The following is a 41,438-nucleotide window of genomic DNA, read 5'->3' on the forward strand; positions in this document are numbered from 1 at the left end:
CATATTACGCCATCCCGCTACAGAGTCAAGCGTTTATTTTCGCTTTTCTCCGCTGACCCGGCGGTTTGTAATCCGTTGTTCCGTGTCAGTGGAGGCGCATTATAGGGAGTTATTTCAGGCTGACAAGTTAAAAATACAAAAAACTTATCAAGCGACTACTTTTCAACCATTACATTGATTTTTGCTTTGTTTTTAAACAAAAACGAGCCCCACAGGGCTCGTTTATTGTCGTTTTGTGACTTACTGCACTGCCACAATGCGATCGTCATTCACTTCCAGCCGAATCGTTTTGCCAGGAATCAGCTCACCAGACAGAATTTGCTGCGCCAGCGGGTTTTCGATCTGTTGCTGGATAGCACGTTTGAGTGGACGTGCGCCATACACCGGATCGTAACCATTCGCACTCAGCAGTTTAAGCGCCTCGTCAGAGATATGGATTTCATAGCCACGCTCTTCCAGACGTTTATACAGACGTTGCAGTTGGATCTGTGCAATAGAAGCAATGTGCTGCTCACCCAACGGATGGAATACAACAACTTCATCTATACGATTGATGAATTCCGGGCGGAAATTATGGCTCACGACGCCCAGGACCATATCCTTCATGTGGCCGTAGTCCAGCTCACCGAAGCGTTCCTGAATCAGATCGGACCCCAGGTTCGAGGTCATGATGACAACCGTATTACGGAAGTCGACCGTTCTCCCCTGCCCGTCAGTCAGACGACCATCGTCAAGCACCTGCAACAGAATATTGAACACATCCGGGTGCGCTTTCTCCACTTCATCCAGCAGGATGACAGAGTAAGGACGACGACGTACCGCTTCTGTCAGATATCCACCTTCCTCATAGCCGACATATCCCGGAGGCGCCCCGACCAGACGAGACACCGAGTGTTTCTCCATAAACTCGGACATATCGATACGCACCATGGCATCATCACTGTCGAACATAAAGTTTGCCAGCGCTTTGCACAGTTCAGTTTTACCGACACCGGTTGGGCCGAGGAACAAGAACGAACCAATCGGGCGATTTGGATCGGACAAGCCAGCACGGCTACGACGGATGGCGTTAGAAACGGCTTCCACCGCTTCGTTCTGGCCAATCACGCGGCTGTGCAACTGCTGCTCCATACGCAACAGTTTTTCCCGTTCGCCTTCCAGCATGCGAGCAACCGGGATCCCGGTCCAGCGCGCCAGCACTTCTGCAATTTCTGCATCCGTGACTTTATTACGCAGCAGACGCATGGTTTTGCCTTCAGACTGGGTGGCTGCTTCCAGCTGTTTTTCCAGTTCAGGAATTTTGCCGTACTGCAGTTCAGACATCCGCGCCAGGTCGCCGACACGACGCGCCTGTTCGATGGCGATTTTCGCCTGCTCCAGCTCAGCCTTGATAGTTTGCGTTCCCGAAAGGGATGCTTTTTCAGCTTTCCACTCTTCTTCTAATTCAGAATACTGGCGCTCTTTATCGTCCAGCTCTTCGTTGAGCATATCGAGACGTTTTTTACTCGCCTCATCAGACTCTTTCATTAATGCCTGCTGTTCCAGTTTGAGCTGGATAATACGGCGGTCGAGTCTGTCGAGTTCCTCCGGCTTGGAGTCAATCTGCATACGAATGCTGGATGCCGCCTCATCGATAAGGTCGATAGCTTTGTCCGGCAACTGACGATCGGCAATATAGCGGTGAGACAGCGTAGCTGCCGCAACAATCGCCGGGTCAGTGATCTGCACATGGTGGTGCAGCTCATAACGTTCTTTCAGGCCACGCAGAATCGCGATGGTGTCTTCTACTGAAGGTTCGGCTACAAATACTTTCTGGAAACGACGTTCCAGTGCCGCATCTTTTTCGATGTACTGGCGATATTCATCAAGCGTTGTTGCGCCTACACAGTGCAGTTCCCCGCGTGCCAGCGCAGGTTTCAGCATGTTCCCGGCGTCCATTGCGCCATCGGCTTTACCCGCCCCAACCATGGTATGCAGCTCATCAATAAACAGGATGACATTGCCTTCCTGTTTCGAGAGATCGTTCAGCACGCCTTTTAAGCGTTCTTCAAACTCACCACGATATTTGGCCCCAGCCACCAGCGCGCCCATATCCAGCGCCAGCACACGGCGACCTTTTAAGCCTTCCGGCACTTCACCATTGATAATTCGTTGGGCCAGCCCTTCAACGATGGCCGTTTTACCAACACCTGGTTCGCCGATTAACACCGGGTTATTTTTAGTACGACGCTGCAGTACCTGAATGGTACGGCGAATTTCTTCATCACGCCCGATAACCGGATCGAGTTTGCCCTGCTCGGCACGTTCGGTCAGGTCGACGGTATATTTTTTCAAGGCCTGACGTTGGTCTTCAGCCCCCTGGTCATTCACGCTTTCACCTCCACGCATTTGTTCAATTGCCTGAGTGATATTCGCGGTCGTCGCACCTGCTGATTTTAGTAAATCGGTCAGCGTACCGCGTGACTCAAGCGCCGCCAGTACGAACAGTTCTGACGAAATAAAGTTGTCCCCACGTTTTTGCGCCAGCTTGTCGCAAAGATTCAGTACACGCACCAGATCCTGAGAAGGCTGCACATCACCGCCGGTACCTTCTACCTGCGGCAACCGGCTCAACGCCTGGTCAATGGCTGTACGTAACTGGCCAGCATTAATGCCAGCAGACGTTAATAAAGGACGTACCGATCCCCCTTCCTGATTCAGCAAGGCGCTCATTAGATGAAGTGGTTCGATGAATTGATTGTCGTGCCCCAATGCGAGTGACTGGGCATCGGCAAGAGCAAGCTGGAATTTATTAGTAAGACGATCCAGACGCATAACTCCTCCCATAACAGGTCAAAATTGCTACTGGAGATTAAATGAGGTCATCCCTCAATTATTCAAGGTGAATGACCTGAATTATGTGAAAAGAAAATTACACGTACCGGATCGTCTTGATTCTTTAGGTTATATCAGCCAAATAAAACTTGCCATACGACCCGTGGTATTGTCGCGACGATAAGAGAAGAACGTCTCACTTTCGCTGAAGGTGCAACGGTCGCCACCGTAGATGTTCTCTACTCCGATATTTGCCAGACACTGACGCGCAAGCTGGTAAATATTCGCCAGATATTTATCACCATGCGGTACAAATGCGAGGTCCGCTTGCGGATCTTTCGCCATGAACGCTGCGCGAACTTCTGCTCCCACTTCAAACGCGTTCGGGCCAATCGCCGGGCCTAGCCAGGCAATAATGTTTTCAGGTTTGTCGGCAAAACACGCCACCGTCTCTTCCAGCACGCCTGCGCATAATCCGCGCCAACCCGCATGTGCCGCCGCGACTTCCGTTCCAGCGCGATTGCAAAACAGCACCGGCAGACAGTCGGCCGTCATCACTGCACACACGGTGCCCGGCGTGTTGCTGTAAGAAGCATCCGCACGTTTGGAGGCGTAAGGCTCGCCGGTCAGTTTCAGGACATCCTTACCGTGGACCTGCTCCAGCCAGACTGGCTTTGACGGCAGATTGCCCGCAGCAAACAGCCGCTTGCGGTTCTCTTCAACATGCTCCGGGTTGTCGCCGCAATGGGCGCCCAGATTCAGCGAATCATAAGGCGGCAAGCTAACACCGCCAATACGGGTAGAACTACACGCCACAACACCTTGCGGTATCGGCCACTGCGGGACAATTAGCTTACTCATAGCCAGGCAATATCATCCTTATGTTCTTCGAAATCAGCGCGCATCACTTCAATCAATTGCACCATATCTTGTGGAATCGGTGCGTGCCATTCCATTTCGATACCTGAAATTGGGTGATATAAACGCAGCATAGTCGCGTGCAGCGCCTGACGATCGAACTTACGCAGAACGGAGATAAATTCGTCAGAAGCGCCTTTCGGTGGACGCGGACGACCGCCGTAGACCTGATCGCCCACCAGCGGATGGGTGATATGCGCCATGTGCACGCGGATCTGGTGCGTACGTCCGGTTTCCAGACGCAGCCGCAGACGCGTGTGCACACGGAAGTGTTCCATAATGCGATAGTGCGTCACCGCCGGTTTCCCCATCGGGTGTACCGCCATGTGCGTACGCTTGGTCGGGTGGCGGCTAATCGGTTCCTCAACGGTTCCGCCTGCCGTCATATGACCAATCGCCACGGCTTCGTACTCACGGGTAATTTCACGCAGCTGCAGCGACTCCACCAGACGCGTTTGCGCCGGAACGGTTTTTGCCACCACCATTAATCCGGTCGTGTCTTTATCCAGACGGTGCACGATACCAGCACGTGGAACATCCGCGATTGGCGGGTAGTAATGCAGTAATGCATTCAATACCGTGCCATCAGGATTACCGGCCCCCGGATGCACTACGAGGTCACGGGGTTTGTTGATGACAAGAATATCGTCATCTTCATAAACGATATCCAGTGGGATATCCTGAGGTTCAAAACGAACCTCTTCATCAATTTCTGCAGTGATGGAGACGCGCTCTCCACCCAACACTTTTTCTTTCGGTTTATCGCAAAGATTGCCATTTACCAGTACGCGCTGGTCAAGGATCCATTCTTTTATGCGCGATCGCGAATAATCAGGGAACAATTCGGCCAAAGCCTGATCTAAGCGTTGACCGAGCTGATTTTCGGAGACTGTTGCGGTGAGTTCTACTCGTTGTGCCATAAACTGCTTCTTCGTTTAACGTTGGGTTTTACGGCTTTGCCGTTTAATATAGTGTGCTATTGTAGCTGGTCTTAACCGGGAGCAGGAACAGAGAATCTCCCGTAAAACATTTTGAGGAAAGTCAAAACGTCATGACGCGCATGAAATATCTGGTGGCAGCAGCCACGTTGAGCCTGTTTTTGGCGGGTTGCTCTGGTTCAAAGGAAGAGGTGCCCGATAATCCGCCAAATGAAATCTACGCGACTGCTCAGCAAAAGCTGCAGGACGGTAACTGGAAACAGGCAATAACGCAATTAGAAGCGTTGGATAACCGTTATCCATTTGGACCGTATTCTCAGCAGGTGCAATTAGATCTCATCTACGCCTACTACAAAAACGCCGATCTGCCACTTGCTCAGGCTGCCATCGATCGTTTTATTCGTCTTAACCCGACACACCCTAACATTGATTATGTCATGTATATGCGTGGCCTGACCAATATGGCGTTGGATGATAGCGCACTGCAAGGATTCTTTGGTGTTGATCGCAGCGATCGCGATCCGCAACATGCCCGAGCTGCGTTTAATGACTTTTCCAAACTGGTACGTGGCTATCCGAACAGCCAGTACACCACTGACGCCACCAAACGTCTGGTATTCCTGAAAGACCGTCTGGCGAAGTATGAATATTCCGTTGTGGAATACTACACTGCCCGCGGTGCATGGGTTGCCGTGGTAAACCGTGTAGAAGGCATGCTGCGCGACTTCCCGGATACTCAGGCAACACGCAATGCCCTGCCGTTGATGGAAAATGCTTATCGCCAGATGCAGATGAATGCGCAGGCAGAAAAAGTAGCGAAAATCATTGCCGCCAACAGCAGCAATACCTGATTTATCTCAGAATGCAAACGGCAGCCCAAAGGCTGCCGTTTTTTTATCCGTAAACACCACAACTGAAGCGGTTTAGCCGCAACGCATCTCATCAAATATGGCCTGCTTTCAGGTATTCCTCAAGTAAAAAATCGCTTGTTCCTGCGGTGCCTCACAAAAAGGTTTTCTTGACAAAAAGCGACAAAAAAATGTGATTAATATCACACATTTTGACATTGGGAACGGTATGCTGGAATCACCAAGACGGGAAAGACAAGAGGTAAAATTTATGACAATGAACATTACCAGTAAACAAATGGAAATTACTCCGGCAATTCGCCAGCATGTCGCAGACCGTCTCGCCAAACTCGAAAAATGGCAAACTCATCTGATTAATCCACATATCATTCTGTCTAAGGAGCCGCAGGGTTTCATTGCTGATGCCACCATCAATACACCGAACGGACATCTGGTCGCCAGCGCAAAACACGAGGATATGTACACCGCAATTAACGATTTGATCAACAAGCTGGAACGGCAGCTCAATAAAGTGCAGCACAAAGGCGAAGCCCGTCGTGCAACAACTTCAGTCAAAGACGCCAACTTCGTCGAAGCAGAAGAAGAGTAGTCCCTTACATTGAGTGTATCGCCAACGCGCCTCCGGGCGCGTTTTTTGTTGACAGGGTGAAAACAGTACGGGTACTTTACTGACGTAGCCAAAGGAAAATTACATGAAACTTGTCCCGTTCTTCTTCGCATTCTTTTTTACCTTCCCCTGAATGGGAGGCGTTTCGTCGTGTGATAAAGAATGCGAAGACGAACAATAAGGCCTCCCACAACGGGGGGCCTTTTTTATTGATAACAAGAAAGGCAACACTATGACATCGGAAAACCCATTGCTGGCGCTGCGCGATAAGATCAGCACGCTGGATGAAAAATTACTGGCCCTGCTGGCTGAGCGACGTGGACTGGCCGTAGAAGTTGGCAAAGCTAAGCTGCTTTCACATCGTCCAGTTCGTGATATCGACCGTGAGCGCGATCTGTTGGACCGACTGATTCAGCTTGGCAAAGCACATCATCTTGATGCTCACTACATCACTCGCCTGTTCCAGCTCATAATCGAAGACTCCGTCCTGACTCAGCAGGCACTGCTCCAGCAGCATCTGAACAAAATTAACCCACACTCAGCACGCGTTGCTTTCCTTGGGCCAAAAGGGTCATATTCTCATCTTGCCGCACGTCAGTATGCTGCCCGCCATTTTGAACAATTTATAGAAAGCGGCTGCGCGAAATTTGCCGATATCTTTAATCAGGTCGAAACCGGACAAGCTGACTACGCAGTGGTTCCGATTGAAAACACCAGTTCCGGTGGGATTAACGACGTTTACGACCTGCTACAGCACACCAGCCTGTCTATCGTTGGCGAGATGACTATCACGATTGACCACTGCCTACTGGTGTCCGGCACGACAGATCTCGAGACCATTGAAACGGTATATAGCCATCCGCAGCCATTCCAGCAGTGCAGCAAATTCCTGAGTCGTTACCCGCACTGGAAGATTGAGTACACCGAAAGCACCTCGGCGGCGATGGAAAAAGTTGCGCAGGCTAACTCACCGCGCGTGGCGGCTCTGGGGAGCGAAGCCGGAGGCGTACTATACGGTTTGCAGGTTCTCGAGCATATCGAAGCTAATCAGACGCAAAACATCACCCGCTTCGTGGTACTGGCGCGCAAGGCAATCAATGTTTCCGATCAGGTGCCAGCAAAAACCACGTTGCTGATGGCGACAGGACAACAAGCCGGTGCGCTGGTAGAAGCTCTGCTGGTACTGCGCAACCATAATCTGATTATGACTAAACTGGAGTCACGCCCGATTCACGGCAATCCGTGGGAAGAAATGTTTTATCTTGATATCCAGGCCAACCTGGAATCACCTCAGATGCAAAAAGCATTGAAGGAGTTAGGTGAGATTACGCGCTCGATGAAAGTACTTGGCTGCTATCCAAGTGAGAATGTGGTGCCGGTCAATCCAGGCTAACGTTTGACAATGCCGGATGGCGCTACGCTTATCCGGCATTCTTTAGCCGATCCTTGTATGACTGATACAACGCATCAGCGTTGCCATCAAGCATCGTATTTATTGGCGACTATCGTTAGCCTGGCGCAACAAAGTACGGCTTTCGTTCTGGAAGCGTTTCGCATAATCACCAAACCAGTGCTCCACCTTACGGAAGCTGTCGATGAACGCTTGCTTATCGCCCTGCTCCAGTAAACCGATCGCCTCACCAAAACGTTGGTAGTAGCGTTTGATCAGCGCAAGGTTACTCTCAGACGACATAATGATATCGGCATAGAGCTGAGGATCCTGGGCAAACAGACGTCCGACCATCGCCAGTTCAAGGCGATAAATCGGCGAAGAGAGTGCCAGTAACTGCTCCAGTTGAACATTCTCTTCCGCTAAATGCAGACCGTAAGCAAAGGTCGCAAAGTGACGCAATGCCTGAATAAATGCCATGTTCTGGTCGTGTTCAACAGCACTGATCCGATGCAGTCGCGCACCCCACACCTGAATCTGTTCCAGAAACCACTGATAAGCTTCCGGCTGACGTCCGTCACACCAGACGACAACCTGCTTTGCCAGACTGCCGCTGTCCGGGCCAAACATGGGGTGTAATCCCACCACCGGGCCGTCGTGCGCCGCCAGCATCGCCTGCAAAGGACCATTTTTCACCGAAGCCAGATCCACCAGGATGCAGTCGGACGGCAGACGCGGTAATTTGGCGATCACCTGCTCAGTGACGTGGATCGGCACACTGACGATCACCATGCCAGCATCAGAGACGATCTCCGGCGCACGATCCCAATCCTGCTGTTCCAGGATCCGTACCTGATAACCTGACAGGGTGAGCATTTTTTCGAACAGACGTCCCATCTGACCGCCGCCGCCAACAATCACCACCGGTCGCAGAGAAGGACAAAGCGTTTTAAATCCTTTGTCGTTCTCACTGGAGTAAGACTCGCGCATAACCCGGCGCAGCACATCTTCAATCAGGTCCGGCGGCACGCCAAGGGCTTCCGCTTCCGCCCGGCGGGAGGCCAGCATAGAGGCTTCCCGTTCCGGCACGTAGATAGGCAGCCCAAAGCGGCTTTTTACTTCACCGACTTCGGCCACCAGCTCCAGGCGACGTGCCAGTAAACCCAGCAGCGCCTTGTCGACTTCATCAATTTGATCGCGTAATGCGGTCAATTCAGCAACCATAACCAACCTCTTATGCTACACGCGCCGACAGCTGGCCGTTTAAATCCTGGCTAATTTCACGCAGTAGCGCATCCGTCATTTCCCAGCTAATGCAGGCATCAGTTACAGACACGCCGTATTTCATTTCGCTACGCGGCTGTTCAGAAGACTGGTTGCCTTCGTGAATATTACTTTCAATCATCAAGCCAATGATCGAGCGATTGCCATCTTTGATTTGTGCAATCACGGATTCAGCCACGGCAGGCTGGCGGCGGTAATCTTTATTGGAGTTACCATGACTGCAATCTACCATCAGAGAAGGTCGTAGTCCCGCCTGCTCCATCTCTTTTTCGCACTGGACGACATCTGCCGGGCTGTAGTTCGGCGCTTTACCACCGCGCAGGATCACGTGACCGTCCGGGTTACCCTGAGTTTGCAGCAGTGCAACCTGTCCGGCCTGGTTAATACCAACAAAGCGGTGCGACTGTGCCGCCGCGCGCATCGCGTTAATGGCGGTCGCCAGGCTACCGTCAGTACCGTTCTTAAAGCCGACCGGCATCGAAAGACCGGAAGCCATTTCGCGGTGAGTCTGCGATTCCGTGGTACGCGCACCGATTGCAGACCAGCTAAACAGATCGCCCAGGTATTGCGGGCTATTGGGATCCAGCGCTTCAGTTGCCAGCGGAAGTCCCATATTCACCAGTTCAAGCAGCAGCTGACGCGCAATTTTCAGGCCGGCTTCAACATCAAAAGAGCCATCCATATGAGGATCGTTAATTAACCCTTTCCAGCCGACGGTGGTACGGGGTTTTTCAAAATAGACGCGCATCACCAGGTAGAGGCTATCGCTGACCTCTGCGGCAAGGGCTTTAAACCGACGAGCGTACTCAATAGCCATTTCAGGATCGTGAATGGAACACGGGCCACATACCACCAGCAGGCGCGGATCGCGACCAGAGATAATATCTGAAATGGTTTTGCGTGACTGGGAGATTTGCGCTTCTTGCGCCTGGCTCAGCGGGAATTCAGCTTTCAGCTGCTCCGGAGTCATCAGAACCTGTTCGTCGGTAATATGTACGTTGTTCAGCGCGTCTTTTTGCATGATGGTGATCCTGTTTAGCTCGTTTGCGATAGTTGATCCTCAGCGAGGAGGTGATAACGATAACACAATAGGTAAAGATTTCAATCCACAAACCGTAAATTTTAATTTACAGCATGCAATTTAATGACAAAACACGCCCTCCATTATGTACATTAAAATTTACACCTCCCGATATTGAGATCCACTATGCTTAAAAAAACGAGGGAGTACAGGCAATGAAGCAACTCATCAGCACCCTATTTCTATTACTTCTTAGCGGATGTCAGATAGATCCTTATACCCACGCCCCCACATGGACGGGAACCGCCTGGTACGACGCCGGAATACAAGATGCCATTTCGGGGTATGCCGTTAAAGATAATGAAACTCTTGCCGACAACTACAATGACCCCGAAGTCGATCGTACGGAATATCTTAAGGGTTATGCCGAGGGACAACGTAAAATCTGCCAGCCGGATTTTGTTTACGCCAGAGGTTTGACCGGGAAAACCTTTCCCCCAAGTTGTGATACGGTCGAAAATATTGACCAGTTACACAGTGCCTGGCAAAAAGGAGCAAATGAAGGTGCTGCCTCAATAAGATTAAATTAAACAATAGCTTATATTTTATAAATCACTAAGACTTAACTTAAATTACTAATAGCTTTCAACCTGGCATAATGACGGCTTAGGAAAATAATGTTATTTTGTCCTAAATAATCTTGAATGTATTTCGACGTTTTACGGCAAACGCTGGTAGGTAACTATTCATGAGCTATTCTTACCGACTCATACTTCTACTGGCACTGCTCCTGACCGGATTACCGCTGTACGCCCAAAGCGTTACGGAAGAAGCAAAATCTGTACGCGCTATGGTTTCCGGCATCGTCAGTTATACGCGCTGGCCTGCACTGTCCGGGCCCCCCAAACTGTGTATTTTCTCTTCATCGCGTTTTTCCAGTGTCCTGGGAGATACCAGTGCCGGAGCATTACCCTATCTTCCCGTCATCATTCGTACGGAACAAGAAATATTAGTTTCGCAGTGTGATGGCTTTTATTTTGGAAAAGAATCCCCTACTTATCAGGTGGAATTAAAGAATAAATATCCGTCTAAGGCATTGCTATTAATTGCCGAACAGAACCCCGAATGCGTTATTGGCAGCGCCTTTTGCCTCATAATTAAAGATGAAGATGTGAGATTTTCCGTAAATATGGATTCCCTTTCACGCAGTGGCGTAAGGGTCAGTCCGGACGTATTAATGCTTGCACGGAATCAGAAGCATGGATAAGGGCCATTCTCCCATAACACGCCCGACGTTTAAGCGGACATTACGGCGTATCAGCATAATCAGCGTTCTGGTAACTATGACGCTGATCTGGCTGCTGCTCAGCATTTCTTCGGTGCTGGCATTGAGACAGTATGCGCAAAAGAACCTGGATCTGACCGCTGCAACCATGACCCGCACGCTTGAAGCAGCATTAGTTTTTTCTGATGGCGTCGCAGCAACTGAAACGCTGGCAGCACTGGGTCAGCAGGGGCAATTTTCCGTTGCAGAAGTTCGTAATAAAAACCAGAAGGTGATCGCCACCTGGCGCTATAACGCGCAGGATACCACTGAAAAAATCAGCGGACTTATCAGCCACTGGCTGTTCCCCCAACCGGTCACTCAACCTATTTTGCATAATGGCAACGTCATCGGCGAAGTACGATTGACTGCGCGCGATAGTGTTATCAGCCATTTCATCTATTTGTCGCTGGCCGTCCTTACCGGGTGCATTCTGTTGGCCTCTGGCATTGCATTAATGCTCACTCGTTATTTACATAATGGCGTCGTGGAAGCCCTGCAAAATATAACCGAGGTGGTACATGATGTTCGTACCAACCGTAACTTTTCACGGCGCGTTTCAGAAGAGCGCATTGAAGAGTTTCACCTTTTTGCCCAGGATTTTAATAGTCTGCTGGACGAGATGGAGGAGTGGCAACTTAAACTGCAGGCAAAGAACGCCCAGCTTTTGCGTACGGCGCTACACGATCCGCTGACCGGACTGGCGAATCGCGCCGCATTTCGCAGCAGCATTAACGCCCTGATGAATGACCATGCCGCCCACAGCAGCTCCGCACTGTTATTCCTTGATGGTGATAATTTTAAATTTATTAATGATACCTGGGGCCACGCAGCGGGGGATCGGGTCCTGATTGAAGTTGCAAACAGGCTGGCCGAGTTTGGTGGTAATCGACATCACCCCTACAGACTTGGCGGCGATGAGTTCGCTATGGTGCTGTACAGCGTTCACTCTGAATACGAAGTTCAGCGGATCTGCGCGGCACTGTCACACGAGTTTAACCGACCTTTTGACCTGCATAACGGTCATCAGGCAAGCATGACACTCAGCATTGGTTTTGCGCTGACGTGGGAACATGCCTCTGCCGAGAAATTACAAGAACTTGCCGATAAAAATATGTATCAGGCCAAAAATTTGCGTTCTGAACGCATTATTAAAAAATAAGGACTTACACATGCTAAAACGTCTATCATCCCCGTTTCTTCTGCTTTTACTGATTTTGGCAGGCTGTCAGGCACCTCAGGGAAAATTTACCCCAGAGCAAATTGCAGCCATGAAATCGTACGGATTTACCGAAGCTTCCGGAGACTGGTCTCTTGGTCTGTCTGACAACATCCTGTTTGACAAAAACGACTATAAGCTGCGCCCTGAAAGTGAAAAGCAGATCCAGGAAATGGCATCCAAACTGGCAGCTACCGGGTTAAACCATGCGCGTATGGATGGTCATACCGATAACTACGGCGAAGACAGCTACAACGAAGCGCTGTCGCTCAAACGCGCGAATGTGGTTGCCGATGCGTGGGCACAGGGCGCCAACATTCCCCGCACTAATCTGACAACGCAGGGACTCGGGAAGAAATACCCGATCGCCAGTAATCAGACGTCAAAAGGTCGTGCTGAAAACCGCCGGGTTGCAGTCGTGATCGCTACGCCGTAAAAGTCCTCAACTGGCTGCGCGCCGCGCAGCCATCCAATTGCAATAAAACAAAAGAGTAAGGTCGGAATAAAAAAAGGGCCAGCCTTTCGGCCAGCCCTTTTCTAACAGGATGTCGCTTGCGCGAATCTTAGTTAAGACGCTCTTTGATACGAGCAGACTTACCAGTGCGCTCACGCAGGTAGTACAGTTTAGCTTTACGAACAGCACCACGACGTTTAACAGCAATGCTGTCAACTACCGGAGAGTGAGTCTGGAAGACACGCTCAACGCCTTCGCCGTTGGAAATTTTACGAACAGTGAATGCAGAGTGCAGACCGCGGTTACGAATAGCGATAACCACGCCCTCGAATGCCTGCAGACGTTTTTTGGAACCTTCAACAACCCATACTTTCACTTCCACGGTATCACCCGGACGGAAGGAAGGTACGTCCTGCTTCATCTGCTCTTGTTCAAGTTGCTTAATAATGTTGCTCATAATTTAATCTCTTATCCTGGGTAAACTGATATTTGGGGGTCTCAGACCAGCCCATCATGTTTATGCTGCTGTTGTGCGTGTTCCGTTTTGAACTCCGCCAGCAACCTTGCTTGCTCTTCAGTCAGAGCCAGGTTTTCCAGAAGTTCAGGTCTTCTAAGCCAGGTCCGGCCCAGCGACTGTTTTAAACGCCAGCGACGTATCTCAGCGTGGTTCCCCGACAGTAACACTGCCGGTACTTCCATCTGTTCTAACACTTCAGGTCGGGTATAGTGCGGACAATCCAGCAACCCATCAGCAAACGAATCTTCGATTGCCGAAGCTTCATGACCCAGAACTCCCGGAATAAACCGAGAAACGGAGTCGATCAGCGTCATTGCCGGTAACTCACCACCGCTGAGAACGTAATCGCCGATTGACCATTCTTCGTCAATTTCGGTTTGAATCACGCGCTCATCTATTCCTTCATAGCGACCACACACCAGAATCAGCTTTTGATTCGTGGCCAGTTCGCTAACGCCCGCTTGATCAAGCTTGCGCCCCTGAGGTGACAGATAAATCACCTTTGCGCCTTCACCAGCCGCAGCTTTTGCTGCATGAATGGCGTCCCGTAAAGGTTGCACCATCATTAACATCCCCGGTCCGCCGCCGTAAGGACGATCGTCCACGGTACGGTGCCGGTCATGAGTAAAGTCACGAGGACTCCAGCTCTGGATGTTCAGCAGGCCATTTTTTACTGCCCGGCCAGTTACCCCGTAATCGGTAATTGCGCGGAACATTTCTGGAAACAGGCTAACGATACCTATAAACACAAGCCAATCCCCATAACGCCGACTTTTACCGTTTATCCGGTGGTTTAAAAACCAGGATCCCAATCTACTTCGATAGTACGAGTAGCGAGATCGACTTTCTTGATAACCTGCCCATCGAGGAACGGTACAAGACGTTCCTTGATACCAAACGCATCTTTCAGGTTTGCCTTAATGACAATGACGTCATTCGAACCGGTTTCCATCATATCGACGACTTTACCGAGATCGTAACCTTCAGTGGTCACTACCTGGCAGCCCATAAGGTCTTTCCAGTAGTAGGAACCATCTTCCAGCGCTGGCAACTGCGAGGAATCCACGACAATTTCGCAATTAGTCAGTAGATTCGCCGAATCACGATCGTCAACGCCTTTCAGCTTGATGATCAGATCCTGATTGTGGTGCTTCCAGCTTTCCAGCTGTACTTGCTGCCACTGACCCGCCTTCTGGATAAACCAGGGCTGATAGTCAAAAATGCTTTCGGCGTCTTCAGTGGAAGAAAACACTCTGAGCCAACCACGGATACCGTAAGAAGACCCCATTTTCCCCAAAATGATGGGTTCCACAGGAGCCTGCGCGGCGAGTTGCTTGCTCATCATGACCACCGTGACAGATTAAGCTGCTTTGTTTGCTGCTTTGATCAGCGTAGCTACGCGATCAGAAATAGTCGCGCCCTGGCCAACCCAGTGAGCGATGCGATCCAGATCCAGGCGAGTGCCTTCTTCTTTTTCGCTAGCGATTGGGTTAAAGAAGCCAACGCGCTCGATGAAGCGACCGTTGCGTGCATTACGGCTGTCGGTAACAACAACCTGGTAGAACGGACGCTTTTTAGCGCCGTGACGAGCTAAACGAATAGTAACCATAACATCCTCTTGTGTGAATAAAACACCCAGGCCCCATCGAGGAACGGAGCCCGGGTGTCATATTAAAAGCCCGAAAATTTTACTGATTTCTGGGAAAAAAGCAATCAACATGTGATGAGGCTTTATACCAGGGCGTTACCATTGCAGCCAGTTTGGCGTCGGCGTGCGCGCAGAAAGCAGAACGTACATGCAGTACGTGAGCATTTCGAGCTCACCCCGACGTCAAAAAGGCAAATTAGGTAGCCCGATATATTTATCTACCAGGGAAGCCTGGCGGCATCATACCCTTCATGCCACGCATCATCTTCGCCATACCGCCTTTCTTCATTTTCTTCATCATGCGCTGCATGTCGTCGAACTGTTTCAGAAGGCGGTTTACGTCCTGTACCTGCATACCGCAGCCGGCAGCAATACGGCGTTTACGGGAACCTTTGATGATTTCCGGCTTAGCGCGTTCTTTCATCGTCATCGAGTTGATGATGGCTTCCATACGCACCAGCACTTTATCGTCCATCTGCGATTTCACGTTGTCTGGGATCTGCCCCATGCCCGGCAGCTTGCCCATCAGGCTTGCCATACCGCCCATGTTTTTCATCTGGTTGAGCTGCTCAAGGAAATCGTTGAGATCGAAGCCGTCGCCTTTTTTCAGCTTGCTGGCTAATTTCTCTGCCTGCGCGCGGTCGACCTTGCTTTCGATATCTTCGATCAGCGACAGCACGTCACCCATGCCGAGAATACGCGAAGCAATACGATCCGGGTGGAACGGCTCCAGCGCTTCGGTTTTCTCGCCAACGCCGAGGAATTTAATCGGCTTGCCGGTGATATGACGAATAGAGAGCGCCGCACCACCACGAGCATCACCATCAACTTTGGTCAGCACGACACCGGTTAACGGCAGCGCTTCGTTGAAGGCTTTTGCGGTATTCGCGGCATCCTGACCGGTCATGGCGTCGACCACAAACAGCGTTTCAACCGGCTTGATAGAAGCGTGGACCTGTTTGATTTCGTCCATCATCGCTTCATCAACGTGCAGGCGACCGGCGGTATCCACCAGCAGCACGTCGTAGAATTTGAGTTTGGCTTCTTTCAGCGCGGCGTTAACGATATCGACCGGCTTCTGGCCGACATCCGACGGGAAGAAGTCCACACCGACCTGCTCGGCCAGCGTTTCCAGCTGTTTTATCGCCGCCGGGCGATAAACGTCCGCGGAGACCACCAGCACTTTCTTCTTGTGCTTCTCACGCAGGAATTTCCCCAGCTTACCGACGCTGGTCGTTTTACCCGCCCCCTGCAGACCAGCCATCAGCACAACGGCTGGCGGCTGTGCTGCCAGATTCAGGGTCTGGTTTTCTTCGCCCATTGCCGCAACCAGTTCGTTACGGACAATCTTGACGAACTCCTGACCCGGCGTCAGGCTTTTGTTAACTTCATGACCAACCGCTTTCTCTTTTACGCGATTGATAAACTCACGCACTACCGGCAGCGCTACGTCAGCCTCCAGCAGCGCCATGCGCACTTCGCGCAGCGTCTCTTTAACGTTGTCTTCAGTAAGGCGTCCACGGCCACTGATATTGCGCAGCGTGCGCGACAAACGATCGGTTAAATTATCAAACATTGTCTCTCGCCTGGGGTGGAAACGGTCGGTCGCGACAGCGACACATCAACAGAAATTTGTCGCAGTATAACATGAAGCCGCCTTTGTTGTTATGCAACGGTTGGAGCAGCGGTCACGTAACGCTATACTGCTTTTCTTTATCACTGGCCAACTGTCGACACCTATATGCCCGTTTTTGCTCTGCTTGCCCTTGTCGCCTACTCAGTCAGCCTTGCGCTGATTATTCCCGCTCTGCTGCAAAAAAACAGCGGCTGGCGGCGTATGGCTATTCTCTCTGCGGTCGTCGCGCTGGTAAGTCATGCTATCGCCCTGGAAGCGCGAATTCTGCCCGGCGGTGAAAGCGGACAAAACCTGAGTCTGTTGAACGTCGGCTCGCTGGTTAGCCTGATGATCTGTACGGTAATGACTATTGTCGCTTCCCGCAATCGTGGCTGGCTATTGCTGCCCATTGTCTACGCCTTTGCGCTGATCAACCTGGCCTTCGCCACGTTTATGCCGAACGAGTTCATCACCCATCTCGAAGCTACGCCGGGCATGATGATTCACATCGGGCTATCGCTATTCGCTTACGCCACGCTGATTATCGCCGCACTCTATGCGCTGCAACTGGCATGGATCGACTACCAGTTGAAAAACAAAAAACTGGCCTTCAGCAATGAGATGCCGCCGCTAATGAGTATTGAGCGGAAAATGTTTCATATCACCCAAATTGGCGTGGTTCTGCTGACGCTCACCCTGTGCACTGGCCTGTTTTACATGCATAACCTGTTCAGTACCGAGAACATTGATAAAGCCGTTCTCTCTATCGTGGCATGGTTTGTCTATATCGTTCTGTTGTGGGGGCATTACCATGAAGGCTGGCGCGGACGTCGCGTCGTATGGTTTAACGTCGCAGGCGCAGGCATTCTAACGCTGGCCTATTTCGGCAGTCGTATCCTGCAGCAGTTCGTGAGTTAAATCTTTAAGGAACCCTACGTGGAACACATCTCCACCACCACGCTCATTATCACGCTTCTCATCATGGTGGTCATTTCCGCCTATTTTTCCGGTTCTGAAACCGGAATGATGACCCTGAATCGCTATCGTCTACGTCATCGGGCCAAGCAGGGAAATCGTCAGGCAAAACGCGTTGAAAAGCTACTTCGTAAGCCGGACCGCCTGATAAGCCTGGTGCTCATCGGTAATAATCTGGTGAATATTCTGGCCTCCGCGCTCGGCACCATTGTCGGTATGCGCCTGTATGGCGATGCGGGTGTCGCTATTGCCACTGGGGTACTGACGTTTGTCGTGCTGGTTTTTGCCGAAGTACTGCCCAAAACTATTGCCGCGCTGTATCCAGAAAAAGTTGCCTATCCGAGCAGTGTACTGCTGGCTCCACTGCAGATTCTGATGATGCCGTTGGTGTGGCTACTCAACACCATCACGCGGCTACTTATGCGCATGATGGGCATCAAAACGGATATCGTGGTGAGCGGTTCGCTGAGTAAAGATGAACTGCGAACGCTGGTGAATGAATCGCGCTCGCAAATTTCACGCCGTAACCAGGATATGCTGCTGTCAGTGCTGGATCTGGAAAAAGTCAGCGTCGATGACATCATGATCCCGCGTAACGAAATCATCGGCATTGATATTAACGATGACTGGAAGTCAATCGTGCGTCAGCTTTCGCACTCTCCACATGGCCGTATTGTGCTGTACCGCGACTCGCTGGACGACGCCATCAGTATGCTGCGCGTACGTGAAGCCTGGCGATTGATGGCAGAGAAAAAAGAGTTCACCAAAGAGACCATGTTACGTGCCGCCGACGAAATTTATTACGTCCCGGAAGGTACGCCTCTCAGCACCCAGCTCATTAAGTTTCAGCGAAACAAGAAGAAAGTGGGTCTGGTTGTTAATGAATATGGCGATATTCAGGGGCTGGTCACGGTCGAAGATATTCTGGAAGAGATTGTCGGCGACTTCACCACTTCAATGTCACCCACGCTTGCCGAAGAGGTAACGCCGCAGAATGATGGCTCGGTGATCATTGACGGCAGCGCCAACGTTCGTGAAATCAATAAGGCGTTTAACTGGCACCTGCCGGAAGATGACGCACGTACCGTGAATGGTATTATTCTTGAAGCGCTGGAAGAGATCCCGGTTGCTGGCACGCGTGTGCGTATTGGACAGTACGATATCGATATTCTCGACGTGCAGGACAATATGATTAAACAGGTGCAGGTATTGCCGGTCAAACCGCTACGGGAAAGCGTGTCGGACCAGTGAGAGTAATTCAGGCCGGGTAGCGCGTGAGCATTACCCGGCCTGAAGGCTGATTAGCCTTTGGCTTTCGCCACAGAGACCATCGCGGCGCGGATGGTACGTCCGTTCAGGGTATAGCCTTTTTGCATTACCATCAGCACATTACCGGCAGCAACGTCGTCAGACTCTACCATTGCAATTGCCTGGTGCACGTTCGGGTCCATCGGCACATCGATATCCGCAACCACCTGTACACCAAACTTCGCCACGACATCCAGCATTGACTTACGGGTCAGCTCAATACCTTCAACCATCGCCGCCATAGCGTCATTATCTTTATCCGCAACTTCCAGCGCGCGGTCCAGGCTATCCAGCACCGGCAGCAGTTCGTTGACGAATTTTTCCAGCGCAAACTTATGCGCTTTTTCTACGTCCAGTTCGGTACGACGACGCAGGTTTTCCATTTCCGCTTTGATACGCAACACGCTGTCGCGCTCGCGAGTTTCGGCCTCAGCAAGCTGAGCTTCCAGATTCGCAATTTTTTCATCGCGCGGATCCACCTGCTCAGCAGAAGCGTCTGATTCAACCGCCTCAACTTCTTCGTGCTGATCCATGATAATTTCTTCCGGGGCTTGCCCCTCAGGCGTTTTCTGTTCTTTACTACTCATGAATTTCTCCGCGTTTTTTTCGCATTCATCTCGCTAACTTGGCTTATTATGGGGATCAGATTCAGGGATTCAAGGGAAGTACTCACATTGTCACTAATCTTCGTTACAAGGACCTCGAGAAAATGAACAAACATTTCAAGTGTATTGGCATTGTGGGGCATCCACGTCACCCCACTGCACTGACCACACATGAAATGCTCTACCGTTGGCTGTGCACCAAAGGTTATGAGGTTATCGTTGAGCAACAAATCGCTCACGAGCTGCAGCTGAAAAATGTGAAAACCGGTACGCTCGCAGAAATTGGCCAACAGGCAGACCTCGCCGTGGTAGTCGGCGGCGACGGCAATATGCTGGGCGCCGCTCGCACCCTGGCACGTTATGACATCAAGGTTATTGGCATTAACCGCGGCAACCTCGGTTTTTTGACCGACCTTGACCCAGACAATGCCCAGCAACAGTTAGCTGACGTGCTGGAAGGCCACTACATCAGCGAAAAGCGCTTTTTACTCGAAGCTCAGGTGTGTCAACAGGATTGCCAGAAGCGCATTAGCACTGCCATCAATGAAGTTGTGCTGCACCCCGGGAAAGTGGCGCACATGATTGAATTTGAAGTCTATATCGATGAAATTTTTGCCTTCTCCCAACGTTCAGATGGGCTGATTATCTCGACGCCGACCGGCTCTACCGCCTACTCGCTCTCTGCCGGAGGCCCAATTCTGACGCCTTCTCTGGATGCCATTACGCTGGTACCCATGTTTCCGCATACGCTTTCCGCGCGACCGCTGGTGATCAACAGTAGCAGCACCATTCGCCTGCGCTTTTCCCATCGCCGTAACGATCTGGAGATCAGCTGTGACAGCCAAATCGCCCTACCTATACAGGAAGGTGAAGACGTATTGATTCGCCGCTGTGATTATCATCTGAACCTGATACATCCAAAAGATTACAGCTATTTCAACACATTAAGCACTAAGCTTGGTTGGTCAAAAAAATTATTCTAATTTAACGCCAACCTCTTTACTGTATAAAAAACCAGTTTATACTGTATGAAATCACAGTTATGGTTTTTCATACAGGAAAACAGCTATGTTGGCACAACTGACCATCAGCAATTTTGCTATCGTTCGTGAACTTGAGATCGATTTCCAGAACGGAATGACCGTTATCACCGGTGAGACCGGTGCGGGTAAGTCCATTGCCATTGATGCTCTCGGTTTGTGTCTGGGCGGACGCGCAGACGCAGACATGGTGCGTGCAGGCGCCATGCGAGCCGACCTCTGCGCCCGTTTTGCCTTAAAAGATACCCCCGCAGCCCTGCGCTGGCTGGAAGAGAACCAGCTTGAGGAAGGCCGTGAGTGTTTGCTGCGTCGCGTTATCAGCAGCGATGGCCGCTCCCGTGGGTTTATTAACGGAACCGCCGTTCCGTTATCGCAGTTGCGCGAGCTGGGCCAGTTACTTATTCAAATCCATGGCCAGCATGCGCATCAGCTCCTGACAAAATCAGAAAACCAAAAATCCCTGCTTGATGGTTACGCCAATGAAGCGTCTCTGACCCAGGAAATGGCTGCGCGCTACCAACTATGGCACCAAAGTTGCCGTGACCTGGCGCATCATCAGCAACAAAGCCTGGAACGCGCAGCCCGGGCGGAATTGTTGCAATACCAGTTAAAGGAACTGAACGAATTCAATCCGCAGCCGGGTGAGTTTGAGCAAATTGATGAAGAGTACAAGCGCCTGGCTAACAGTGGGCAATTACTCACCACCAGCCAACAGGCGCTGGCTATCCTGGCAGATGGTGAAGACATCAATCTGCAAAGCCAACTGTACACCGCAAAACACCTGGTCACTGAACTGGCAGGCATGGACGGCAAACTTTCAGGTATTCTGGATATGCTGGAAGAGGCCACCATCCAGCTCAGCGAAGCCAGCGACGAGCTGCGCCACTATTGCGATCGTCTGGATTTAGACCCTAACCGCTTGTTCGAGCTCGAACAGCGTATCTCCAGGCAAATCTCGTTGGCGCGTAAGCATCATGTTGCCCCTGAAGTGCTGCCACAGTTCTATCAGTCGTTGCTGGATGAACAACAGCAACTGGACGATCAGGCCGACTCGCTCGAAACCTTAACCCTGGCGGTGAACAATCACCACCAGCAGGCGCTGGAAACGGCAAAAATGCTGCACCAACAGCGTCAGCATTATGCGCAGGAACTGGGGCAACTTATTACAGAGAGCATGCATGCTCTCTCGATGCCGCACGGTGTCTTTTGCATTGATGTGAAATTTGAGGAGCATCATCTGAGCGCAGACGGTGCCGATCGCGTGGAGTTTAAAGTAACCACTAACCCAGGTCAGCCGTTACAACCAATTGCGAAAGTCGCTTCCGGCGGGGAACTGTCACGTATTGCGCTGGCTATTCAGGTCATTACAGCACGTAAGATGGAAACGCCTGCGCTAATTTTCGATGAGGTGGATGTTGGTATCAGCGGCCCGACGGCTGCGGTAGTGGGTAAAATGTTGCGACAGTTGGGCGAGTCAACGCAGGTAATGTGTGTTACTCACCTGCCGCAGGTTGCGGGCTGTGGTCATCAACATTTCTATGTCAGCAAAGAAACAGATGGCGCGATGACGGAAACACACATGCAGCCGCTTGATAAACGCGCGCGCCTGCAGGAATTAGCCCGTCTACTTGGCGGTAGCGAAGTGACGCGCAATACCCTCGCAAATGCAAAAGAACTGCTGGCGGCATAAACTTTTTTACCTTGTGAAGGTCTGAGTTCAACATAAAATCGCCGACCGACCCGACAGCAAAAGGTTTTAAAGTGGTGAAAGGTCTATTATCATCGGCATATTACATATGAGCCGCGTACTGCTCGGGCCCGAAAAGGAATCAAATCACTATGCGCTGTAAAACGCTGACTGCTGCTGCAGCAGTACTACTGATGTTGACTGCAGGCTGTTCCACTCTGGAGCGAGTGGTTTACCGCCCTGACATCAACCAGGGAAATTATCTGACACCTACCGATGTCGCTAAAGTGCGCACGGGTATGACGCAACAGCAGGTTGCTTATGCTCTGGGTACCCCAATGATGTCCGATCCTTTTGGCACTAATACCTGGTTTTATGTGTTCCGTCAGCAACCTGGACATGAAGGCGTAACCCAGCAAACGCTGACGCTGACCTTTAACAGCAGCGGCGTATTGACCAACATTGATAACAAACCCGCTTTGACCGATAACAAGTAGGTTTGAGAGATCAAAAAAAGGTGCTCAATGAGCACCTTTTTTATTGTCTGTTACTTTTTAGCGGATTTCTCTGCTCGCTGTCTGCGCAGCTCTTTTGGGTCAGCAATCAGTGGCCGGTAAATTTCCACCCGATCGCCGTCATGCAGAACATCAGCAAGCTTTACCGGACGGCTGTAGATACCCACTTTATTTTTACTGAGATCGATATCGGTACGTAATTCCAGCAGCCCGGAAGCGCGGATAGCCTCTTCCACCGTTGCGCCCTGCTGCAGCGTTACGCGCTGTAAATACTGTTTCTCGGGTAGCGCGTACGCCACTTCAACGACAATTTTAGCCGACGCTGACACTGTAAACCTCTTTCGCGCGAACCGTGAAGGCCTGCACCATATTTGAAGCCAGTTCTTTAAAGATACGGCCAAACGCCAGCTCGATTAACTTATTGGTGAACTCAAAATCGAGGTGAAATTCAATACGACACGCTTCATGACTCAGTGGCGTAAACTTCCAGCCGCCAATCAGCTTCTTGAACGGCCCATCGACCAGATGCATCAGAATGCTCTGATTACTGGTCAGTTGATTGCGCGTGGTGAACGTTTTACTGATCCCTGCTTTCGAGACATCCACAGCGGCCGTCATTTGTCCCGGAGTCGACTCCAGTACGCGGCTACCGGTGCAACCCGGCAAAAACTGAGGATAGGACTTAACGTCATTCACTAGCTGATACATCTGTTCCGCACTGTAGGGTACTAAAGCGGTCCGGCTAATCTGAGGCATAACAATTCCCATCAATATCAATCACACAAATAATACCATTTATCACCCGCTAAAAAAAACGCTATAGCCTAACTCGTGCTAAGATAGCGCCTTGCGCCCCGCTGGATGAAATGGGGTGTTTTTCGATTCCAGATTACCTATACTGAGCGGCATTATGACGAAGAAAAAAGCACACAAACCTGGCTCAGCCACAATCGCGCTAAACAAGCGCGCACGACACGAATACTTTATTGAAGAAGAGTTCGAAGCAGGACTCGCCCTGCAAGGTTGGGAAGTCAAATCCCTGCGCGCGGGTAAAGCCAACATCGGCGACAGCTATGTCATACTCAAAGACGGCGAAGCGTTCCTGTTTGGCGCCAACTTCACGCCGATGGCGGTGGCCTCAACACACGTGGTATGCGACCCCACCCGAACCCGTAAACTGTTGTTAAACCAGCGTGAACTCGACTCCCTGTATGGTCGTATGAATCGTGATGGTTATACCGTCGTTGCGCTTTCGTTGTACTGGAAGAATGCCTGGTGCAAAGTGAAAATTGGCGTTGCGAAAGGTAAGAAACAGCACGACAAGCGCTCTGATGTGAAAGAACGCGAATGGCAGTTAGATAAAGCGCGTATCATGAAAAATGCTGGCCGCTAAATGCTACTCCCCTGTGACCAGTCTCTCCTCCTGAGACTGGTTCTTATTTTTTAGTTATCGAAACCCACACAATACATTCACCGAGTTTATAGTTTATTTATGCTGAATCGTTCAGATATGAAATAAACCCCCTGTCATTACCGTTGCGGTCTATAGTCCAATAATATAAAAGTTCAAGACCATAGCATTCATATTTCCATTTATTTAATAACACTATTATTACTATTGTTTATTATATTGACATTCATTTCAATAAAAACAAAATCATTTAAATACAATTAGTTGCCATGAAAACAACCGTTAAAAGCAAACTGGAAAGTATCCTTTTCAAATGACTAATTACTTTTTTAATATGGATAAGTTGCAGAATACTTTCTTTCTGACTATATCATCTAATACGAAAGAACTATTCAGCCGAAAGGGCCCAGACGTATTTAATCAATAAACTAACATCTATGTGACCTAATCAATGAAACTACATGTGTAAATTCATCTTTATGATGAATGGAGCCCCTGTCTGCTCATTTTCCCAACGCGCTGTTGCGGATTAATACTCCCGGCATGCCATCAGGAGTGAACATATGCGTCTACTCGCCGTTGTATCAAAATTAACTGGCGTTTCCACAAATGTTGAAGCCTCTGAAGTTACGCTCAGTTCACCTTCTATCGTGAAACTGTCTGTGTCGCGTGAGGAGGTGAGTCAACTCACGCGCGTTAATCAGGATCTGGTTGTCACACTCCGCTCAGGTGAAACCATCACCATTAAAAATTTCTACCTCGGAAAAGGCGAAGCGCAAAACCAACTTGTTCTGGAGGACAGTAATGGCGCACTGTGGTGGGTTCAGGATACTGACGGAGCATTCCATTTCCAGCACCTGGACGATCTCACACCGCTGATGACGGCCGAAGGCAGTCATGAAGGCGGCGCCGTCTGGCCGTGGGTTCTTGGCGGGATCGCTGTCGCTGGCGGGATTGGCCTCGCTGCGGGTGGTGGCGGCGGCGGTGGGAGTGATAATAACGCTGGAAACGGTAACGCTGGAAACGGTAGCGCTGGAAACGGTAATGCCGGGAACGGCAATGGTAGCGGCGGCAATGGCAACGGCGGCAACGGTAACGGTAACGGTAACGGTAACGGTAACGGTAACGGTAACGGTAACGGTAATGGCGACGGTGATGGCGACGGTGACGGTGATGGCGGCACACCGCCAACGACAACTCCTAACAGGCCAGACGTCCCCGTTATCACCAGCATAATCGATAACCAGGACCTGATTACTGGCCCTGTCAATCAGCAGGAATCCACCAACGATAATACGCCGACACTCCAGGGCACCGGCCCCGCGAATGCCACATTACATATTTTTGATAACGGCGTCGAAATAGGCCAGGTCACAATCGATGCCAACGGCAACTGGTCGTTTACGCCATCCTCTCCTCTGGCAGACGGCACACACCAGTTTACCGTCAGCGCTTCAAACGGTGCTGGCAGCAGCGGCATGTCGGACAGTTGGGAAATTATTGTCGATTCGCTTGCCCCCGACGCCCCCGTGGTCACTCAGGAAACCGACAATGTCGGTTCCATTACCGGCTTTATCGCCAATAACGGCGTAACCGACGATGCTACGCCGACGCTCACTGGTACAGGCGAAGTAGGTAGTTTCATCAGCATTTCTGATAACGGCATTCTGATCGGCATGGTCCGGGTGGATGACAATGGGAACTGGACATTTACACCAGACATTCCGCTCAGCGATGGTGTTCACAATCTGACGCTGACGCAAACTGACGCCGCGGGTAACGTAAGCGCGGAAACGCGCGTGCCGACATTCACCGTTGATACCACCCCGCCTGCAGCCGCAGTCATTTCCTCCGTTAATCCGGAAGGTACAACGGTAACCGGTAGCGCTGAGGCGGGAAGCCTGGTCATTATCATCGGCAGTAATAATCAGGTTTTGGGTTCAACAACGGTCGGTCAAACCGGCAATTTCGTCATCGCGATTTCGCCCTCACAGACGCACGGTGAAGCGCTGATCGCGAAAATTCAGGACCAGGCAGGCAACATCGGGCCAGATACCTCTTTCAATGCCACCAACTCTGGCTACCCGGGCGTGCCTGTTATCGTCAGCATAATGGATGATTTTGCCCCATCAACCGGACCATTGAGCAATAATCAGGCCACCAACGATAATACCCCCACGCTCTCTGGCACTGCCGACGCCAACAGCACGGTTAACATTTATAACAATGGGGTGTTTGTCATAAGCGTGCTAGCTGATGCCAGCGGCAACTGGACCTGGACCTCCAACACCAATTTGCAGGACGGCTTACACGCCTTCACCGCCACCGCGACAAACCAGTCAGGTACAGGAGGCATGTCACCAGCGTTCAATATCAGCATCGACACCCAGCCACCGTCGCCACCTGATGATCTCAACGTATCTGCGGATGGGACTGTCGTCACCGGAACGACCGATCCAGGTAATACCGTGGTTATCACCGGCAGTGGCGGAACTCAGATCGGCAGCGGCGTCGCCGGAACGGACGGCTCATTTACCATCACCATTAACCCACCACAGACCAATGGCGAAACCATTGAAGCCATCGCAACCGATCCGGCAGGAAACCCAAGCCTGCCAGAAACGGCGCTTGCACCAGACATTACCGCGCCACAGCCCCCAACAAACCTGCTAGTTAATGGCACTGGCGACCAGGTCACCGGCAAAGCCGAACCCAACAGTACGGTCAATATTCTGGATCCAGATGGCAATATCATTGGTACGGCAACTGCCGATACGGATGGGGATTTCACCGCAACGCTGGTTCCGCCGCAAACCAACGGCGAGACCCTTACGGCAAATGCGACCGACACCGCAGGCAACAAGGGCGACAACGCCTCTGTCACCGCACCGGACACCACCGCACCTGATGCGCCAACCGGCGTCACCGTCGCCGGAGACGGCGGTTCTGTAAGCGGACATGCTGAAGCGGGAAGCACCGTCACCGTTAAAGACAGCAACGGTAACCCGATTGGCATAGGCCAGGCTGACAGCGGCGGCAATTTCACCGTGTCTATAGCGCCGTCGCAAAAGAACGGCGAAACGGTAAAAGTCACCGCAACGGACAGCAGCAATAACGAGAGTCAGCCTACCTCCGCGTTGGCTCCGGATATCACTGCACCAAACCAGCCAGTTATTATTGCCGTTACTGATGATGTTGACGATTTCACTGGCCCCATCAATAACAATGGGTTAACCAACGACGATAAACCGAAAATTGAAGGCATCGCCGAAGCAGGTTCGCGGGTCAAAATTTATGATAATGGCACCCTGCTTGCGACCGTTAACGCTGATAACAACGGTAACTGGAACTATACGCCCACCGCAGCACTAAGCCAGGGCGCGCACGTATTTACGGTGACGGCAACAGACGCTGCCAACAACACCAGCAGCGCCGCCAGTTGGAAAATTATTGTCGATAGCATCGCCCCAACCGTTCCAGTAATAACGTTGGTTAACGATGATGTTGGCAGCATTACGGGCAACGTTGCAAATAACGGTTGGGTCACCAACGATAACACGCCAACCCTCTCGGGTACCGGTGAACCAGGTTCACTGGTGAGCCTGTACGATGGCAGTCTGTTGATGACGGTTATTCTTGTCGACAGTTCAGGCACCTGGAGCTATACCGTTCCGGGAAATCAGGTGCTCAGCGATCGCACTCATCAGTTTACGGTATCGGCAACCGATGCCGCCGGTAATGTCATCACCTCACCCACTGTGGTCAGCGTTACCGTAGATACTCAACCGCCAGGCGATCCTGTCATTTTGGCTGCCACCGACGACGTTGGGAATGCGCCGATCGATCTGCTTTCCGGAAGCCGTTCAAACGATACCTTACCAGAGCTGAAAGGAACCGGAATAGCCGGTTCTACAATCACCCTCTATGAGGGTTCCACGCCAATTGGCAGCACAACGGTTTTACCCGCCGGCACCTGGAGTATTCAACTCAGCCAACCGCTCAGTGAAGGCGCACACAATTTATCCGCTATCGCCACGGACGCTGCAGGCAACGCCAGCAATGCCGGGAACTTTACGCTGACGATTGATACCACCCCACCAGTTGCCCCGGTTATCAGCTCTGCAGAAGGTCTGATTGGGACAAATCTACAAACGCTGAATAACGGCAGCAGTACCAAGAGCTCGAATCCCGAACTCTCCGGAATCGGCGAGCCCGGCGCGAAGATTACGATTTATGATAATGGCGGTTCTATTGGCACCGTCACCGTACAGCCAGACGGCACCTGGACATTTACCCCAACCTCACTCGCCGACGGACCGCATAAATTTACCGCCACGGCGACTGACGTCGCGGGCAACACGGGGATCCCATCGGCAAGCTTTACTCTGACAGTAGACAATACGCCTCCCGCACAACCAGCCGCGCCAATCATTACCGACGATGTGGCTCCGGTAACGGGTGTGGTCACTAATGGCAACACCAATGACACCACGCCAACCTTTAGCGGCACGGGGAACGTCGGGGATCTGATTACCCTCTATCTTGCTGGTACTCCCCCATTGCAGGGAACAGCAACAGTAGGTGCAGACGGTACCTGGAGCTTCACTCCGTCAGCACCGGTTGCTCCTGGTAGTTATCAGGTAACTCTCACCGCAACCGATCCAGCAGGCAACGTCAGCCTGCCATCTAACGCCATAACACTGAACATCGACACGACGCCGTCTGCACCTCCGGTGATTAGCGCCGCCAACGATAATGTCGGTGACGCCACGGGCGACCTTGCGCCAGATGCCGTGACTGATGACACCACGCCAACCATTCGCGGTACTGGCACAGACGGGGATACCATCACCCTGTATAACGGGGGGACGGTAATCGGTACTACAACGGTGGCTGGCGGAACCTGGAGTATTACGCCAGGGACTGCGCTGGCGAACGGAAGCTACACGTTAAGCGCTACCGCAACCGATCCGGCAGGTAACATCAGCAGCAATTCAAACAGTATTTCGTTTACGGTTAACAACACGAAGCTGACGTTGCCGCAGGTAACGGATATCCAGGATAACGTTGGAATCTTTACCGGTTCGCTAACCAGTGGCAGCGTCACGGACGATACCTCCCCGACCATTAGCGGGACCGGCACACCTGGCAGTACCGTGCTTATTTATGAGGGTAGTAATCCTGTTGCTACTGCCACCGTGGCCGCGAACGGCACCTGGAGTGTGGATGTTCCCCTCACGCCGAACGTCACTCACACACTGACGTTCGGCGCAGTGGATGCCGCAGGTAACTCACTGGCTGCAGATAACCCGCTGACGTTGATTGTCGATACCCAGCCGCCTGCAACGCCTACGGTTACCAGCGTAGATCCTAACGGGACGCTGGTAAGCGGTACGGCCGAAGAAGGCAGCACCGTGATTATTCGCAGCGGTAACACCATTCTCGGCCAGGGGGTGGCAGACGGTTCTGGTAACTTTGCTGTCACCATTTCGCCAGCGCAAACAACCGGTCAGGCGCTCAATGCCATCGCTCAGGACCCCGCCGGAAATCAAAGCGACCCTACAACGTTTAACGCCGCTACCTCCAGCGTTCCGCATCCACCGACTCTTGAGATCGTTGATGACATCGCGCCCATCATGGGGGTGATTGGCAACGGTAAAACCACCAACGACACCTTACCGCTGCTGCAAGGGACCGCCACTGCAGGGGCATCGGTGACTATCTATCAAAATGGCGCATCCATCGCCACGATAACCGCCGATGCCGTGTCTGGCGCATGGAGTTATCAGCTACCCACTGCGCTGACTAACGGCATTACCTATAACTTCACGGTTTCACAAACGGTGGACGGTACCCCAAGTGGTCTGTCGCCCAACTACGCAATCACCATCGACACCACGCCCCCGCAGGTGCCAACTATCACCAGTATTATTGACGATATTGCCCCCGGCACCGGATCGTTGGATAAAGGGCAAATTACCAACGATTCACGCCCGACGTTTAACGGAACCGGCGAAGCGGGGGCAACCATCACCCTTTACGATAATGGCATCGCTTATGCCACTACCACGGTAAACAGCAACGGATTCTGGAGTTTTACCCCGACCGCTCCGCTGGGAGAAGGCGACCATATCTTTACCGCTCGCGCAACAGATGCCGCAGGCAACCAGGGAGATCCATCCGGTGATTTCCAGATCATTGTCGATACCCTGGTGCCGAATGCCCCCTCTATTGTGACAGTCACAGACAACGTTGGTACAACCCAAATCCTGACCTCCGGGCAGTTGACCAACGATAATACCCCAACGCTTGCTGGCGTTACCGAGGCGGATTCGCTTGTTACCATCCGCGATAACGGGGCGGTCATTGGCACAACCATCAGCGATGAAAACGGCAACTGGAGCTTTACGCCTGCGCCTGCCCTCGGTGAAGGCAGCCACTCGCTGACTGCCACCGTCACAGATGGCGCGGGCAATATCAGCCCGGCAACGCCACCGTTTGTGGTTGTCGTCGACACGCTGCCGCCAGCGGCACCGACCATTACCTCCGTAATTGACGATCAGCCTGGCAATACAGCGCTGACCAACGGACAACTGACAAACGATGCGCAGCCTACGCTGAACGGCAAAGGCGAGATCGGCACCATCATCACGATCCGTGATAACGGCGTCGCCATCGGTACAGCGCAGGTGGACGAGTCAGGCAACTGGCGCTTCACACCGGATGCACCACTGGGACAGGGACAACATATATTCACCACCGTTGCCACCGATCAGGCAGGTAACTCCGGCGGAGTATCATCATCGTTTACTATTGAGCTGGACTCAGTTGCCCCGTCAATCCCGGTCATCAGCTCAGTTCAGGACAGCACCGCACCGACAACAGGCCCGATAACCAACGGGCAGACCACGAATGAATCCCGTCCGGCCCTGAGCGGCACCGGTGAAATTGGCGCGACCATTACCGTCCTGAGCGATGGTCAGCACATCGGCACCACCACCGTTGGGGCAAACGGCACCTGGAGCTTAACCCCAACGGATGCACTCAGTAACGGTCCGCATACGCTGACCGTCACCGCCACCGACAGCGCCGGTAATACCAGCCAGCCATCCAATAGCTTCGCGCTTATCGTGGATACCGTGTTGCCTGGTACGCCAGCGATTACTCAGGTTGCAGATGATGTCGGCCCGCTGATCGGTAATCTGAACAACGGTCAGGCCACGAACGATCCACTCCCGACGCTAAGCGGCACGGCTGAAGCCAATGCCACGGTAAGAGTTTACGATAACGGATCGTTTATCGGCTTTACCTCAGCAGATGGCACGGGCGCCTGGAGCTTCACGCCAGGAACAGAGCTCGGCAACGGTAACCACGCGCTGACAGTGACAGCCACCGACGCTGCCGGAAACGTCAGCCCCACGTCCGCTGGATTTAACATCGTTGTTGATACCGTCGCCCCGCTTGCGCCAACGATTATCCAGGCTTTTGATGACGTGCTACCGGGAACCGGAACGCTGTCGAGCGGGGCCTTTACCAACGACACCCGTCCCGTACTCAACGGCTCGGCGGAAGCCGGTGCCCGGGTAGCCATCTACGATAATGGCACACTGCTGGCAACGGTAACTGCGGCGATAGACGGCACCTGGGAATATCTGCCTGCCGCGCTGGGTAACGGTCAGCATGTGTTTACCGCTATCGCCACCGATGCCGCCGGAAACGTAAGTCCCACCTCCGGCGGGTTTATTATTAATGTCGACACCATTGCGCCATCCGCCCCGCTGCTGGTCTCAGTGGTGGATGATATCGCAGGCGGCGTGTTCAATGCGGCACTCAACAACGGACAACTGACCAACGATGCGCGCCCGACGCTGAACGGTACCGCCGAGGCAGGCAGCACCGTCAGCATCTATGATGGAAGCACCCTGCTGGGTACGGCGCTGGTGCAAAATAATAACAGTTGGTCGTTTACCCCAACTACGCCGCTGACGAATGGATCGCACACCTTCACCGTCACCGCAACAGATGCGGCGGGCAACACCAGCAGTGCGACGGCCGGCTTTAGCGTGGTGGTCGACACCACGGCGCCGACTCGGCCTTCAATCAGCAGCATTATTGACGACGTCGGGCCAAACACCGGGGCGATTGGCGCTAATCAGCCAACCAACGACGCACGCCCAACGTTAAGCGGCACCACAGAAGCCAACGCGCGGGTCGATATTTACGATAACGGCAGCTTTATCATCAGCGTGACAGCGGACGGCAGCGGCAACTGGAGTTACACCCCAACCACCGCGCTGGCACAAGGTACCCACTCCTTTACCATCACCGCAACGGACAGTGCGGGTAATACCAGTGGCATATCGTCTGCGGCAGCGATCGTGGTCGATACCGTCGCCCCGGGCATTCCTACAGGGCTGGCGGTAAACGCCAACGGTACCACGCTCACCGGCGTTGCCGAGCCAAACAGCACGGTCATTATTACCTCCAGCGGTGGAACGGTGCTCGGCACGGCAACCGCCAACGCCTCCGGTAATTTCACCTTCACGCTGAACCCACCGCAAATCAGTGGGCAAACGCTGCAGGTCAGCGCCCAGGATGCCGCAGGCAACATCGGCACGGCGGGTAACGTTCTGGCACCGTTTACTGGCGTACCGCCTGCGCCGGTTATTGCCACCGTTCTCGATGACGTCGGTACGATCACGGGGCCCGTCGCCCCCGGCAAAACAACCAATGATACGCTGCCAACGCTCAGCGGAACGGCGCAGGCTAACGCCATCGTCAGCCTGTACAACAACGGCGTGCTAATGGGCACCACGACCGCAGACGGTAACGGGATCTGGAGCTTTACCCCATCCGGGGCGCTCAGCGAAGGTAACCACGCGTTTACCGCCACTGCAACAAACGCCAACGGCGCAAGCGGGTTGTCCAGTTCGTTCAGCGTGATTGTGGACACCACGCCACCGACCGCGCCAACGATACTGATCAGCGCCGATGGCGGCACCGTCAGCGGCGTCGCCGAAGCGGGAAGCACGGTCACTATCTCCCTGCCCGGCGGCACCAGCGTGACGGCAATCGCCAACAGCAGCGGTGTCTACAGCGTCAACCTGCCGGTTCGCCAGATTGAAGGCCAGTCGCTGTCCGCCACAGCGACCGATGCGGCGGGCAATACCTCATCGCCGACAAGCGCTATCGCACCGGTATTGCCACTGCTGGCTGAAGACAACGTCACCAGCCTGCCTCTGCAAACCGATGTTATCGTCAGCACCGATCATCAAAGCGATTATGGTTTCCTGCTGGTTAATGCCTTGGGGAATGTCGCCAACGTGCTGGGGAACGATACGGCAAGCGTTAATTTCAGCATCGCTTCTGGCGGCAGCGGGTCCATTACGATCAATGCCGCCGCGACCGGCGTGGTGCTGTCGCTGTTAAACACGCTTGAAGTCGTTATCCAGCGCTTTGACACCGGGCTGAATGCCTGGGTAACGGTGGTGGATACCGGGAAACCAGACTTCGCCAGCCTGCTCACCCTGGGCGCCTCGGGCGTAACGCTCAATTACGGCGGACTGACTGGCGGTGATTACCGCGTGGTCAGTTACAACACCAACCTGCTGGCGACCGGGGCATACACCAGCCTTGATGTCTCAGTGGTAAAAGCCAGCGCAGGGACCATCATCGGCGGTACCACGGAATCCGGGAACATCATCACGGATACCGATCCCGCCAACGGGCAGGATAATGCGCCTTCCGGCACGCTGGTCACCGCCATCACCGACGGTAACGGCAACGTCGTGAATATCCCGGCGGGCGGCATTGATGTTCAGGGAAAATACGGCATCCTGCATATCAATCAGAACGGTAGCTACACCTATACTCTGACCAATACGTCAATCTCAGTGTATGGACGTTCCGAAAGCTTCACCTACACGCTGACGCATGGCAGCGATCACTCCTCGGCAAAACTGGTGGTAACGCTCGGTCAGGCCCCAACCACCAGCACGGTAACCGCGGCAGACGATGCAGCAGTGCTGACTTACGGAACGCAGGTCATCGCGGTTGACCACTTGCCTTCACAACAAACCGGCTTCACGCTCGCCAGCGTCGGACTCGGCAATGTGCTGGACGTCAGTCTGGTCAACGGTCTGACTAACCCGATTAAGTTCAACGTTGACGATGGCGCAACCCGCACGCTGACCGTACAGGCTAATGTTCTCGGCGTGACGCTTGGCGGCTTCGATCTCTATGTTTATCGCTTCAACGAGTCAATTCAGCAGTATGAGCAGTACCGGGTACAGCCAAACTGGGTCACTGCCCTACTGGGCGGAAGTTCGTCAGCGTATACCATTACGCTACCGGGTGGCGATTATCTGTTCCTGCTTAACGCTTCCGGCGGCCTGACGCTGCTGACCAGCTATACCCTGAATATTCAGGCCGATCACACCTACGCCGTCGACAGCCTGAGTGCGACAACCAATGGCAATCTGCTGGTCAACGACTCGGCTCCGGCCAATACCGTTATCACCGAAGTAAACGGTATCGTCGTTAACGGGACGGGCACTACCACTATTAATGGGCAGTACGGCACGCTGACTATCGATGCGAAGGGGAACTACACCTACACGCTAAGAAGCGGACTGGGTGCCGACGGTATCAACACCCCGGACAGCTTCGTGTATAAGGTAAGAGCACCAAACGGCGATACCGGCAGCGCCTCGCTGAATATCAAACCAACGCCGCAGCCGCTGGACGCCGTAAATGACGTCAGCAGCACGATGGCGGTCACCACGCAGGCGGACACCTCCAGATTGTTTGCTGACAACAGCGTCGGGAACGCCAGTTGGAACGCCCAACTCCTTTCTCCCACCTCACAAAATGGCACTGGCGTCATTGAGGTCGCGACGGGAACGGCGGTGCAAAACGCCATACTGCATTTTAACGTTGCTTCAGGTCTGACGCTGGGCGGACTGACCGTCACCTGGGCGCTGTATGACAGCAACAACGTCAAGGTTGCCAGTAACTCATTCAACGGTGGATTGCTTATTGGCGGCAATATCGATATTGCCTTGGGGATCATGTTGCACCCCGGTAACTATCGACTCGACTACACCGGCAGCGTCGGGGCTTTAGGGCTGGGGAATATCACCATCACCCCTAGCGTGAAAGGCACGATAATCGACCTGCAGAACGTCGAAACGTCCGCGGCAAACAGCGTCGCCGGCAACATTTATGACGGGGACCATATTGCCAGCGTGCATACCTTGCTGACGGTGAGCGGCACGGGCGGTAGCACCGCCACGCTGGATCCGCTGAGCAGCACGACCAGCGCCATCATTAACGGGTTGTACGGCAAACTGACCATTGGCATTGATGGTCATTACACCTACGCCCTCAACAGCGATGTCTCACTTTCCACCATCCTCACCAAAGAGACATTTACTTACACCCTAAACGATCAGAATGGGCATACCGATACCGCTACGTTGACCATCAACATGAATCCGCAGGTTGTAAGCACCGTAGATGCCGATCGTTTTACCGGCAGTGTCTACGGCGATACGCTGATTTATCACCTGCTCAACGCCAACGACGCTACCGGTGGTAACGTTGGCAATGTTGGCGTTGGACCTACCGACAACTGGACCAACTTCTCGCTGGCCCAGGGCGACAAAATCGATATCGGCGACCTGCTGGTGGGCTGGAACGGGCAGAACGCTACGCTCGGCAACTACCTCACCGTGACCACCAACGGTAACAACACGGTGATTGCCATCGACCGCGACGGTACGGGCAACACTTATCACTCAACCAATCTCATAACGCTGGAGAACGTACACACCACGCTCGATGAGCTGGTGCAACAAAATCACATTGTGCCCTGAAGCTAACGCATAACGTTAAAGCGCCATAACTACAGCCCCGGATGCCATGACGTCCGGGGCAATAACAGTCGTCGCTGCCGTATTTTGTAAGGGATAAACTATGAGAAATGTCGCGCCTGTTGCCTTACTGCTGGCATTAACGCTCTGTACCCTGCGGGTGAATGCCGAAGATGAACCGCAAATTATTACGCCGGAAGGCCTGGCCACCAGCCAGATGCTGCCCTCGCTGGACGGCGCGGTTGCCGATCTGCCGCTGAGCGCCGCCGCCCCCGGCAGCCTGACGCTCAACGACGCGGTGAGTCGCGCCGTGAGCTGGCATCCTTCTATTCGTGAATCCATCGGCAAACTGCTCTCACAAAATGAGCAGATCGATGTGGCGAAATCAAAATATTACCCGCAGGTTTCTGCCGGGATGAATAACGGTTACAGCAATACTTACACCGATCACGGCTTTAGCCCGGCTCTGGTTATTTCAGTGTCGCAAATGCTGTACGACTTCGGCAAAGTGGCAAGCCAGGTCCGTGCTGAAACCGCCGGATCCGCACAACAGCAGGCGAATGTGTTACTCAGTATTGATACCATCGCCCACGCAACCGCCAACGCGATAGTCCAGGTGCAGACGTGGCAGCAAATGGTGGACGCCGCCGAAGAGCAGCTCAGCGCCTTGAACGGTATTGGTCGGCTGACCCGTCAACGCAATGATGAAGGGGCAACCTCGCTATCCGACGTGGTGCAAACCGATGCGCGTATCGAGTCTGCACGTTCTCAGTTGGCGCAGTATCAGGCTAATCTCGACAGCAGCAAGGCAACGCTGATGAGCTTCCTCGGCTGGAACTCGCTTAACGGCATCAGCAACGAATTTCCGGTCAAACTGGACAGCAGTTGTGATGTGGTCAAACCGGACGATAAGCTGGTTCCTGCGGTGCTGGCGGCATGGGCGCAGGCGAATGTGGCACAGGCAAATCTCGATTACGCCAACGCGCAGATGACGCCCACTATCTCCCTCGAGCCGTCGGTTCAGCACTATCTCAACGACAAATACCCCAGCCATGAGGTGCTCGATAAAACCCAGTACTCCACGTGGGTAAAAGTCGAGATGCCGCTGTATCAGGGGGGCGGACTCACCGCCAGACGCAACGCCGCCAGTCACGCGGTGGAGTCTGCACAGTACTCCATCCAGCGTACCCGACTTGAAGTACGGCAGAAATTACTGGAATCCCGCAGCCAGGCGATGAGCCTCGCCACTGCCCTGCAGATCCTGCGTCGCCAGCAACGGCTGAGTGAACAAACGCGCGAGCTGTATCAACAGCAGTATCTGGACCTCGGGTCACGCCCACTGCTCGACGTGCTTAACGCCGAGCAGGAGGTATATCAGGCCCGTTTTGCTGAACTCCAGACTCAAAACCAGCTGCGCCAGCTCCAGTTGAACTGCCTCTATAACACCGGATCGCTTCGCCAGGCGTTCGCCTTAAATAACCGCAGTATTCAATCGGTGGAGATAAAGCTATGAGCGACGTCGATACACATGCGGAAGATGCGATTGGCGAACACGCCCTGAGCCTGTGGGCGCTGGCGATGACGCATATTGCCAGCCACTATCGCGTTGCCTGTTCGCCCGGCGCAATCCAGGCCAACGCCCCGTGGTTTGCGGGAAAAAGCCGAGCTATGGCCCTGTCGCAGCTGGCGCGTCAGGCGGGGCTGTCATTTCATGCGCTGGATACCGCCACGCAGGCATTCGGCCAGTGGCGTCTGCCGGTGGTGGCGGAACTGCGCGACGGCCAACTGATGGTGATAGAACATTTCAACGGTGAAGATGCGTTGGATGTTTTTATCATCGCCGAAGAGGGCCAGCGTAACCGACTCACAGTTGCAGAACTTCTGCCGGAGCTCGTGAGCATTACTGCGCTGCGCCCGCTGTCAGCGCTGAAGGACAGTCGGGTAGACCGCTATATTTCGCGCTTCAGGCCCGACTGGATGCGCGAACTGGTGTTACAGGACATCCGCCCTTACCTGCCGGTCATGGTTGCCGCCTTTCTGATTAACGTCCTGTCGCTTGCCGGGATTATCTTTTCGATGCAGGTCTATGATCGGGTGATCCCCGCCCAGTCTTATCCAACGCTGTATGTTCTCTCCACCGGCGTTCTGGTGGCGGTGCTGTTTGGCTTTTTGCTGCGCGAAGCGCGTACCCACATAATGGACCTGCTCGGCAAACGCGCTGATATGCGCATTTCCGATCGCGTGTTCAGCCACGCATTGCGGCTGCGCAACAGCGCCGTTCCCCGCTCGACGGGGAGCTTTATTTCTCAACTGCGCGAGCTGGAACAGGTTCGCGAGATGATCACCTCCTCGACCCTGTCGACGATTGTCGATCTACCGTTTTTCTTTTTGTTTATCGTGGTGCTGGCCTTTATCGCCCCGCCCTTGGCGTGGATAGCCCCCGTCGCGGCCCTGCTGATGATCCTGCCCGGTTTGCTGTTACAGAAGAAACTGGCGGTACTCGCCAACCAGGCAGCGCATGAATCCACCCTGCGCAACGCGGTGCTGGTCGAGAGCGTTCAGGGGCTGGAAGATATCAAGCTGATGCAGGCGGAAAACCGCTTTTTACAGCAGTGGAACAGCTACATCCGTATTACCGGAGAGTCCGGGCTGCGCACGCGCAAGCTGACTCAGGGGCTGATTGGCTGGGGCATGTCGGTACAAAGCCTGGTCTACGCCGCCATCATTATGTTCGGCGCGCCGATGGTCATTGAAGGCACAATGACCACCGGGGCGGTGGTGGCCGCGTCGATGCTCGGTTCCAGAATGATTGCCCCGATGGCGAACCTGTGCGGCGTGCTGGCCCGCTGGCAGCAGGTCAAGGCGGCGAAGATGGGGTTAGACAGCATCATGCAGCTTCCCGCCGAAACGCAGTACGATGAAGACCGTGTGCATCAGGAGATTTTTCACGGCCATTATCTGTTTGAAAACGCGCACTTTCGCTACCACAGCGACGATCAACGCGTTCCGCTGCGCATCTCACGTCTGGAGGTCATGCCCGGTGAACGGGTGGCGATCCTCGGGCGTAACGGCGCCGGGAAATCAACGCTGCTACAGGCCATGGCGGGCGGCGTGGAGATTATCCAGGGCGATGTCCGACTCGATAACCTGAGTCTGGCGCAGATCGATATGGCCGATTTACGCCGCAATATCGGTTTTCTCAGTCAGAATGCGCGGCTGTTTTTCGGCACCCTGCGCGAGAACCTGACCCTCGGCGCACCGCATGCCAGCGACGGGCAGATCTTCGAAGCACTGGAGGTCAGCGGCGCGGCGGCTTTCGTTAAACAACTCGCCAAAGGGCTGGCGCACCCCATTATGGAGGGCGGCAACGGCCTGTCCGGTGGACAACGGCAGTCGATCCTGCTGGCAAGAATGCTGCTGCGATCGCCCAATATCGTGCTGCTCGACGAACCCAGCGCCTCGCTGGATGAACATACCGAACGAGAGTTTATTCAGCGCCTGAACCAGTGGCTGGGCAACCGAACATTGATTGTCGCCACCCATCGCGTACCGGTTCTGGAGCTGGTCGAGCGCGTAGTGGTGTTAAAAGAAGGTCAACTGGTCATGGATGCCCCGAAAGCGCAGGCGCTGAATGCGAGCCGGGCACCAGCCCCTACTCACGGTCGGGAGTGGAAAAATGAAAACCAATCCGCATGACGCTGCCATGGACGACCTCGATATCCGCCGCGAGCACCGTTTCTCCGGGGCCAGCCGCATTATTCTGCTCAGCACACTGCTGTTTGCCGTCCTGGGTATCTGGGCATATTTCGGCAAACTGGATGAAGTCTCGACCGGCAGCGGGAAGGTAATCCCCAGCTCGCGCGAGCAGGTATTGCAGTCGCTGGATGGCGGCATTCTCGCCGAACTCACGGTACGCGAAGGAGATAAAGTACAGGCTAATCAGATTGTCGCGCGCCTCGACCCCACTCGCTCTGAGTCCAACGTTGGGGAGAGCGCCGCCCGCTATCGCGCTTCACTGGCTTCCAGCGCAAGGCTCAATGCCGAAGTTAACGATCTGCCGCTCGTTTTTCCCGCTTCACTACGCGCCTGGCCGGATCTCATCGCCTCCGAAACGCGCTTGTATAAAAGCCGCCGCGCGCAGCTCGCTGATTCTATGGCAGAACTGCAGGATGCGCTGGTCTCGGTAAATAAAGAGCTGGCCATAACCCAACGGCTGGAAAAAAGTGGTGCCGCCAGCCACGTTGAAGTGCTGCGTCTGCAACGACAAAAAAGCGATTTAGGATTAAAAATCACCGATCTGCGCTCACAATACTTCGTGCAAGCGCGGGAAGCGCTGTCAAAAGCCAATGCCGAAGTGGATATGCTGGCGGCTATTTTGAAAGGACGCGAGGATTCCGTCACCCGCCTGACCGTGCGTGCGCCGATGCGCGGTATTGTGAAAAACATCCAGGTCACTACCATTGGCGGCGTTATCCCGCCCAATGGCGAGATGATGGAGATTGTACCGCTGGACGATCATCTGCTGATTGAAACTCGCCTGTCTCCGCGCGATATCGCTTTCATCCACCCCGGCCAGCGGGCGCTGGTGAAGATAACCGCTTATGACTACGCGATTTACGGCGGTCTGGAAGGCGTAGTCGAAACTATTTCCCCGGACACTATTCAAGACAAAGTGAAACCGGAAATATTCTACTACCGCGTGTTTATCCGCACCCATCAGGACTTCTTACAGAACAAACTGGGACGCCATTTCTCCATCGTACCGGGAATGATTGCCACAGTGGATATAAAAACAGGTGAAAAAACCATCGTCGACTATTTAATCAAACCTTTTAATCGCGCAAAAGAAGCGCTGCGTGAGCGGTAAATCCTTGAGGATTAGGGGTTGCGGGGGCTGGTCACGCGTGTCACAAGTCTGTTATACTTGCTCTAACACATTGGGGCTGATTCTGGATTCGACGGGATTCGCGAAACCCAAGGTGCATGCCGAGGGGCGGTTGGCCTCGTAAAAAGCCGCAAAAAAATAGTCGCAAACGACGAAAACTACGCTTTAGCAGCTTAATAACCTGCTCTGAGCCCTCTCTCCCTAGCTTCCGCTCTTAAGACGGGGATCAAAGAGAGGTCAAACCCAAAAGAGATCGCGTGGAGGCCCTGCCTGGGGTTGAAGCGTTAAATCTAATCAGGCTAGTCTGGTAGTGGCGTGTCTGTCCGCAGGTGCCAGGCGAATGTAAAGACTGACTAAGCATGTAGTACCGAGGATGTAGGAATTTCGGACGCGGGTTCAACTCCCGCCAGCTCCACCACTTTTGATAGGACTGCAACCGGACAGCGGCAATAAAAACAGCCACTTACGGACACTGACCAGACAGCAGGCAGACCGAGAAAAGACAAAAACATGCACGTGAA

The 41,438-nt window shown here is 53.1% G+C and carries 31 protein-coding genes, 1 other RNA gene and 1 other annotated feature; of the genes, 19 read left to right on the forward strand and 13 right to left on the reverse strand.

Features of this window, described 5'->3' with window-relative positions; genetic code table 11:
- Positions 1-240: 240 nt before the first annotated feature.
- From clpB to rluD, 3 genes are all read right to left on the reverse strand, one after another.
- On the reverse strand, positions 241-2,814 hold the full coding sequence (gene clpB, locus BZK42_RS24890; RefSeq protein WP_016154061.1) for an ATP-dependent chaperone ClpB: 2,574 nt from the start codon (positions 2,812-2,814) through the stop codon (positions 241-243).
- 129 nt (positions 2,815-2,943) lie between these two features.
- Positions 2,944-3,675, reverse strand: coding sequence for a purine nucleoside phosphorylase YfiH (yfiH, locus tag BZK42_RS24895; RefSeq protein WP_080860762.1), 732 nt, complete (start codon positions 3,673-3,675; stop codon positions 2,944-2,946).
- Complete coding sequence (rluD, locus tag BZK42_RS24900) at positions 3,672-4,652, reverse strand: 23S rRNA pseudouridine(1911/1915/1917) synthase RluD (RefSeq protein ID WP_016154063.1); 981 nt, start codon at positions 4,650-4,652, stop codon at positions 3,672-3,674. The genes yfiH and rluD overlap by 4 nt, the downstream gene beginning before the upstream one ends.
- Before the next feature lie 131 nt (positions 4,653-4,783).
- Here rluD and bamD point away from each other — a divergent pair, with 131 nt between their 5' ends.
- The 4 genes from bamD (at position 4,784) to pheA (ending at position 7,539) form a co-directional block, all read left to right on the forward strand.
- On the forward strand, positions 4,784-5,521 hold the full coding sequence (bamD, locus tag BZK42_RS24905) for an outer membrane protein assembly factor BamD (RefSeq protein WP_016154064.1): 738 nt from the start codon (positions 4,784-4,786) through the stop codon (positions 5,519-5,521).
- 268 nt (positions 5,522-5,789) lie between these two features.
- Complete coding sequence (raiA, locus tag BZK42_RS24910) at positions 5,790-6,128, forward strand: ribosome-associated translation inhibitor RaiA (RefSeq protein ID WP_003031244.1); 339 nt, start codon at positions 5,790-5,792, stop codon at positions 6,126-6,128.
- 102 nt (positions 6,129-6,230) lie between these two features.
- Positions 6,231-6,356 (forward strand) — a sequence feature (Phe leader region).
- Positions 6,232-6,279, forward strand: a complete 48-nt coding sequence (pheL, locus tag BZK42_RS28550; protein ID WP_100250063.1) for a pheA operon leader peptide PheL — start codon at positions 6,232-6,234, stop codon at positions 6,277-6,279. It overlaps the preceding feature by 48 nt.
- A gap of 22 nt (positions 6,357-6,378) precedes the next feature.
- A complete protein-coding gene (gene pheA / locus BZK42_RS24915) occupies positions 6,379-7,539 on the forward strand; it encodes a bifunctional chorismate mutase/prephenate dehydratase (protein WP_080860763.1) in 1,161 nt (386 codons plus the stop codon).
- Between the two features lie 99 nt (positions 7,540-7,638).
- Here the strand turns inward: pheA and tyrA are convergent, their stop codons facing one another.
- Together tyrA and aroF are read right to left on the reverse strand one after the other, a co-directional pair.
- The gene (gene tyrA / locus BZK42_RS24920; RefSeq protein WP_016154066.1) at positions 7,639-8,760 is read right to left on the reverse strand and encodes a bifunctional chorismate mutase/prephenate dehydrogenase; all 1,122 of its coding nucleotides are present in this window, start codon (positions 8,758-8,760) and stop codon (positions 7,639-7,641) included.
- Between the two features lie 10 nt (positions 8,761-8,770).
- Entirely contained in the window at positions 8,771-9,841 is a 1,071-nt protein-coding gene (gene aroF, locus BZK42_RS24925) for a 3-deoxy-7-phosphoheptulonate synthase AroF (protein ID WP_046275987.1), read from the reverse strand.
- Between the two features lie 215 nt (positions 9,842-10,056).
- On the opposite strand from aroF, the gene BZK42_RS24930 reads away from it, so the two are divergent.
- The 4 genes from BZK42_RS24930 to BZK42_RS24945 all read left to right on the forward strand — a co-directional run bounded on the left by BZK42_RS24930 (position 10,057) and on the right by BZK42_RS24945 (position 12,820).
- Positions 10,057-10,431 (forward strand): DUF2799 domain-containing protein, encoded by a 375-nt coding sequence (locus BZK42_RS24930; protein WP_016154068.1) that lies wholly within the window; start codon positions 10,057-10,059, stop codon positions 10,429-10,431.
- A 158-nt stretch (positions 10,432-10,589) separates the two neighbouring features.
- Positions 10,590-11,108, forward strand: a complete 519-nt coding sequence (gene yfiR / locus BZK42_RS24935; protein ID WP_016157185.1) for a regulatory sequestration protein YfiR — start codon at positions 10,590-10,592, stop codon at positions 11,106-11,108.
- Entirely contained in the window at positions 11,101-12,327 is a 1,227-nt protein-coding gene (dgcN, locus tag BZK42_RS24940) for a diguanylate cyclase DgcN/YfiN (RefSeq protein ID WP_016157186.1), read from the forward strand. Before yfiR ends, dgcN begins: the two co-directional genes overlap by 8 nt.
- Positions 12,328-12,337: 10 nt before the next feature.
- Positions 12,338-12,820: an OmpA family protein gene (locus tag BZK42_RS24945; protein ID WP_016154071.1), complete on the forward strand. Its 483-nt coding sequence runs from the start codon at positions 12,338-12,340 to the stop codon at positions 12,818-12,820.
- 127 nt (positions 12,821-12,947) lie between these two features.
- Here BZK42_RS24945 and rplS read toward each other — a convergent pair whose 3' ends face one another.
- The 5 genes from rplS to ffh all read right to left on the reverse strand — a co-directional run bounded on the left by rplS (position 12,948) and on the right by ffh (position 16,579).
- Positions 12,948-13,295, reverse strand: a complete 348-nt coding sequence (rplS, locus tag BZK42_RS24950) for a 50S ribosomal protein L19 (protein ID WP_002914145.1) — start codon at positions 13,293-13,295, stop codon at positions 12,948-12,950.
- Between the two features lie 41 nt (positions 13,296-13,336).
- Positions 13,337-14,104 (reverse strand): tRNA (guanosine(37)-N1)-methyltransferase TrmD, encoded by a 768-nt coding sequence (gene trmD, locus BZK42_RS24955; RefSeq protein WP_016157187.1) that lies wholly within the window; start codon positions 14,102-14,104, stop codon positions 13,337-13,339.
- A 44-nt stretch (positions 14,105-14,148) separates the two neighbouring features.
- Complete coding sequence (rimM, locus tag BZK42_RS24960) at positions 14,149-14,697, reverse strand: ribosome maturation factor RimM (protein ID WP_080860764.1); 549 nt, start codon at positions 14,695-14,697, stop codon at positions 14,149-14,151.
- Between the two features lie 18 nt (positions 14,698-14,715).
- Positions 14,716-14,964 (reverse strand): 30S ribosomal protein S16, encoded by a 249-nt coding sequence (gene rpsP, locus BZK42_RS24965; RefSeq protein ID WP_003031228.1) that lies wholly within the window; start codon positions 14,962-14,964, stop codon positions 14,716-14,718.
- 253 nt (positions 14,965-15,217) lie between these two features.
- A complete protein-coding gene (gene ffh, locus BZK42_RS24970) occupies positions 15,218-16,579 on the reverse strand; it encodes a signal recognition particle protein (protein ID WP_003031226.1) in 1,362 nt (453 codons plus the stop codon).
- 165 nt (positions 16,580-16,744) lie between these two features.
- On the opposite strand from ffh, the gene BZK42_RS24975 reads away from it, so the two are divergent.
- Both BZK42_RS24975 and BZK42_RS24980 read left to right on the forward strand, forming a co-directional pair.
- Complete coding sequence (locus BZK42_RS24975) at positions 16,745-17,536, forward strand: cytochrome C assembly family protein (protein ID WP_003031224.1); 792 nt, start codon at positions 16,745-16,747, stop codon at positions 17,534-17,536.
- Positions 17,537-17,554: 18 nt separating this feature from the next.
- Positions 17,555-18,844 carry an HlyC/CorC family transporter gene (locus tag BZK42_RS24980; RefSeq protein ID WP_008785520.1) on the forward strand — a complete coding sequence of 430 codons (1,290 nt, stop codon included), beginning with the start codon at positions 17,555-17,557 and terminating at the stop codon, positions 18,842-18,844.
- Positions 18,845-18,894: 50 nt separating this feature from the next.
- On the opposite strand, the gene grpE is transcribed toward BZK42_RS24980, so the two are convergent.
- Entirely contained in the window at positions 18,895-19,488 is a 594-nt protein-coding gene (grpE, locus tag BZK42_RS24985) for a nucleotide exchange factor GrpE (protein ID WP_003031221.1), read from the reverse strand.
- A 122-nt stretch (positions 19,489-19,610) separates the two neighbouring features.
- Between grpE and nadK the strand changes: the two genes are divergently transcribed.
- The 3 genes from nadK to bamE all read left to right on the forward strand — a co-directional run bounded on the left by nadK (position 19,611) and on the right by bamE (position 22,730).
- Positions 19,611-20,489: an NAD(+) kinase gene (nadK, locus tag BZK42_RS24995; protein WP_016154073.1), complete on the forward strand. Its 879-nt coding sequence runs from the start codon at positions 19,611-19,613 to the stop codon at positions 20,487-20,489.
- An 85-nt stretch (positions 20,490-20,574) separates the two neighbouring features.
- Positions 20,575-22,236: a DNA repair protein RecN gene (gene recN, locus BZK42_RS25000; protein ID WP_080860766.1), complete on the forward strand. Its 1,662-nt coding sequence runs from the start codon at positions 20,575-20,577 to the stop codon at positions 22,234-22,236.
- A 149-nt stretch (positions 22,237-22,385) separates the two neighbouring features.
- Positions 22,386-22,730, forward strand: coding sequence for an outer membrane protein assembly factor BamE (bamE, locus tag BZK42_RS25005; RefSeq protein ID WP_003826401.1), 345 nt, complete (start codon positions 22,386-22,388; stop codon positions 22,728-22,730).
- Positions 22,731-22,780: 50 nt separating this feature from the next.
- Here the strand turns inward: bamE and BZK42_RS25010 are convergent, their stop codons facing one another.
- Both BZK42_RS25010 and ratA read right to left on the reverse strand, forming a co-directional pair.
- A complete protein-coding gene (locus BZK42_RS25010; RefSeq protein WP_003839823.1) occupies positions 22,781-23,077 on the reverse strand; it encodes an RnfH family protein in 297 nt (98 codons plus the stop codon).
- Positions 23,061-23,504 carry a type II toxin-antitoxin system toxin RatA gene (gene ratA, locus BZK42_RS25015; RefSeq protein WP_003031213.1) on the reverse strand — a complete coding sequence of 148 codons (444 nt, stop codon included), beginning with the start codon at positions 23,502-23,504 and terminating at the stop codon, positions 23,061-23,063. The genes BZK42_RS25010 and ratA overlap by 17 nt, the downstream gene beginning before the upstream one ends.
- Before the next feature lie 154 nt (positions 23,505-23,658).
- Between ratA and smpB the strand changes: the two genes are divergently transcribed.
- From smpB to ssrA, 6 genes are all read left to right on the forward strand, one after another.
- Positions 23,659-24,141 carry an SsrA-binding protein SmpB gene (smpB, locus tag BZK42_RS25020; RefSeq protein ID WP_003031211.1) on the forward strand — a complete coding sequence of 161 codons (483 nt, stop codon included), beginning with the start codon at positions 23,659-23,661 and terminating at the stop codon, positions 24,139-24,141.
- Positions 24,142-24,722: 581 nt separating this feature from the next.
- The gene (locus BZK42_RS25025; RefSeq protein ID WP_080860768.1) at positions 24,723-36,035 is read left to right on the forward strand and encodes a BapA/Bap/LapF family large adhesin; all 11,313 of its coding nucleotides are present in this window, start codon (positions 24,723-24,725) and stop codon (positions 36,033-36,035) included.
- Between the two features lie 100 nt (positions 36,036-36,135).
- The gene (locus BZK42_RS25030; RefSeq protein ID WP_046275995.1) at positions 36,136-37,545 is read left to right on the forward strand and encodes a TolC family outer membrane protein; all 1,410 of its coding nucleotides are present in this window, start codon (positions 36,136-36,138) and stop codon (positions 37,543-37,545) included.
- Positions 37,542-39,728, forward strand: a complete 2,187-nt coding sequence (locus BZK42_RS25035; RefSeq protein ID WP_080860770.1) for a type I secretion system permease/ATPase — start codon at positions 37,542-37,544, stop codon at positions 39,726-39,728. Before BZK42_RS25030 ends, BZK42_RS25035 begins: the two co-directional genes overlap by 4 nt.
- Before the next feature lie 7 nt (positions 39,729-39,735).
- A complete protein-coding gene (locus BZK42_RS25040) occupies positions 39,736-40,899 on the forward strand; it encodes a beta-barrel domain-containing protein (RefSeq protein ID WP_085951071.1) in 1,164 nt (387 codons plus the stop codon).
- 72 nt (positions 40,900-40,971) lie between these two features.
- Positions 40,972-41,335: a transfer-messenger RNA gene (gene ssrA / locus BZK42_RS25045) on the forward strand.
- Positions 41,336-41,438 lie beyond the last annotated feature (103 nt).

The sequence above is a fragment of the Citrobacter braakii genome (assembly GCF_002075345.1).
Lineage (GTDB): Bacteria > Pseudomonadota > Gammaproteobacteria > Enterobacterales > Enterobacteriaceae > Citrobacter > Citrobacter braakii.

Excerpts from the sequence above, each read along its gene's own strand:
- recN (WP_080860766.1), top strand. The coding sequence starts at position 20,575 with ATGTTGGCACAACTGACCATCAGCAATTTTGCTATCGTTCGTGAACTT.
- dgcN (WP_016157186.1), top strand. The coding sequence starts at position 11,101 with ATGGATAAGGGCCATTCTCCCATAACACGCCCGACGTTTAAGCGGACA.
- tyrA (WP_016154066.1), bottom strand. The coding sequence starts at position 8,760 with ATGGTTGCTGAATTGACCGCATTACGCGATCAAATTGATGAAGTCGAC.
- nadK (WP_016154073.1), top strand. The coding sequence starts at position 19,611 with ATGAACAAACATTTCAAGTGTATTGGCATTGTGGGGCATCCACGTCAC.
- rpsP (WP_003031228.1), bottom strand. The coding sequence starts at position 14,964 with ATGGTTACTATTCGTTTAGCTCGTCACGGCGCTAAAAAGCGTCCGTTC.
- BZK42_RS24945 (WP_016154071.1), top strand. The coding sequence starts at position 12,338 with ATGCTAAAACGTCTATCATCCCCGTTTCTTCTGCTTTTACTGATTTTG.
- ratA (WP_003031213.1), bottom strand. The coding sequence starts at position 23,504 with ATGCCTCAGATTAGCCGGACCGCTTTAGTACCCTACAGTGCGGAACAG.
- BZK42_RS25040 (WP_085951071.1), top strand. The coding sequence starts at position 39,736 with ATGGACGACCTCGATATCCGCCGCGAGCACCGTTTCTCCGGGGCCAGC.
- ffh (WP_003031226.1), bottom strand. The coding sequence starts at position 16,579 with ATGTTTGATAATTTAACCGATCGTTTGTCGCGCACGCTGCGCAATATC.
- clpB (WP_016154061.1), bottom strand. The coding sequence starts at position 2,814 with ATGCGTCTGGATCGTCTTACTAATAAATTCCAGCTTGCTCTTGCCGAT.
- rluD (WP_016154063.1), bottom strand. The coding sequence starts at position 4,652 with ATGGCACAACGAGTAGAACTCACCGCAACAGTCTCCGAAAATCAGCTC.
- pheA (WP_080860763.1), top strand. The coding sequence starts at position 6,379 with ATGACATCGGAAAACCCATTGCTGGCGCTGCGCGATAAGATCAGCACG.
- aroF (WP_046275987.1), bottom strand. The coding sequence starts at position 9,841 with ATGCAAAAAGACGCGCTGAACAACGTACATATTACCGACGAACAGGTT.
- raiA (WP_003031244.1), top strand. The coding sequence starts at position 5,790 with ATGACAATGAACATTACCAGTAAACAAATGGAAATTACTCCGGCAATT.
- yfiR (WP_016157185.1), top strand. The coding sequence starts at position 10,590 with ATGAGCTATTCTTACCGACTCATACTTCTACTGGCACTGCTCCTGACC.
- BZK42_RS24975 (WP_003031224.1), top strand. The coding sequence starts at position 16,745 with ATGCCCGTTTTTGCTCTGCTTGCCCTTGTCGCCTACTCAGTCAGCCTT.
- BZK42_RS24930 (WP_016154068.1), top strand. The coding sequence starts at position 10,057 with ATGAAGCAACTCATCAGCACCCTATTTCTATTACTTCTTAGCGGATGT.
- BZK42_RS25035 (WP_080860770.1), top strand. The coding sequence starts at position 37,542 with ATGAGCGACGTCGATACACATGCGGAAGATGCGATTGGCGAACACGCC.
- bamD (WP_016154064.1), top strand. The coding sequence starts at position 4,784 with ATGACGCGCATGAAATATCTGGTGGCAGCAGCCACGTTGAGCCTGTTT.
- smpB (WP_003031211.1), top strand. The coding sequence starts at position 23,659 with ATGACGAAGAAAAAAGCACACAAACCTGGCTCAGCCACAATCGCGCTA.
- BZK42_RS25025 (WP_080860768.1), top strand. The coding sequence starts at position 24,723 with ATGCGTCTACTCGCCGTTGTATCAAAATTAACTGGCGTTTCCACAAAT.
- grpE (WP_003031221.1), bottom strand. The coding sequence starts at position 19,488 with ATGAGTAGTAAAGAACAGAAAACGCCTGAGGGGCAAGCCCCGGAAGAA.
- rimM (WP_080860764.1), bottom strand. The coding sequence starts at position 14,697 with ATGAGCAAGCAACTCGCCGCGCAGGCTCCTGTGGAACCCATCATTTTG.
- bamE (WP_003826401.1), top strand. The coding sequence starts at position 22,386 with ATGCGCTGTAAAACGCTGACTGCTGCTGCAGCAGTACTACTGATGTTG.
- yfiH (WP_080860762.1), bottom strand. The coding sequence starts at position 3,675 with ATGAGTAAGCTAATTGTCCCGCAGTGGCCGATACCGCAAGGTGTTGTG.
- BZK42_RS25030 (WP_046275995.1), top strand. The coding sequence starts at position 36,136 with ATGAGAAATGTCGCGCCTGTTGCCTTACTGCTGGCATTAACGCTCTGT.
- rplS (WP_002914145.1), bottom strand. The coding sequence starts at position 13,295 with ATGAGCAACATTATTAAGCAACTTGAACAAGAGCAGATGAAGCAGGAC.